Source organism: Stutzerimonas stutzeri, assembly GCF_000590475.1.
In the GTDB taxonomy this organism is placed as follows: domain Bacteria; phylum Pseudomonadota; class Gammaproteobacteria; order Pseudomonadales; family Pseudomonadaceae; genus Stutzerimonas; species Stutzerimonas stutzeri_D.
In genome coordinates this window covers 1,661,500-1,719,170 of record NZ_CP007441.1, presented here as the reverse complement: position 1 = coordinate 1,719,170, position 57,671 = coordinate 1,661,500, and the positions used below count along the sequence as shown (strand labels likewise).

The following is a 57,671-nucleotide window of genomic DNA, read 5'->3' as shown; positions in this document are numbered from 1 at the left end:
CGCCAGACCCTCTCGATCAATGCGCCCGCCTCGTCCGCGCTGCGCGCATCGGAAAACTGCACCAGCCGGCGGAACTTGTCCTCCAGTTCGGCGCGGCTGAGCGTGTTGCCCGGGTCGCCCTTGGGATCGTCGATGGCCGCGCTCAGGGTGCGGCCGTCGGTGGTCTGGACCGTCACGCGACCGAGCCAGCGTGCCGGATAAGCACCGTCGACCTCGGGATCAAGTACCATCTCGACCTTGTCGCGAAAGGCTGCCACCGCCTCGTCGGTCAGCGCCAGGGTGTGGAATTCTGGCAGCCCGGCCTTGCCGTGCACGGCGATCAGGCCGAGCACGGTGCCCATGGAGAACTTCGCCTGGTGCACGCTTTGCGGCACCGTCACCCGGCCAAGCACGTCGATGGCGCCCTGATGCACCCGAGTGGTCACGCTGGAAATGTCATCAGCACGCAGCCCTTCACGCTGCATCAGCAAGAGCAGCGCATCCGCTGCCGGATGAGTATGGCGGCACGAGGCGTGGTACTTGAACGAGGTTTCAGCCAGCGCCCAGCGCGAGCCGAGGCGGTCCGATAGCTTGCTCGGGTCGGCATCGCTGGACATACCCGCGGCCATGCCCTGCTCGCCTTCGAGGATGTTCTGCGCGCCGGTCAGCCCTTCTGCCGTCAGGTAAGCAGCCAACAGCCCATCCGCCGCGGCCTTGGCCGTATGCAGCTGTTTGGAATCGGCGGCATCGCGGAGAAACTCCCAGAGCCCCGCAGCCTGAGTGCCGGCACTGCCCAGCAAATGAGTGAACTGTTGCTGATCGAAATCCAACAACTTACCCACCGCTACCGCCGCAGCGAGGGTGCCGACCGTGGCTGTGGTATGAAAGACGCGGTAGTGCGAGCGACCCAGGAATTCGCCGATGCGAATGCCCGCTTCGTAGCCGGCAACCGAGGCCAGCAGCAGCTCGCGACCGGTTTTGCCGAGATCCTGAGCTGCAGCCAGTGCGGCGGGAAACACCACCGTCGCTGGGTGCAGCACCGAGCTGTTGTGCAGGTCATCCTGCTCGACCAGGTGCGAGCTCGCACCGTTCACCAAGGCCGCAAAATACGCCGAGCTGCCGGTGCGATTGACGAATACCCGTGCTGGGCCCTTAGCCGGGCCCATCCGGGCGGCATAGCGCTCGAACAACGGGATCGGATGGGAACCCGCGCTGGCCAGCGCCGAGCCGAGCCAGTCAAGGAAGAGGTCTTCAGTACGCGCCAGCACCACATCCGGAATCTGCTCGTAACGCAGCCCTGCGAGGAATTCGGTGAGCGCCTGGGTATGCTGGCTCATGACGCGGTCTCCACTGGATTAGACAGTTCGATGAGGTTGAGATCGGGGTCACGCACGTACACCGAGCGGATCGGCCCGGTCGCGCCGGTGCGCTGCACCGGACCCTCGATGATCGCCACGCCTTGGCGATGGAGGTGCGCGACGACCTCATCCAACGGCGTGGTCACGATGAAACAGAGGTCCGCCGAACCCGGTGCGGGCCGTTCAGCCTTGGGCTCGAACTCGCGACCGGCTTGGTGGAGGTTGATTTTCTGCTGGCCGAAGGCAAGCGCCTTGCGACCTTCGCCGAAGGTCACCGCCTGCATGCCTAGCACGCGAGTGTAGAAGCCCACCGAGGCCTCGATATCGGCGACGGTGAGGACCAGATGGTCGAGGTGGTCGATCTGCATACTAGTGCCTCCTGTTGACGCCAACATCTCAAAGCGCGCGCAGATGTGCTACGCGACATCCACCCTACAAACCTGCCGTCGTAGGGTGAAACGGCGAGCCTTTTCCACGCGTCTGCCCGAACCCACTCCGCTGCATCGCCACTGCCAGGGGGTGGAAAACGAACGCCAAGTCTTCCCTGCCATTGGGCCGTCTACTGGATACGCGTGGAAAAGACCTGCGGTCGATTTCCACCCTACGTCCGTCCCATTAAAACGATCGCGGCAGCTCCAACAGGTGTTCGGCCACGTACGACAGGATCAAATTGGTCGAGATGGGCGCCACCTGATACAGCCGCGTCTCGCGGAACTTGCGCTCCACGTCGTATTCGTTGGCGAAGCCGAAGCCACCATGGGTTTGCAGGCAGGCGTTGGCCGCTTCCCAACTGGCCTTGGCCGCGAGGTACTTGGCCATGTTCGCCGCCGCCCCGGCATTGCGTCCGCTGTCGTATTCTTCGCAGGCGCGCCAACGCATCAGGTCGGCGGCCTCGATCTCGATATGCGCCTCGGCAATGGGAAACTGCACCCCCTGGTTCTGCCCGATCGGTCGGCCGAAGACCACGCGGTCGCGGGCGTACTGCGCGGACTTTTCGACGAACCAGCGGCCGTCACCGATGCATTCAGCGGCGATCAGCGTACGCTCGGCGTTGAGCCCGTCGAGGATGTAGCGGAAGCCCTTGCCCTCTTCGCCGATCAGGCTGCTGGCCGGAATTTCCAGATTGTCGAAGAACAGCTCGTTGGTCTCGTGGTTGACCATGTTGGCAATCGGCTGGACGGTCAGGCCGTTGCCGATGGCTTCGCGCAGGTCGACGAGGAAGATCGACATGCCCTCGGACTTTTTCTTCACCTCGGCCAACGGCGTGGTGCGCGCCAGCAGGATCATCAGGTCCGAGTGCTGGATGCGCGAGATCCACACCTTCTGCCCGTTGATCACGTACTTGTCGCCCTGCTTCACCGCCGTGGTCTTGATTTTGGTGGTGTCGGTGCCGGTGGTGGGCTCGGTCACACCCATCGATTGCAGACGCAACTCGCCGCTGGCGAGCTTCGGCAGGTAAAAGCGCTTCTGTTCCTCACTGCCATTTCTGAGCAGAGTGAACATGTTGTACATCTGGCCGTGCACGGTGCCGGAGTTGCCACCGCAACGATTCACTTCTTCGAGGATTACCGAGGCCTCGGCCAGCCCGAGCCCCGAGCCACCGTATTCTTCCGGGATCATCGCCGACAGCCAGCCGGCTTCGGTCAGAGCGCTGACGAAGGCTTCCGGAAAGCCCTTCTGCTCGTCGATCTTGCGCCAGTACTCAGCCGTAAACTCGGCGCAGAGTGCGCGCACGCCTTCACGGATGAAATTCAGTTCTTCGGTCTTGTTCGGCGTCATCTCGTTTTTCACCACTTCTGGTTGTCGCGGCAGACGTAGGGTGGATCACGCTTTACCGATCCGCCGGGTGGCGATCCACCGGCCAGGGCCTTTGGTGGATGTAAAAAGCGACGATTGCGCGTCCCGATCCACCCTACGATTCGTTACTCACTCAAATTCCACGGCGGCCTTCTGCGCCAGGCCATGGTGATCACCAGCCCATAGCTCGGCCTCGCCTGGTGCGACGATGCGCCCGCCCACCTCGAAAGACTGTGGCGCGATCAGAGGCCGCAGGCCGCGATAGGCAAAGCGCTTGATACGTGCCTCGGGATGGGCACGACAGAACGCGCGCAAGTTCAGCGTGGCGATCAGCGGGCCATGCACCACCAACCCCGAGTAGCCTTCAGCTTCGGTGACATAAGGCCAGTCGTAATGGATACGGTGGCCATTGAAGGTGACCGCTGAATAGCGGAACAGCAGCGTCGGCGTCGGCGTCACCGCCTCGCGCCACTGGCCGGCGACCATCGGCTCGCCACTACGGGTCTTCGGCGGGCTGGGTTCGCGATAGACGATGTCCTGCTCCTCGCGGATCGCCACGCGGCCGCCCTGCATATAGTCGTGCTGCACAGTGACGAACAGCAGCGCGCCGGTGCGGCCGTGCTTTTCTTCGACCTGCTTGATGGTCGAAACGCGTGTGGCTTCGGCGCCTGCCGTGAGCGGCTCGAAGAATTCGACACGACCACCGGCCCACATGCGATTGCGGTTGTCAGCCGGCGGCAGGAAACCACCTCGCGCCGGATGCCCATCCTCACCAAGGCCGCTTTCGGCAACCGGCTCATGAAAGAAACACCACTGCCACAACGGCGGTAACCCCTCACCGTGGCCCGGGGTCGCTTCGCCCAGTGTCGCGGCAATCCGCATCAGCAAATTGCGGCTGAGCTGGTCATGGACCTCCTCGGTGCGGCCTATCCAGGCAGTTACGTCGGTCATCTCAAGCTCCGGCTGTCTTGGTTTGCCGTAGCATGCAACGCGAACCGCGTTCCGAGAATTTGCATTTACCTATACCGGCGTTCGGCTATGCTGAACGCCGATTCTCTTCTTCCGAGCGCCTGATATGCACTTCGATCTGGCCGATCTTCGCCTATTCATCCATATCGCTGAATCGCCCAGCCTGACCCAAGGGGCTCGCCGTGCGCATCTATCCCCTGCGGCGGCGAGCACGCGCATCAAAGCGCTGGAGGGGCAACTGGAGAGCCGTCTGCTCTACCGTGACAGCCGGGGTGTCGAGCTGACGCCGGCCGGACATAAGCTGCTTCAGCATGCACGGCTGATCATGCGCCAGGTCGATTACCTCAAAAGCGAATTCACCGAATACAGCACTGACTCGACCGGGCATATCCGCATTTTCGCCAACACTACGGCGGTGACCGAGTTTCTGCCCGAAATACTGGCAGGCTTTCTCGCGCAGCGTCCCGGGGTCACCGTGGACCTGCAAGAGCGCCTGAGCCGTGACATCGTGCGCGGCGTGCTCGATGGCAGCACGGACATGGGAATCATCGCCGGACCGGTCCAGGCCGAGGGTTTGCAGATCCTGCATTTCAGCACCGACCGTCTGCTCCTGGCGGTTCCGCTTGGACATCCGCTGGCAGCGGAAAAACGGGTTACGCTGCGCCAGACCCTGGACTACCAGCATATTGGGTTGCATGAGGGCAGCACGTTATTGACGTTTCTTCGCGATCAGGTGGAGAAACTCGGCGGCACCCTTTCGCTGCGGATCCAACTATCGAGTTTCGAGGCCGTGTGCCGGATGATCGAAGCGGGTGTCGGCATCGGGATCATCCCGGAGTCGGCCGCACGCCGGCACAGCCGCACCATGCAGCTGGCGCTGATCGAGCTCGACGAGCCGTGGGCGATCCGTGAACGCAGCATTCTGGTCCGCGAGCTCGACGCCCTGCCGGGCAGTGTCCGGGCGCTTATCGCAACGCTTCGGCCGGGACAAAACTGAAAGTTTGAGCCAAGCTTGAAGCATGAACGCTGGCCTGGACTTGCCTCCAGGCGCAATTGCACACAGCGGGCGCCTGGATCGCGAAGGTACACGCTGGACGTGATACAGGGGGCAAAGCAATGGCTGAGCGCTTCGCTGGAAATGCGCTTCGTTTTGAATCCTCGGGCAAAAGCGCTGCCCAAGCTGCATGCCTTGAGACCATCAACGATGGATTAACGAGGTATTTCAGGAACTTAACGGTTATAACGGCATGCCGCCCCTGGTCGGGCTGCCTACCACCACGGATTTACTAGCTTAGGGTTGTTTGCCATGACGTCCTTACTTGCCCCCATCGGCTCGCTGCTGGGCGGCGTTGCATTACTACTGCTCGGCCACGGACTGCTGAACACGCTGTTGACGCTGCGCGGCATTGCCGAGGGCTATTCCACTGGAATGATTGGTTTGCTGATGTCGGGGTATTTCGCCGGTTTCCTCGTCGGCACCTGGCTCGCACCGTCGCTGATCCGCCGGGTCGGCCACATTCGCACCTTCGCCTTCTACGCAGCCCTGGCCTCGGTTGCCGTGCTGCTGCACGTACTGATCGTCAACCCCTGGGTGTGGCTGGTGCTGCGCCTGCTCTACGGCGTCGCCCTGGTCACGCTGTACATGGTCATCGAGAGCTGGCTCAACGCCCAGGTCAGCGGTGAAAAGCGCGGCCAGGTGTTCGCCATTTACATGGCGGTCAACCTCGGCTCGCTAGCCGCCGCTCAGCAGCTATTGAGTTTCGACAGCCCGATGAACTTCACCCTGTTCGCGCTGGCAGCCATCCTCATCTGCGCTGCGTTGATGCCGATCACCCTGACCCGCCAGACGCAACCGGCACAACCCGACATGCCGGCCACCGACCTGCTGCAGCTGGCACGTATCGCCCCGCTGCCCTTGATGGCCGCCGGCGTTTCGGGCCTGACCCTGGGCGGGTTTTGGGGCCTAGCGCCGGTATATGCCTCGCAGAGTGGCTTCGACGCGGCCGGGGTGGGCCTGTTGATGAGCATCACCATCCTCGGCGGGGCCGTTCTGCAATGGCCGATCGGGTTGTTTTCCGACAAGCATGATCGCCGCCTGGTGATGCTCTGGGTCGTGGCGATCGCCGCGGTCATTGGCGGTCTGATTACCCCGCTCACATCCGGATCGTTACTGTTGGGGATGATGTTTCTATGGGGCGGTCTGGCCTTTTCGATTTATTCCATCGCCGTGGCGCAGATGGTCGACCAACTGCACCCGGATGAAATCCTCTCCGGCTCCAGCGGCCTGCTGCTAGCCAATGGCTTCGGGGCTGCCTTTGGTCCGGTGATCGCCGGTGGCCTGATGAGTTTTTTCGGGCCCAAGGCGTTGCCGGTGTTCTTCGCCGTGACCCTGGCCTTCCTGGCCATCTATTCCTACTTCCGGTCACGCCGGGTATTCGACCTGGTGACCGAGCCGCACGGTCACTTCACACCGATGCTGCGTACCAGCCACACGGTGCTGGAGTTGATGCCGGACACGCCGGAGGGCGATACCACCGAGACCGCAGCCACCGAGTCGGACATCGACTACGACCAGCCCGAGGAAACCATCATCGAGCCACGCACCGGCACCCATTGAATGGCGGCGAGGCCTGCGCCAACCGATACCCGGACGGTTAGCGCCAGGCCGCCATCCCAGCAAACCGCAGGTACCCATACACCGCGCCTGCCCGCAATGCCGGCCCCTTTTAGAAATCCACCTTGCCGCGGCCGGCCTTGATCGCGCCGCGCTTGCTTTTGCCTTCCAGGCGGCGCTTTTTCGAGCCCAGCGTCGGCCGCGTCGGGCGCCGCGCCTTTTCGACTTTCGCCACACTGCGGATCAATTCCGCCAGACGCTCCAGGGCGTCGGCGCGATTCTGCTCCTGGGTGCGGTACTGCTGCGCCTTGATGACGATGACGCCGTCGCCAGTGATCCGGCTGTCACGCAACGCCAGCAGGCGTTCCTTGTAGAAATCCGGCAACGAGGAGGCTTTGATATCGAAGCGAAGATGCAGCGCGCTGGAAACCTTGTTGACGTTCTGCCCACCAGCGCCCTGGGCGCGGATGGCAGTCAGCTCGATCTCGCTGTCGGCTAGCTGCACGCTATTGGATATCTCGAGCATCGGTCCGTCGCAGGTTGAGGTGGGCAGGTATTGTCCATCAGGCAAGCCGTGCGGACACGTTTTTATATGATTTGGAGCCGCCACAGGTGAGTCGGTTCGGCTACTGTAGCCTGCTCGCACCTGATGGAAACCCGCATGGACTCGATTACCCAGGCCCTGCTCGGCGCTACCGTTCAAGCGTCGTTGCTTGGCCGTTGGCAGGGCCGCAAGGCGCTGCTTTACGGCGCAGTACTGGGCACGCTGCCCGATTTGGACGTAGTGATTGACTACGGTGATGCCATCGCCGACATGACCTATCACCGGGGCTTCAGCCATTCGCTGTTCGTCCTCAGCATGCTCGCCGTCGCATTGACCTGGCTCGCCCGCCGAATACGACCCGATCCGGGCTACAGCGGCATACGCCTGTTCATGACGGTCTGGCTGGTGCTGGTGACCCATGTGCTGCTCGACGCCTTCACCAGTTACGGCACCCAATTGTTCTGGCCGTTGACCACGCCTCCGGTGGCCTGGTCCAGCGTGTTCATCATCGATCCGATATACAGCGTGCCCCTGCTGCTGGCGGTGCTGGCCGGAGCGATCGTCGGCTTGGAAGGCCGCAGCCCTCGCGTGCCCGTCGTGGCCTTGGTCGTGACGTCGCTGTATCTGGGCTTCACGCTGGCCGGCAAGCAGATGGCCGAGCAGCGCGTGGAAACGGCGATCGCCAGTCAAGGTCTCCAGGCGAACCAACTATTCAGCACGCCAACCCCGTTCAACAGCCTGCTGTGGCGCGTAATCATTCTCCAGGGTGACGACTACTACGAAGCGCTGGTGAGCTGGTTCGATGACCAGCCGCCCGAACTGGTGCGCATCGCGCGTGGCGAGCGGCTCGCCGACATCCTGCGCGAGTCGCCGCAACATACTCGGCTGCAGTGGTTCACCGGCGGCGTGCTGCGTTATGACGAGATCGACGGTCAGTTGCTGGTGACCGATCTACGACTCGGCATGACCGGTTTCCACCCCTTCCGCTTCGCCCTCGCCGAGCGCAGCGGCGAAGGCTGGCAGTTGATCCCCTTTGTTGAACGGTTGCCCGCCGAGCGCGGCGATATGGACCGACTCAAGCTGATCTGGCGGCGCGTATGGCAGCAGCAACCCGCCCTGCCACTGGCCGAGTGGGCCGCCGAACTGAACCGGCGCTGACTAGCGTCGGCGCCCCTTCTGCCAGCGGCCAACCCCGTAGAGCAAAGCACCAAGTGTCATCAACAGCCCGGCACGCAGCCAAGTGCCCGCACTCTGCTGGGATAACAGCAACAGACAGGAAAGGATCGCCAACAGGGGCAAGACGGTCGGGGTGCGGAAATGCGGCTCGGCGATCTTGTCTTTGCGCAGCACCAGCACCGCGACATTGGTGCTCATGAAGACGAACAGCAGCAACAGCACGACGGTTTCGGCAAGCGCTGTCAGCGTGCCGGTCACCGTGAGGATCATGGCCAACAGGGTTGTAATCACGATCGCCAGCCAAGGTGTACGCCGCTCTGGCAGCACGCGGGTCAGTATGGACGGCAGCAACCCTTCATCGGCCATGCCATAGGCCAGTCGGCTGGACATGATCATGGTCAACAGCGCGCCATTGGCAACGGCCACCAGCGCCACGGCCGCGAAGAGCCCGTCCGGCACGGCATAACCGGTGGCGCGTACGACGTCCAGCAAGGGCGCTGTTGAATTGGCCAGGGTCGCAGGGGAAAGCACCGCCGTCGCGGCCATGCCGACGCCCATGTAGACCAACCCGGCCGCCAGCAGCGCGCCGAACAAAGCGCGGGGGTAGTTGCGCCGAACATCCTTGACCTCTTCGGCGACATTGGCAGATACCTCGAAGCCGACAAACGAGTAGAACGCGATCAGCGCCGCACCCAACACGGCAATGGCAGGCGAGACGCCTGGCGTGAACTCCAGCACTCGCGACGGCTCGCCTTGCCCGCTCAAAAGAAAGCGCGCGGCCAACACCACCACGAACAGCAGCCCCGATACCTCGATGACGGTCATCACCGCGTTGGCGCCGAGCGACTCCTTGATGCCACGCGCGTTGAGCAACGCGACGATGGCCAGGAACACCAGTGCGGTGGGCACCGCCGGGGTATCGACGAAGGCGCCTAGATAATCGCCAGCAAACGCCAGGGACAACCCGGCCGCGCTGGTCACCCCAGCCGCGAGCATGCAGAAACCCACGAGAAAGGACAGCAGCGGCTTGCCGAATGCGCGCTCGGCGAACACCGCCGCGCCGCCCGCCTTTGGATACTTGGTGACCAACTCTGCGTAGGACGCCGCGGTCAGCATCGCAAAACCCAGGGCAACCAGCAGCGGCACCCACACCGCGCCTCCCGCTTCGCCGGCCATCTTGCCTACCAGCGCGTAGACACCAGCGCCCAAGACGTCGCCGAGGATGAACAGAAACAGCGCCGGCCCGGTGATAGCCTGCTTCAGACGAGACTCTCCGGCGACCCATGCATTTATTTTCATGGACTGATCGCTCCCGCGCCGGAACGGACAGCGACGAATAACGAGGCTTTCATCGAGCATCTCCACAGCGTGCGGCCACCGCCGCGTTCCTGTTCTAGATAGGTGGAGTCTCGACGGAGTTCAGCGCCATGAACGACGAAGCCCCGATCAGATCGGGGCTTCGCTGCGACAAGACGACCTGCTTCAGGTACGGAAACGCGCTACCAATCCCTGTAGCTCGGTGCCCAGACGCGCCAGCTCGGCGCTGGCACCAGCGGTCTGCTCGCTACCGCTGGCGCTTTGCTCACCAATGTCGCGCACCCGGGTTACGCTTTCGGAAATGTTTTCGGCTACCGCACTCTGCTCCTCGGAAGCCGCAGCGATCTGCTGGTTCATCTGCTCGATGGTGGACACCGAGTCGGTAATACGGCCGAGGGCGATGCCGGCTTCACTGGCCAGCTCAACGGTACGCTGGGTCAGCTCACGGCTGGTCTGCATCTGCTCTACGGCTTTCTGTGCGACCCGCTGCAGATTGCCGATCAGCCCTTCGATTTCCTCGGTGGAATCATGTGTGCGACGTGCCAGCGCACGAACTTCGTCAGCCACCACAGCAAAGCCACGGCCCTGCTCACCGGCGCGAGCGGCTTCGATCGCTGCGTTAAGCGCCAGCAGGTTGGTCTGCTCGGCAACCGCGCGAATCACCTCGAGCACACTGCCGATGTGCCCGCTCTCGGTGTTCAGCTCTTCGATGGCATGCGCGGAATTCTCCACTTCACCGGACAGGCTGTCGATCTGGGTGATGGCTTCCTTGACGACCAGATCCCCCTGACGGGCCTGTTGATCAGCCTGACGTGCGGCCAAGGATGCCTGCTCGGCATTCTGCGCGACCTCTTGCACGGTCGCGGCCATCTCATGCATCGCCGTTGCGACCTGATCCGTCTCCTCTCGCTGCTTTTGCACCCCGACGCTGGTTTGCGCGGTGACCGCCGACAGCTGCTCGGCGGCCGCGGCGATTTGCCCTACGCTGCCGCCGATGCGCCCGATCAGGGTACGCAGACTTTCGGTCATGGCGTACATGGTTTGCTGCAACTGCCCAAGCTCATCGCGGCGTGTGACCTTCTCCGATTGGGTGAGATCGCCGTCGGCAACCCGCTGCGCCAGCTGCACCGTGTAGCGTAGCGGCACGACAATCATGCGGGAGATGGCGATAGCCGCTCCCAGCCCGAGAATTACGGCCAGGGCGGTGATCACCGCAAGCAGCGAATAAGCACTGCTGCGCTGATTCTGCATCGCTTCGTTGGCATTCGTCAGAGCCTGGTCGGCGGTGTCCAGTACACGTTGCGCCTGAGCGACCATGGCGCCTTCCAGGGCGATCCGCTCCGAACGGTTGCGACGAAATTCGGCAAACGCCTGCTCATAGCTGGCGAGAGCAGCGAGCGCACCGTCCATCGTCGCTTTCTGTTCGTCGTTGAGCCAAGTCTTAAGGCTTTTGCCGATGGTGGTCACATCGCCATAGACCTCGTTCCAACTGTCTACGGCCTCTTGAGTGTTGCTGCCGATGAAAATATTTTCGAACGTGCGCAGATCGAGAATGCGCTTGGTCAGGCCGGACGCGGCTTCGGCGATCGTCAGCGGATCGCTGCCCTTGAGATGGTCACCTTCCAGCCGCAACACGCGGACCGCGTCGTACATGTCCAGCTCGATGTATTCGAACTCCTCACGACTCTTCTGCGCGGCATCGCCCATATGCCCACGCAACTCGACGCCCTTGCCGATCAGCGCGCGATAGTTGTCGAACTGCTGGGCGTATTTTGCGGCATCGCTGCGAATCTGCTGCAGCAACGCCTGCTCGTCGGTGCCGGAGATCGCGGAGAGTTCATCCAGCCGCTGATTGAGCTGGCCGAGCGTGGCACGCAGCGCCGAACCGGACGCGTCGCTGTGAGTCAGGGCGTAATCTCGCTCCTGACCGCGTGCAGCGAGAATCGCGGCGTTGATGGCGGCGAGCTGATTAGCCTGAGAGGACCGGGCCAGAATCGAATCCACGGCGAAAAAGCCGGTACCGGCGACGCCCAGGGTCAGCAACAACACCATGGCAAAGCCGAGCAGCAGCTTTTTGCCCACGGAAAGGTTGGCGAATATATCGACAGACTGCATCAGAGATTCCCTAGAAAAAATAAGCGCACGTCATGAAGTCGGCCATGACCGAGCAAAGTTGAGTGCGGAAACAACGCGATTTAATCAGGCCGCGATAGCCAATGGCCAGCGACCTGACCATAGAATTCGCGCAGAGCAATCAGCAGATTGGAGACAACGGCTCAATGCTGCTGCAGATGACCGTAAAGCTGGGCGTAGAGCCCGCCGTCCGCGATTAGCTGAAGGTGGTCACCCTGCTCGGCGATGCGCCCACCATCGAATACCAAGACCCGGTCGGCCTGTTTCACCGCAGACAGACGGTGGGCGATGATCAAAGTGGTGCGCCCTTGCAGAAACCGGTTCAGCTCCTGATGCAGCGCATATTCGGTGGCAGCATCCAAGGCGGAGGTCGCTTCGTCGAGAATCACCACCTTGGGTTCAGCCAACACCATCCGCGCCACCGCCAGCCGTTGCCGTTGGCCGCCTGACAGGCGCACCCCGGAACGACCGACGACGCTGTCGAGCCCCGCCGGTAATTGGTGGATGGTTTCGGCCAGTTGCGCGATTTCCAGCGCCTGCCAACAAGCCTGATCGTCCCGTTCGCGCCCCATCAGCAGGTTGGCGCGCACCGTGTCGTTGAACAACGCTGGGTGCTGCAGCACCACCGCGACATTGTCGCGAACCGTACCCAGGCCGATCTGCTCGACATCGATTCCGGCGAAGCGAATCTGCCCTGCCTGCGGCTGATACAGACCCAACAGCAACTGCACCAAGGTGCTCTTGCCGCCACCGCTGGCGCCAACGATCGCAACCTTTTCGCCCGCCGCTATCGAGAGGTCCAAGCCTTCCAATACGGGCTCGTCCTGATAGGAGAATCGCAGCCCGCGAACCTCGATATCCACCGTATCCCTTCCCGCGAATGGGTCGTTGCCGCCGACATACTGTGGCTCGTCGGCACGCGCCAGCAATTGATTGATACGGCTGAGCGCGCCGCCAGCGGCATAAAACGCGTATTGCAGATTGAGCAGCTGTTCCACCGGCCCGATCATGAACCAGAGGTAGCTGAACACCGCCAGCATCTGGCCGATCGACAGGTCGGAGAACAACACGGTGAGCATCGCCGCCGCGCGGAAGATGTCGATGCCAAACTGGAACAGCAGCCCGCTGGCGCGGTTGGAGGCGTCGGTCCTCCATTGAGAGGCCACGGCGTAATCGCGCACCTCACGCGCGCGCAGCCCAAGCCGGCCGAGAAAGAAACCCTGGCGATTACCGGCGCGCACTTCCTGGATGGCATCCAGGGTTTCGGTGAGCGCCTGGGTAAACAGCGAGGTGCTGTCGTTCTCCAGCTTCTTCAGGTGCTTGACGCGTTTACCCAATTGCACCGTGGCGTAGATCACCAGCGGGTTGAACAGCAGGATCAGCAGCGCCAGTTGCCAGTGCATCCAGACTAGGATCGCCGCCGTGCCGGCTATCGACAGCAGTGCCACCAGCAGCCGACTGAGGGTTTCGCCGATGAATTTGTCGATGGTCTCCAGATCAGTGACCAGGTGCGCCGCGACGGTTCCGCCGCCCAGACTTTCGTACTCGCTCAGCGCGATACGTTTGAGCCGCTCGATCAACCGCACGCGGATGCGGTAGACCAGGTCCTTCGACAGCCGCGCGAACAGCCGCGCCTGCAGCACGTTGAAAATCAGCGCAGACGCCCGCAGCAGCAGCGTCGCGCAGAGCATCAGGCCGATATAGCCAATCGCCGTCTGCCAGCCCGTCGGCAGAAACCTATCCATTATCTGCAGCGCCGTATCGCCCTGCCCCAGCAGCACCTCATCGACCAGCAGCGGCAACAGCAACGGAATCGGCACGCTGCAAAGGGTAGCGAGCACAGCCACCAGATTGGCGAGGATCAACGCCTTGCGATGATGCAACGCGAGACGGCGGATCTCCGCCCAGCTGAGTTGATCAGGCATGGACGTTATGGTCCAGCCAACGCACCAGCAGAGGTGACAATACGTCAAGTGGCTGGAAGCCGTTGGTCAACAGCGCCAACTGACCGTTGTGCTCGGCAAGCAAGGTGGGGAATCCGGCAATGCCAAGGTTGCGCGCCCAGTCGAAGTCAGCCTCCGTGGCATCGCGCACCGCCTGGGAATCGAACCGGTCGGCGAACTCGATACGGGGTATGCCTGCCGCCTCGGCCAGATCAACCAGTTCTGGCGGCATCGTGACGTTGCGCCCGTCGACATAAAACGCCCGCTGAATCAGCCCAACGAGTGGCCAGACCAGCTGCGGATCGAGACTGCGCGCCGCCACCACGGCGCGACAGGCTGGCTCCGTGTCATAGACCAGACCGTCCGGCAATCCCGCATCGAAGTTGAACGGTTGTCCGCTCGCTTCGTGCACCGCATGCCAATAAGACAGGGTGCGTTCACGGCCGGCCTGATCCATGGCGATGCGCTCCTGACGCAGGCCGCCGACTACCAGATCGGCACCGACACCCTGTGCCTGCGCCTGGGCAACCAAAGCCTGTACCACCGGCGCGAAGCCCCAGCACCAGGAGCACATCGGGTCCATCACATAAATCAGTCGGGTGCGCATCGGGGCTCCGGTTCTATCGGGTGGAGCGCAAAATTGCGCCCCGCCATCTGGCCAAGCGGCTTAGGTTACGCGCCCTGTTTGCGGTAGTTATGGCCGATCGGGTGCGGCTGATTGCGCTTGAGCGCCAGCTCGATCTGTTTCTGCCGCTCACGCGCGCTGTGGCGAGTTTTCTCGCTGAGCGTATTCCAGCAATGCGGGCAGCTGATACCTGGAGCGTAGTGCTCCGATTGCCGGTCCTCCAGCGAGATCGGCGTGCGGCAAGCGTGGCACTGGTCGAAATCGCCTTCACTGAGGTCATGGCGAACGGTCACGCGGTTATCGAAGACGAAGCAGTCGCCACGCCAACGGGTCTCTTCCTGCGGCACTTCTTCGAGGTATTTAAGGATGCCGCCCTTGAGGTGATAGACCTCCTCGAAGCCTTCACCCAGCATGTAGCTGGAGGCCTTTTCGCAGCGAATGCCGCCGGTGCAGAACATCGCGACCTTCTTGTGTTTGGTCGGATCGTAATGCGCCTTGATGTAGTCGGGGAATTCACGGAAGGATTTGGTCTGTGGATCGATCGCGCCTTCGAAGGTGCCGATGGCCACTTCGTAATCGTTGCGGGTGTCGATCAGCAGCACTTCGGGGTCGTCGATCAGTGCGTTCCAGTCCTGCGGCTCGACGTACGTGCCGACGCGTTGATTGGGGTCGACGCCCGCCACCCCCAGGGTGACGATTTCCTTCTTCAGCTTGACCTTGGTGCGATAGAACGGCTGCTCTTCGCAATAGGATTCCTTGTGGTCGATGTCAGCCAGGCGCACATCGGTGCGAAACCAGGCGAGTAGCGCATCGATACCTTCGCGGGTACCGGAAACCGTGCCGTTGATGCCTTCTTCGGCGAGTAGCAAAGTACCCTTGATGCCATTGGCATTGAGGGTTTCGAGCAGGGGCTCACGCAACGCGACGTAGTCCGGCAGGGAGACGAACTTGTACAACGCCGCGACGACGATGTTCTGGGCCATGCGGGGAATTTCCTCCAGTGGTCACCCACGTAAAGGGCGGACCGGGAATACGAAAACGACAACGCCGGCGTGAGCCGGCGCGGCGCGCATTCTATCAATAAACGTGCGCCAGGCACCAAGCGAAAGCCAGGTGGGTTACTCAGGGCTTATTTGTGTCCACCGGCGCAGACCGGAGAATCCGGCGCCGCGCCCTGCTTCGCCCACTCTTCGGGGGTATAGGTGTGCAGCGCGAGCGCATGTATCTGCTGCATCAGTTCACCCATGGCGGCGTATGCTTTCTGATGGCGCTTGACCGCGTTGAGGCCGGCGAACTGCTCACTGACGATCACCGCCTTGTAGTGGGTTTCCTGCCCACGGCTGTGCATGTGGCTCTCATCCAGCACCTGCAGATACATGGGCTGCAGGGCTGCCTGCAGGGTATTTTCGATGGCGAATAGTTTGGACATGCCTGACAGGCTCCCTCAAGGTTTCTTCTGGGTATCGAGTTCGGCTGTCATATCAGCCAGTAATTTGTTCACCTGGGGCACGGCATTCTGCAGCTTGGTCTGGGTCACCTGCGCCGAACGCGCGTTGAGCTGCGGCAGCTGCGTGAGCATCTTCTTACCCAGTTCGGATTCGTAGAATTCATTCAATCGAGTGAGCTCCGGCTCGCTGAACGTCTCGGTGTACAGCGCTACCAGATCCGGCTTGACCTCTTCCCAACCGATCGCTTTGTCCAACGCCGCGTCGGCCTTGGATTGGTAACTTTCCAGCAGGCCCCGTTTGCTTTCCGGCGCCTGGGTCTGGGCGAACCGCTCAGCGAACATCTGCTGAACCTGGGCGTATACCGGAACCGCGATGCGGTCGGCATTGACCAGTTCGAGAAAGCGCTCAGCCTGAGCCGCATGGCTGCGGGTGTCAGCGCTGGCATGACCCGCGAGCAGCGTGATCGACAATACGCCACAGAGGCCAAAGGCACGAAGCCCGAAAGTACGAAGAGCGCGCATTGGATGATCCTTGTCGAACGATGGATGAGCCTCAATGGACACATTCTGCGCGTGGAGTTCCAATCGCTCAAGGAGCCAGCCAGGCTACCGATTGAACCAGTGTCGACAGCTGACGACCTAACTGGAAGACCTCATAGATGGAGTACGGCATGACACGCACCGAAACCGACAGCCTGGGCCCAGTGGAAGTGCCGGAACAGGCGTACTGGGGAGCACAGACACAGCGCTCTCTGATCAATTTCGCCATCGGCGAGCAGCGCATGCCACTTGCCGTATGCCACGCGCTGGCGTTGATCAAGAAGGCCGCGGCGCGGGTCAACGACCGTATAGGCGATCTGCCGCCGGATATCGCACGCCTGATCGAGCAGGCGGCCGATGAGGTGCTCCATGGCCAGCACGACGACCAGTTTCCGCTGGTGGTCTGGCAGACCGGCAGCGGTACCCAAAGCAATATGAATGTCAACGAGGTGATCGCCGGACGCGCCAACGAGCTCGCGGGAGGGGCGCGTGGCGGCAAGAGCCCGGTGCATCCCAACGACCATGTCAATCGCGCGCAGAGTTCTAACGACTGCTTCCCGACGGCCATGCACATCGCTATTGCACGCGCCGTCCACCACGACCTGCTGCCGGCCATCGCCGAGCTGTCCGGTGGTATCGCCGAGCAGGCGGCGCGGCACGGCCAATTGGTCAAGACCGGCCGCACGCACATGATGGATGCGACGCCGGTGACCTTCGGCCAGGAACTGTCGGCCTTCGTTGCCCAGCTGGATATCGCCGAGCAGGCGATTCGCCATACGCTGCCTGCGGTATTCGAGCTGGCCCAGGGCGGCACGGCAGTCGGCACCGGGCTCAATGCGCCGCACGGCTTTGCCGAAGCGATCGCCGCCGAGCTGGCCGCACTGTCGGGTCTCCCCTTCGTCTCGGCGCCGAACAAGTTCGCCGCGTTGTCTGGGCATGAACCGCTAGTCGCCCTCTCCGGCGCGCTGAAAACCCTGGCCACGGCGCTGATGAAAATCGCCAACGACCTGCGATTGCTCGGTTCCGGCCCACGCGGCGGTTTCGCTGAAGTGCGCCTGCCGGCCAACGAGCCGGGCAGCTCGATCATGCCGGGCAAGGTGAATCCGACCCAGTGCGAAGCGCTTTCGATGCTCGCCTGTCAGGTGATGGGCAATGACGTGACGGTCGGCTTCGCCGCCAGCCAGGGACACCTGCAGCTCAACGTGTTCAAACCGGTGATCGTGCACAACTTGCTCGAGTCGATCCGCCTGCTGAGCGACGGCTGCCGCAACTTCAACGCGCACTGCATCGTCGGCCTGGAACCAGATGCCGCACGCATGGCCGAACACCTGGAGCGCGGCCTGATGCTGGTGACCGCGCTGAATCCGCACATCGGCTATGACAAGGCCGCCGAGATCGCCAAGAAGGCTTACGGTGAAGGCACCACCTTGCGCGAAGCCGCACTGGCGCTGGGCTATCTCACCGACGAGGAATTCGATCAGTGGGTCAGGCCGGAAACCATGCTGGAATCCAGCCGAAGCTGAGCGGACGGTGGGCTGAAGCCCACCGATACGTAGCTACAGGCCAGCGGGCGCGGATGGCCAACTACGCGTTCGACTGGCGCCTTGAAACTTGCAGGTCCCGTCAGCGCACCGCCTCGAACAGGCCAGAAGCGCCCATGCCGCCACCAACGCACATGGTCACCACGCCGTAACGCAGGTTGCGGCGCTGCAGTTCGCGGATGAGGTGGCCGGCGGTACGCGAACCGGTCATGCCGAACGGGTGACCGATGGAGATCGAGCCGCCGTTGACGTTGAACTTCTCGTTGTCGATTTCCAACGTGTCGCGGCAATACAGGCACTGCGAGGCGAAGGCTTCATTGAGTTCCCACAGGTCGATATCGCTGACCTGAAGGCCGCGCGCCTTGAGCAGGCGCGGCACCGAGAAAACCGGGCCGATGCCCATTTCGTCCGGCTCGCAGCCGGCCACGGTGAAACCGCGGAAGAACGCACGCGGCGTGAGGCCCAGCTCGATGGCCTTGTCCAGGCTCATCACCAGGGTCATCGAAGCGCCATCAGATAGTTGCGAGGCGTTGCCGGCGGTCACCGAACCGTCGTCGGCAAACACCGGTTTTAGACCCGACAAGCTTTCCAGCGTGGTGTCGGGCCGGTTGCAGTCGTCGCGATCCACCACACCGTCGTGCTCGGTGCGCTCGCCAGTGGCTTTGTCCTCGGTGAAATAGCGGACGTTCATCGGCACGATTTCGTCTTGGAACAACCCTTCAGCCTGGGCGCGTGCGGTGCGCTGCTGACTCTGCATCGAGTAAATGTCCTGCTGCTCACGAGTCACGTTGTAGCGACGCGCAACCATCTCGGCGGTCTGGCCCATGCTGTGATAAAGACCGGGCACCCTTTCCTGCAGGATCGGGTTGTACAAATTTTCGGTGTTCTTGCTCTTGGCCGTCATGGTGATCGATTCGACCCCGCCGGCGACGATGATGTCGCTGCAACCGGAGGCGATCTGGTTGGCAGCGATGGCAATCGATTGCAGGCCGGACGAGCAGAACCGGTTGAGCGTCATGCCCGCGCACTGGATGCCCAGATTCGACAGCACCGCGACGTTGCGACCGATGTTGTAGCCCTGTGCACCTTCGTTGGAGCCGGCACCGACGATGCAGTCCTCGACCAGCTTGGGGTCCAGACCGTTGCGTGACAGCAGCGCATTGACGCAATGGGCCGCCATGTCATCAGGGCGGGTCATGTTGAACTTGCCGCGGAAGGACTTGGCCAGGCCGGTCCGTACGCTGTCGACGATCACTACTTCACGCATGGCATACCTCGAGTTGTTCGGCAGGACGCGACGACGGCGACCTGACTGTTGACGATTATCCGAGCATAGTTCCGGCCATTCACCAAAGGCGACGACCATTCAGCAGGGATATGGTCGACCATCGTGCGCCCCGCTCGCCGCCCGCTCAGCGGATCGCGGCTTCCAGCGCGTCGTTAAGGGTGCGCAGTACCTTGACCCGGGCGAAGCGCTTGTCGTTGGCCTCCACCAGCGTCCAAGGCGCGATTTCGGTACTGGTGCGGTCGACCATGTCCGCCACCGCGTGGCCGTAATCGTCCCACTTGTCGCGATTGCGCCAGTCCTCCTCGGTGATCTTGAAGCGCTTGTGCGGGGTGTCCTCCCGCTCCTTGAAACGGTCCAGTTGTGTCTCTTTGTCTATCGACAGCCAGAACTTGACCACCACTACACCGGCCTCCACCAATTGCTCCTCGAAATCGTTGATTTCGCTGTAGGCACGCAGCCATTCATCCGGCGAGCAGAAGCCTTCAACCCGCTCGACCAGCACCCTGCCGTACCATGACCGGTCGAAAATCGTGAACTGCCCGCGTGCCGGCACGTTGCGCCAGAACCGCCACAACCATGGTTGAGCCAGCTCGTCCTCGCTGGGCGCTGCGATCTGCACCGTACGATACAGGCGCGGATCCAGCGCGCCGGTGACACGGCGGATGGCGCTGCCCTTGCCCGCGGCATCGTGGCCTTCGAACAGCGCCAGCACGCCGCGCTTGCGCAGGCGCTGATCGCGCAGCAGCCGGGAAAGGCGGGCCTGCTCCTCTACCAGTTGATCCTTGTACGCCTCCTTGTCGAGCTTCTGATCGAGGTCGAGACTGCCGAGCAGACCCAGCCGGTCGATGTTCAGTTCAACCGGTGCGGTGTGGGGCTGCACGGGCTGCTGATCAGCAGCGTCCAGCGCGGCATTGAGGCCTTCAAGCAGCAACCGTCCGGCGGTCAGGCTGCGATAACGCTCGTCGCTGCCCTCGATGATGTACCAGGGCGCAAAATCCCGGCTGCTACGGCGCAGGATCAGCTCTCCGTATTTGACGAACCGGTCGTAGGTCTTCGATTGTTGCCAATCCAGCGGACTGATCCGCCAGCTATGCAGAGGATCGTCCTTGAGCGAATCGAGGCGCTGAAGCATGCGGTCCTTGGACAGGTGAAACCAGAATTTGAAGATCAGCATGCCCTCTTTGCAAAGCATGCGTTCGAAGCGCTGAGCCCGGTCGATGGCCAGCTCGAGATCGGTTTTCTTGATTCGACCGTGAACCCGATCCTCAAGCATCTTGCTATACCAGTTACCGAAGAAGATTCCGGTTTGCCCCTTCGCTGGCAAACGGCGCCAGTAACGCCAAGCTGGCGGATGAGAGAGTTCTTCGTCGGTAGGCACGTCGAAGCTGTCGACGCGGATCAAGCGCGGGTCCATCCATTCATTGAGCAGCTTGATCGTCTCACCCTTGCCCGCCCCTTCGATGCCGTTGATCAGGATCAGCACCGGAAAGCGCGCCTGCTCCCGCAGCCGATATTGGGCTTCGAGCAATGCTTCGCGCAGGGCGGGTACTTCCGCGTTATAGGTCGCCTTGTCGATGGTGTGGCCGATTTCCGCGGACTCGAACATCGTGTTCTCCAGAATGACTGCAGCAACCCGGAAGGGCTGAATATCGATGGCACGACGCACCGCAGCCAAGCGACTTACGGCCCGTCCTCCATAGAAGCGTCGTATATCGATGCGACAAAGCGTACCCGCAATGGGTTTCCCGCCACTGCTAGAATCGCGTTCTTCGCATTGCCCTAGGAACCGCCTGATGACCGTCCCTGACACCTCCGGCTTCCAGCCCGCCGAGCTCGACTGGGACGAGAACGGCCAGCCGCAATCGCGCCTGTATGGCGATGTGTACTTTTCGCGCACCTCCGGCATGGCGGAAACCACCCATGTGTTCCTGCAGCCAAACCGGCTCGCCGAACGTTTCGCCGCGCTGCAGGCCGGAGAAGGATTCGTGATCGGCGAAACGGGTTTTGGCACCGGCCTGAACTTTCTCTGTGCCTGGGCACTGTTCGAGCGTACCGCGGCCGCAGGCGCCAAGCTGCATTTCGTCAGCGCCGAAAAGCACCCTCTCGCACCCGACGACCTTCAACGCGCCCTGGGCCTGTGGCCCGAGCTGCAGACGCAGGCGCGGCAACTGCTGGATCAGTACGTGGCGATCAACCCAGGCTTTCAGCAGTTCCGATTCGGTCGGGTGGCGCTGACCTTGCTGGTAGGCGATGCACTCGAGTGCCTGAGCGATTTGGATGCGCAGGCCGATGCCTGGTTTCTCGATGGGTTCGCCCCGGCCAAGAACCCGGACATGTGGCAGCCCCCGCTGTTTGCCCAGCTGGCGCGACTGTCAGCCCCGGGCGCGACCCTGGCGACCTTCACCAGCGCCGGTAGCGTGCGTCGAGCGTTGAAGGAGGCCGGTTTCGAGATCAAGCGAATCCCCGGTTTTGGCCATAAATGGGAAAGCCTGCAGGGCCATGTCCTCGAATCGCCGAAAACGGCGGACGAGCCCTGGTTCGCGCGGCCCTCATTCAAACCGGCACAACGCAGGGCTTTGGTCATCGGCGCCGGACTGGCTGGCTGCGCGAGCGCGGCGAGCCTGGCGGCCCGGGGCTGGCAGGTCACGGTGTTGGAGCGGCACGGCGATATCGCCCAGGAAGGTTCCGGCAATCCTCAGGGTGTGCTCTATCTGAAGCTGTCCGCGCACGGCACGGCGCTTTCGCGATTGGTGGTCAGCGGCTTTGGCTATACACGCCGGCTATTGCACCACTTGCAGCGAGGACGGGATTGGGACGCCTGTGGCGTATTGCAGATCGCTTTCGACGACAAGGAAGCCGCGCGACAAACCGCACTCTCCGACGCCTTTGCACCCAGCCTGCTGCGCCCCGTCGAGCGTTTGGAAGCCGAACAGCTGGCCGGTGTGGCGCTGGATCATGGCGGACTGTTCTACCCCGACGCCGGTTGGGCGCACCCGCCGGCACTGTGCCGGTGGATGCTCGATCATCCCGCTATCGAACTGCTCCGGCATCGAAACCCCGTCGAACTACGCCGCGCAGAGGGTTGCTGGCAGGCACTGAACGGCGACGAAGTATTGGCCGAAGCGCCGGTGGTTGTGCTGGCCGGCGCCGCCGATGTCGCGCGATTCAGCCAGAGCGCCTGGCTACCACTCAAGCGCATCCGCGGGCAGATCACCGGACTGCGTGCCACCGAAAGAAGCGCTGAATTACGCACCGTCCTCTGCGCCAAGGGCTACGTCGCCCCGCCGCGCGACGGCATGCACACCCTGGGCGCGAGCTTCAATTTCGCCGACAGCGATCCCGCGCCAAGCGAAGCGGAGCACCGCGCCAATCTGGACATGCTCGAAGAGATTTCAGCCGATCTGTTTCAGCGACTACAGGCCCGTACAAGGCCAATCGATCAGCTGGATGGCCGCGTCGCCTTCCGCTGCACCAGCCCGGACTACCTGCCGATCGTCGGCCCTTTGGCCGATCCCGGGTCATTCGCCGAGGCCTACGCAATACTGAGCAAGGATGCCCGCCAGGTGCCCGATTCACCCTGCCCTTGGCTGGACGGGCTGTACGTCAACACCGCCCATGGTTCACGTGGTGTGATCACCACACCGCTGTCCGGCGAACTGCTGGCTGCCTGGCTCGATGGCGAACCGTTGCCCGTGCCTCGCGCCATCGCCGAGTCCTGTCATCCGAATCGGTTTCTGCTGCGCAAGCTCATTCGTCGAACGACCGAATCGAACTGAACGGGCTTACGCTTGAGCATGCAATCAACAATGGGGTGAACAGGCGCATCAGCTCCGCCGATAGGGCTCGTCCCAGAACGGACGGTTCGCTTCCGTTTCGATATCGGCGCGACTCAAGCCGATGTCCTTGAGCATATCGTCGCTGAGCGCGGCGAGTTGCTGACGTTGGCGGTACAGCGCATGCCAGCGGCTTACTCGCTGCCAGGCCTCGCGCAACAGCGCTGTAAGCGATGTGCCGCGGTTGGTAGATAGATGATCAATCTTGAGAAACTCAACATGGCTTTTCATGATGCACCTCCTGGTGGATGGCATCAGTGTCTAGCCAGCGTTATGATCAATCCAACGAATGTTGATGATGACATCCATCTCGGAGATTGATGAATGGCCAACTATCCCAGTATCGACGCCGAGCTGTTGCGCAGCTTCGTTGCCATCGCTGATCACGGGGGGTTCACTCGCGCGGCCGACGCTGTCAATCGCACCCAGTCGGCCATCAGCATGCAGATGAAACGGCTCGAAGAGGACGTCCTGCAACGCGCGCTGTTCGAGCGAGACGGTCGACAGGTTCGGTTGACTGCAGAGGGCCAGGTTCTGCTCGGTTACGCCCGGCAGATCCTCAAGCTGCACGGCGAAGTACTGACTACTTTTCGCGAGCCGCATATGGTCGGGTCGGTGCGTATCGGTACCCCGGACGACTACGTGATGCGCTTTTTGCCCGGCATCCTTTCGCGCTTCGCGCAGGCCTATCCGCTGGTCCAAGTGGAGGTGCACTGCGAACCGTCCTTCCAGTTGCTGCAACGCAGCGATCTGGATCTGACCATCGTTACCCGCGAGCCAGGGTCCGAGATCGGCCAGCTGCTGAGGCGCGAACGGGTGGTCTGGGCCGAAGCGGCCGGCTTCAATGCCCACGAACAACGGCCGATTCCGCTGGCGGTGTTCAATAGCGAGTGTTTCTGCCGAGCCTGGGCCTGCAATGCGCTGGACAGCCTGCGCATCCCGTTCCGAATCGCCTACACCAGCCCGAGCCTCTCGGCGCTAATGGCCGTGGTCGGCGCCGGTCTGGCTGTCACCGCCCAGATGCAGAGCCTGCTGACTCCAGAAATGCGCCTGCTGGGGCCGGCCGAAGGATTTCCGGAACTGCCGATCAGCAGCACGGTGCTGCTGCGCAACGATCGCAGCCAGTCGCAGGTCAGTGAGACATTGGCCGAGCATATTGTTGAAGGTTTCCGTCTCTAGCCGCCCGCCGCGGTAGCGCGGACGAGAGCCCGGATAGCGAACCGGGCATTGCTATCTCGGGCCTGATTGATTGTCATCCGAGTGTGTTTTTCTTTCTTAAGCCGCGGTTGCTCAGGTTTCGCGGTTTGACCTCGACGCATTTGTTTGTTTTGGTGTAAAGCCAGACTGACCTAGCAGGACTTGATTCAGGCGGCTCGACGGCACCCCTGCCGTTCCGCAGATAGCGGTCCAGAGCGGTACGCGCTGGTCTGATAACCTGAACTTCACGTTCCGTGCGTCAGTCACACTCCCCAACGGCAGAAACCGGTAAGGACCTTATGTGCGGCATAGCTGGCGAACTTCGCTTCGATAATCAACCGGCCGATCTGGCCGCTGTTGAACGCATCACCCAACACCTGACTTCTCGTGGACCCGACGCGTGCGGTTTCAACAGCCAGGGCCCTGTGGCGCTCGGCCATCGCCGTCTGAAAATCATGGATCTGTGTGAGGCGTCTGGTCAGCCGATGATCGACTCGGCACTGGGCCTTTCGATGGTCTTCAACGGCGCCATCTACAACTACCCAGAATTGCGCGCCGAGCTGGAGGCGCTGGGCTACAGCTTCTTTTCCGAAGGCGATACCGAGGTGCTGCTCAAGGGGTTCCATGCTTGGGGGGACGCCTTGTTGCCGCGGCTCAATGGCATGTTCGCCTTCGCCATCTGGCAACGCGACCGGCAGGAGCTGTTTATCGCCCGTGATCGCCTGGGAATAAAACCGCTCTATCTGTCGAAAACCGGCGATCGCCTGCGCTTCGCCTCCGCCCTGCCGGCATTGCTCAAAGGCGGCGATATCGCCGGTGTGCTGAATCCGGTGGCGCTCAATCACTATATGAGTTTCCACGCGGTGGTACCGGCGCCGGACACCCTCATCGCCGGCATCGAGAAACTGCCGCCGGGCACCTTCATGCGCGTCGATGCCAGCGGCAAAACCAGCCAGCATCGCTGGTGGACGCTCGAATTCGGCGCAAGAGACGACGAGCAGAACTACAGCTTCGAGGATTGGCAAGAGCGCACCTTGGCCACCCTTCGTCAGTCGGTCGCCTTGCGCCAACGCGCGGCCGTCGATGTCGGCGTGCTGCTTTCGGGGGGCGTCGATTCCAGCCTGCTGGTCGGCCTGCTGCGTGAAGCCGGCGCGGCGGACAACCTGCTGACCTTCTCCATTGGCTTCGAGGACGCCGGCGGCGAGCGCGGCGACGAATTCAAGTATTCCGATCTGATCGCCGAGCACTACCAGACGCGCCACCACCAACTGCGCATCCAGGAGAAGGAAATTCTCGAACGCCTCCCTGCCGCTTTCCAGGCGATGAGCGAGCCCATGGTCAGCCATGACTGCATCGCCTTTTACCTGCTGTCGCGCGAAGTCTCCAAGCATTGCAAGGTGGTGCAGAGCGGCCAGGGCGCGGATGAGCTGTTTGCTGGCTACCACTGGTATCCGCAGGTCGACGGCGCGCAGGACCCGGCCGCAGCCTATCTGACGGCATTCCGTGATCGCAGTTACGAGGAATACGCCGAAACCATGCAGGATAAGTGGCTTAAGGGCGACTTCTCCGGCGATTTCGTGCGGCAGCACTTCGCACAGCCGGGAGCCGACGCCGCGGTCGACAAAGCCCTACGGATCGATAGCACCGTGATGCTGGTGGACGACCCGGTCAAACGCGTCGACAACATGACCATGGCTTGGGGCCTGGAGGCGCGGGTGCCGTTCCTCGATCACAACGTGGCCGAGCTGTCGGCGCGCATTCCCGCCAAGTACAAACTGCCCGATGGCGGCAAATACGTGCTCAAAGAGGCGGCGCGCAAGGTGATCCCAGCCGCTGTGATCGATCGTCCGAAGGGTTATTTCCCGGTGCCCGGACTCAAGCATCTGCAGGGTGAAACCCTGAACTGGGTGCGCGAACTGTTGACCGATCCGAGTCAGGATCGTGGCCTGTACAACCCGGCGATGCTCGAGAAGCTGTTCAGTGACCCCGAGGGCCAGTTGACCCCGCTGCGCGGGTCGAAACTGTGGCAACTGGCGGCAGTCAACCTATGGTTGACCGAGCAAGGCCTATAAAACCCCGATCGTGACGGCGCGCGTCGTGTGCAGGCATTTACTGTTTCGCCTGCGATTTGCGGCGTCATGGCAGCTCCAAGGAAAGCACCATGCAGAAGTCTCAAGCTTATGGACAGCGGTTGTTGCGCGGCCAGACCCCGACCTACGAACGGCTGCAAGCGCGCCTTGCCGAGGACGGCCAGGAAGAGTCTCAGGGCCCGGTGACACTCCATTGTGGCTGGGGCCGGATACTGGTCGGGCATACCTATTCCGACCCCGCCGACCTGGCTGCGGACCTGTTGGGAGAGCAGGCCGGCGAACGCGACATCGCGCTCTATGTCGCCGCCCCTCACCAGGTGCTCGCCAACGCCCCGCAACAACTGTTTCTCGACCCCTCAGATACCATGCGGATCTGGTTTACCGACTACCGTCCCGCACGCCGCAGCTTCCGTGGCTTCGGCATCCGCCGGGCGCAAAGCGACGCTGATTGGAAGGCGATCAACTGCCTGTATCAATCGCGCGGCATGCTGCCGGTCAATCCTCAGCTATGTACTCCACGCGAGAAAGGCGGGCCAGTCTACTGGCTGGCCGAGGATGACGACTCCGGGCAGATCATCGGCAGCGTCATGGGCATCAATCACCACAAGGCGTTCAACGACCCCGAGAACGGTTCCAGTCTCTGGTGCCTGGCCGTAGCCCCGAGCTGCAGCCGGCCTGGGGTCGGCGAAGCGCTGGTTCGTCATCTGATAGAGCAGTACATGGGACGTGGCCTGGCTTACCTCGACCTGTCGGTGCTGCACGACAACAAGCAGGCCAAGGCGCTCTACGCCAAGCTCGGCTTCCGCGACCTGCAGACCTTCACGGTCAAGCGCAAGAACACCATTAACCAATCGCTGTTTCTAGGCCCGGGCCCTGAAGCCGAACTGAACCCCTACGCCAAAATCATCGTCGACGAGGCGCGCCGGCGCGGCATCGAGATCAGTATCGATGACGCCGAGGCCGGCCTGTTTACCCTCACCCAAGGCGGCCGAAAGGTGCGCTGCCGCGAGTCGCTGTCGGATCTGACCTCTGCCGTGAGCATGACGCTGTGCCAGGACAAATGCCTCACCCACCGCACCCTGGCCAGGGCTGGACTCAAGCTGCCAGCCCAGCTACTGGCGGGATCGGCAGACAGCAATGCGGCGTTTCTAAAAGAGCACGGCAGTGTGGTGGTCAAGCCGGTCGACGGCGAACAGGGCCACGGGGTATCGGTGGATCTGCGCACCGTGGAGGATCTGGAAGAGGCTATTACCCAGGCACGACGGTTCGATCAACGCGTGCTGATCGAGAGCTACCATGCCGGGCTTGATCTGCGCATCGTGGTTATCGGCTACGAGGTGGTGGCAGCCGCCATCCGCCGCCCCGCTGAAGTGGTGGGCGACGGTAGCCACAGCATTCGCAAGCTGATCGAAGCCCAGAGCCGCCGGCGCCAGGCCGCCACCAGTGGCGAAAGCCGCATCCCGCTGGACAAGGAAACCCAGCGTTGCATCGAAGATGCCGGTTTCGACTACGAAAGTGTCCTGCCGCGCGGGCACCATCTCGTGGTCCGGCGCACCGCGAACCTGCATACCGGCGGCACCCTCGAGGATGTCACCGAACAGCTGCATCCCGAATTGATCGACGCAGCCGTTCGCGCAGCACGGGCGCTGGATATCCCGGTAGTCGGGCTGGATCTGCTGGTGCCCGCTGCGGATCAGCCGGACTATGTATTCATCGAGGCCAATGAGCGTGTCGGTCTGGCCAACCATCATCCGCAGCCGACCGCGGAGCGTTTCATCGATTTGCTGTTTCCGCTAAGCCACAACACGCTCTAGAAGAAGGCAACCACGAACCTGGCGGCCTCGCCGCCTCCGTCGCGGCATGCTTGCCCGCAGCATCACCCTCGCACTCATTCAACCGTATGGCGGCATCCATTCACTGCCCCACAAGGATCGATCATGACTGCACAGCTTCCCGAACCCGATCTCAATTATTTGCAACGCGTCTTGCTGGAAACACTGGCGATTCCCAGCCCTACCGGCTTCACCGACACCATCGTGCGTTACGTTGCCGAGCGTTTGAAGGAACTGGGTATCCCCTTCGAGCTAACCCGCCGCGGCACGATCCGCGCAACATTGAAAGGCCGCCGGGACAGTCCCGATAGAGCGATCGCCGCGCACCTGGATACCATCGGCGCCAGCGTTCGCGAAATCCACGACACCGGCCGACTGGGCCTATCTCCGGTCGGCTGCTGGTCGAGCCGCTTCGCCGAAGGCAGTCGCGTCAGTGTGTTCACTGACCATGGCGTTATCCGGGGCAGCGTGCTGCCACTCCTTGCCTCCGGACATGCCTTCAATAAGGCGGTCGATGAGATGCCGATTAGTTGGGATCACGTTGAGCTACGCCTGGATGCCTTGACCGCTTGCCGTTCCGACACCGTTGCGCTGGGCGTCAACATCGGCGACTTCGTCGCGTTCGATCCGATGCCGGAGTTCACCGACAGCGGCTACATCAGTGCCCGCCATCTGGACGACAAAGCTGGCGTGGCCGCCCTGCTGGCTGCATTGAAGGCGGTGGTCGAGAGCGGCCAGGAGCTGCCGATCGACTGCCACCCGTTGTTCACCATTACCGAAGAAACCGGCTCGGGTGCAGCGGGTGCGCTGCCGTGGGACGTGAGCGAATTCGTCGGCATCGATATCGCACCGACTGCCAAAGGCCAGGAATCCAGCGAACATGCCGTTACGGTTGCGATGCAGGATTCTGGTGGCCCCTACGATTTTCACCTGTCACGACACCTGATCAAGCTGGCCGAAGGTCACGACATACCGGTGCGCCGCGACCTGTTCCGCTACTACCACAGCGACGCCCAGTCGGCGATTGCTGCTGGGCACGACATCCGCACCGCCTTGCTCGCATTCGGCTGCGATGCGACCCATGGTTATGAGCGGACCCATATCGACAGCCTGGCAGCGATGAGCCGTCTGGTCTGCAGCTATCTGCTGAGCCCGCCAGTTTTCGCAAGCGACGCTCATACAGGCCAGGGCTCACTGGAAAACTTCAGTCATCAGCTTGAACACGACGCTCAGATGGAGAACGACACCCGCGTACCGCCGGTCGATTCGATCTTCGACAAGCGCGCTGACGATTCGTCCGATTGAGCTTCGTGTTTCATGATGTGCCGCCAAGTTGAGGCAATTGCCGATTGCGAGGCGGCTTCGATCCGGGCAAAGTCGCAAGTGTCTGAAATATATGGATTGCCTCAGGCGAACCTGGCTTGCCATTCGCGTACTGAAACTGCGCGCAGTCTCGTGATCTGGCTATTGCGCCCGATCCGCCTGCGACATTTGCACGACTCCGGGTCCCAACATGTTGCCGCGTCTTTGCCTGGCCATCTTTCTCTATTGTTTATCTGCTCAGAGTTGGGCATTCACACCCGTACCGGTGGACTCGAAGGATTTCCGCCAATCGCTGGGCAGCTGGACCTATTTTCTGCGCGACCCTGCTGCCGAGCTGGGCGTAGCCGAGGTGTTCGATCTGCCGGCCAAGACCTTCGAACCGGTCAGCGACACGCATGCCAACAAGGGCAAGAATAACGACGCATGGTGGTTTCGCGTCGATCTGGACAACCAGCTGAGCACTGCCATCGGCGGTTTCGTCGAGATCAACTACCCGCTGCTCGATCACATCGAACTGTATCTGCGACATCCGGACGGTCGCATAAGCCGTCAGCAGACCGGCGACAGCTACCCGTTTAGCGAACGCTCAGTCAAAGTCAGCAACTTCTGGTTTCCGGTCGAGCTGGAACCCGGCACCTCGACGCTGCTCCTGCGCGTGAAAAGTACCAGCACCTTGTATGTGCCCCTGTATTTCAGTAGCTATAGCGCTAGCGCGGCGGTGGCCGAAGAGTCGATGGGCTTCGTTGGCGCCTTCTACGGCGTGCTTTTCGCAATGTTCTGCTACAACCTGTTCCTGTTTGTGTCGCTTCGTGAACCGGCCTATTTCTGGTACCTGATTTACAACGTCAATGTCGGGCTGTTTGCGCTCAGCTTCGATGGTCTGCTGGTCAAATGGCTGAACGACGATGGGGGCTTTGTCGCGTTGGGCATCTATGCCCTGATGCTCAGCCACTGCCTGGTCTCGATTCAGTTCAGCCGCCACTTCCTGCACACCCGCGAGTACTTTCCGCGGCTCGATTTTGCATTGCTCGTGGCGTTCCTGGTGTCATTTGGCGCCCTGCTGTCCGGGCTCGTCCTCGATCTGCAGACTTGGAGCATTCTGGCCAGCGTCATGGTGATCAGCACGTCCATCGGCCTGTTGCTGACCGGTGCATTCGTCTGGCGCCGAGGTGTTCGCTACGGGCTTTATTACACGCTGGCGTGGGGTGTGCTGCTGTTAACCTTCGTCGTCGTTACGGCAGGCTCTCTGGGCTTCAATCTGTTCGGTCTTTACGGCTCTTCGATCGTCAAGGTCGGTATCGCCTTCGAGTTGATCACCCTCTCCATCGGGCTTGCCGATCGGATCAATCTGCTCAAGGAGGAAGGCTTTCGGTCGCGCCAGGCCGCCGCTCGAGCGGAAAGCGAAAACCAGGCTAAAAGCCGCTTCCTGGCGAAGATGAGCCATGAGATCCGCACACCGCTCAATGGTGTGCTCGGCATGTTGCAGCTGCTGCGCGAAACCTCGCTGGACCGCAACCAGCGCTTCTATCTGGACACCATTTCCAGCTCCAGCGCCTCGTTGATGTCGGTGATCAATGACATCCTCGACTATGCACGCATCGGTGCCGGCAAGCTGGTCCTGGAAGATATCGAATACGACCTCGAAGCGCTGGTTTCCGAGACCATCAGTCTGTTCACCGCCCAGGCCTTGGAAAAGGAGCTCCGCCTGCATGTGAGCATCGCGACAGGCGTGCCACGACGGCAACGGGGTGATCCGACCCGACTCAAACAGGTGTTGTTGAACCTGCTCAGCAATGCACTGAAGTTCACCGAGAGCGGCTGCGTCATGCTCGAGGTCGCAACTCAGGGGCCAGCCGAGGCTCGAAGGCTGACCTTCTCGGTGATCGATAGCGGTATCGGCATGCGCGCCGAGGTGCTCGCACAGCTGTTCGTCTCCTTCGCCCAGGGCGATTCCAGTACCAACCGCCGTTATGGTGGCAGTGGCCTGGGGCTGGTTATCAGCAAAGAATTGGTAGAGATGATGGGCGGCCAGATCGACGTACAGAGCGCACCGGGCAAGGGCAGCCGCTTCAGTTTCTCCATCCCGCTGCACGATGCGGGCGGCAACCATGATCCACTCACTGCACTGCTCGAAGGCCGAACTGCGGTGATTGCCTCTCAGGATCTTCACGCACTCGACGCCATGGGTAATCTGCTGACGCGCTGGGGCATGCGCGTGGTGCGCTGCGAAGAGCCGCAACGACTGCCTCGTTACCTGGACGATCACGTCGCGACACCGCTGCTGGTCCTGACGGCCCCGTGGCCCGGAAGACCCCAGGACTGGCTGGCGGCGCTGAGCAACCAGCTCGAGCCGAATCAGCGCGTGATGCTGCTGTGCCCTCCGCAAACTGAATGCATGGTCCTGGCCCCGACGCTGCGGCTGGTCAATCTGCCGCTACCACTCTTGCTTGGCCCGCTGCGCGACGCGTTGCATCGGCTCTACCAGCCGTCGGGCAGCTCTCCAGCCGATACGACTATGCTCGACCGCAACGCGACGACTTCGCGCTCGTGCATTCTCGTCGCCGAAGACAACCCGGTCAGTCAGATGGTGGTCATCAGCCTGCTGCGCAAGCGTGGCTACGAGGTGATAATCGCCGAAAATGGCCGCCGGGCCGTGTCGGCCTATCGCGATGATCCGTCCGCAGCGCAGTTGATTCTGATGGACTGCGAGATGCCGGAGCTCGACGGTTTCGAGGCGAGCCGGCAGATTCGCCGCCTCGAAGCTGAACAGGGTCTCGCACCAGTGCCAATCATTGCGCTCACGGCGCATGTCCTCGACGATCACCGCGAGCAGGGCCGCGAGGCCGGCATGGACGATTTCATTGGCAAGCCATTGGACACCGAGCAGCTGTATGCTTGCCTGGATCGCTTCCTAAGCACCCCGGTTACCGAACCCGACCACCCCACCTGAGCCGACTCCATGCTCATCCCCCACGACCAGCTCGAACCCGACACCCTCACCCGCCTTATCGAGGACTTTGTAACCCGCGAGGGCACCGACAACGGTGATGAGACGCCGCTGCAGACCCGTGTCGAACGGGTACGCCAGGCGTTGAGCAAGGGTACGGCGGTTATCGTCTTCGATGCGGATCACCAGCAATGCCAACTGGCGCTCAAGCGCGACGTGCCGAAGGAATGGCTGGACAACTAAGCCTCAGCCCAACACGCCACCGTCACGCTCCCAGGCGCAGCGCATACGCAGATCACGCTGATGCGGGCTGTGCGAGCCGCTTTCCGTTTCCCAGCGAAAGGTGTGCGTGCCGTTGAGTTCGGTTTCCAGATGCACCACCGCACTCGTCCAGTAGAGCTCGTTGAGCAGGGCCTCGAAGTTACGCACCCATAGCGCCCACTCGTATTCGACCGCGCGATAACTGGCACCAAAGTGAATCACCTGCGTCTGATACAGGCCATCGCCGGCACAAAACGAGAACATTTCCCGCCCGATGAAGGGCCAACCCTCGCCTTGCGGCAGATTGTCCAATGCGCGGCGATTGACCGTACGGCGCAGCCGGCACTGATCGACATCGGCCGAGGGCCAGTCGCGGATGCTGCCGTAGACGATGGATTCCGGCTCCACAAGGACACTCCAGACGAAAGCCCGACATGTTCAACCAAATCAGCTTGGCGTTCCAGCGTCCGCTGCGGGTATGGCGACTTCGCGCTACGCAGGGGTGACTCAGGCCACATCTCGCCTTGAGTTGGGTAACTTCAGGCTGCAGCTGCCGCCGCGAGATCGCGTCGCGGAGCCAGGCGCAAGGCCAGCACCGACATCACTGCCGCCATGCTCGCGAGTACCAGGAACGGCCCGCGATAGTCGCCGGCAATATCACGCCCCAGCCCTGTCAGCACCGGCGTGAAGCATGCCAGGCAGTAACCGGTGCAGAGCATCATTGCGGTCAGGCGACTCACTGCCAGCGGTGTGCTTGCTTCGTACATCGGCAACACCAGTGACATGGAAAAGGTGCCGTTCAAGGCCACGCCCAGCAGCATGCAGACCACTAGCGGCTGAGCCTGCGGAACCAGGGCGATGACCAGCAGACAGACAGTAGCCAGCACACCACAGCAAGCCATCAGCACGTGCCGTTTGCCGAAGCGCTGCGCCAACCAGGGCATGGCGAAGGCGCTGGGCAGACCGATCAGCATGAAGCCACTAAAGAAAGCGTTGCTCTGCAACAGACTGAAGCCGGCCTCGTGGTAACGCGCAACCAGCCAAGTCGCCAAGGCGTAGAACAACCCGGCCTGCAGGGCGAAGTAGATGCTCACCAGCCAAGCGCGCGGCTCGCCCCAGGGTAGTCCTGCGCGCCGCTCGAGCGTCGCCTCCGGCTGGTTCGGTAACCGCCACCAGATCGCCAGCGCCAATACCGCCGGAATTGCCCAGAGCGCAAGTCCCCAGGTCCAGCGCTCATCCAGCCATTGCGTCGCGGGTGCCGTCAGCACCACACCGATGGTGCCGCCAACGGCCATGCTCAGCGAATAGAAGGCGGCGGTCTTGCCCATGCGATCGAGGAAATAGCGTTTGATGAAGCCCGACAGCAGCGGCCCAGCCACCGCTATCCCGGCACCGACCATGGCGGCCGTGCCGATCAGCACTGCGGCACTTTCGCCCCACAGGCGCAGCACCAGCGCCGCACCGATAAGGCCCAAGCACAGGCTAATGGTCCGCTCCAGACCGAAACGCACGGCCAGCCGCGGTGCCAGCGGTGCGAGCAAACCCATCAGCATCACCGGCAATGCCGTGGTCAGGCTGATAAGACTTCGGCTGAGGTCAAGTTCCGCAGCGATGCGTTCGATCAGGGGCGCAAAAGACGTGATACCGGGGCGAAGATTGATGGCGGCGAGCACCAGAGCCAGCATGAGCAGCCAGCGGGATGGGTTTTTCACAGTGAATCCATAGGGTCGGACTGGGATCGGACAGGCAACCCTACTCCCGACCCCAAATCACGGCAAGCATAACGGACCGAACAGTCAGGTTTTACTTTTGTTGCGCTTCTTCTCCGCCAGTGCGGCCATCTCGTCGTAGATGGCCTGCGGGTTCTGCTGTTTGATTTTCCAGGCCATGCGGCCCTCCTCATGCGGCAGGATCATGAATGTGCCTTCGGCTACCTGACGATAAATATAATCGGCAATATCGGCCGCAGTAATGGGCGATGCTTCGAGTAGCTTGCTGATCTGCGCCTTCATGTTGGGCGTCGGCCCACGGTAGGAGTCCATCAGATTGGTCTGGAAGAACGAGGGGCAAACCACGTGGACGCCCACTTCCTGTTGTTTCAGTTCGACCAGGAGACTCTCCGATAGAGCCACCACGCCAGCCTTTGCCACGTTGTAGTTGCTCATGCCCGGCGCCTGCATCAACGCGGCCATGGAGGCAATGTTAATGATCTTGCCACGGCTCTTTTGCACCAGTGGCAGGAACGCCTTGCAACCTTTGACCACACCCATGAGGTTGATGGCGATCTGCCAGTCCCAATCCTCCAGCGATAACTCGTCGAAGAAACCACCGGACGCCACACCGGCGTTATTGACCACCACGTCGATACCACCGAGTTTGGTCTCACAGGCCTGCGCCAGCGCCGTCAGCTGGCTGTAGTCGCGCACGTCGCAGCGCTGGGTGAAGCCGTCGCCACCGGCTTCGCGGACCATTTTCAGGGTGTCGGCCAGGCCGGCTTCGTTGACATCCGAGAGGGCCAATTGCCAACCCTCACGCGCCCAGCGTAGTGCGATCTCGCGACCCAGACCGGAACCGGCGCCAGTGACCATCATGCGGTTTTGCATCGTTTGTAACCTTTTGTTCGTTGGGTTGCCACGAGTCTAGCGAAAGCAGGCATGCGCTCCGGCCTCTATCGAAATGCTGAATGACGGGCATGTTCCGTGCCCGATTGGAAGCCTGTGTGACCATCGACGTGTCGTTGCAAGTCGCTGTCTAGTCCTGAAATAGGTTTACACCTGTTTCACCTAAACGTCCGGTGCATCGCATCGGGCGTTTGATATCTCAAAGACAGGTGCGGACGCTCGCGGTTATAGATCGCCACCGACTCGCCGACCATCTTCTTCGCCTGGGTTAAATCCTGTGGTCTCTGGAGCAAAAGCTCGGTCTTCAATATCCCGTTGACCCGCTCTGCCAGGGCGTTTTGATAACAGTCATAGCCGTCCGTCATCGAGCACCTGATGCCATGTTTGGCATGCAGTGCCTGGTACGTTCCCGAACAGTACTGGCTGCCTCTGTCCGAGTGGTGGATCAGCGGCTGCACGGTTTGGCGCTGACTCACTGCTCGACGCAGCGCCTGAGCTACCGACTCGGCGTGCAGGTTTTCATGGACGTGATAGCCCATGATTCTGCGCGAAAAAGCATCCGTCACAAGGCTCAGATAGGCCACACCTTCTTGGGTGGGCAGATAGGTAATGTCAGCCACCCAGACTTGCTCCGGGCCGCTTGGAACCACCTGATCAGGACCCGCTTTGAGCAGGTTCGGATGCCGCCGAAAGCGATGATGGCTATCGGTCGTCTTGTGATACGCCCGCTTGCGGGCCACTAATAAACGTCTCTCGCGCAAAATTGAAAACAAACGGTCTCGACCCACTCGCAGCTCATACTGTGGCTGGCAATGCAGTAAATAATGCAGCTTCCGCGTCCCCATGCGGGGTTGCCGCAGGCGTTTTTGCGTAACGAAATCAGCTACTTTCTGATCCAGAACCAGACGCGTAATGTCGGCGCGATTGCGCTTGTAGTAAGCCTGTCGGCTTATCCCCATGAACTGGCAAGCCCTGCTGATGCTCAGGTTTTGGATGCGCTTTTGCGAGAGGACTTGCCGGGACGCTTTTTTACGACAGACAGACCGTAGTCAGTTTGCAAGACATCCACCACAGCTTCGAAAAACTGCGCTTTCTGATTCGACAGCTTGAGCTGCTCTTCAAGCTCTTTGATGCGTTGCTCTGGCGTTAAAGGGCGGTCTTGATCGGGCATGTTCCCCATCCTCGGCGAGCCAATGTATGCGCCTGGATCCCAGTTTTGCCGACCGTGCTTGCGTAACCATGTCAGAACGGTCGTCTTGCCTTGAATTCCGTAACGCTCCTGAGCCTCTCTGTAACTCAGCTCGCCTTTTTCGACCTGATCGACGACCGATAATTTAAAAGTCATCGTGTAGTCTCGCTGACTGCGCCTCATCGCCGCTTCCATCGCATCCTCCTGCAAAACAGATCAGAAGGTGTAAACCCTATTCAGGACGGGACACGCAAAAAAAAGAAGGGCAGCCCTAGGGCTGCCCTTCTTTAACCGCAGGTTTCGCGATCAGTGTGCGACCGCCCCACTGGAACCCAGGCCGGTCTGGGACCGCACGAACTGCGAGAAGAAACGCTCGCGTTCAAGCCCCGCCGCCTTGGACTTGTCCGTCACCGAGAAGAACCAGATCCCCACGAACGCTACGATCATCGAGAACAACGCCGGATATTTGTAGGGGAAAATGGCTTCGGCATAGCCGAACACATCGACCCATACGGTCGGGCTGATAATGGTCAGGATCAGCGCAGTTGCCAGCCCCAGCGAGCCTCCGACCAGCGCGCCGCGGGTACTCAAACCCTTCCAGTACATGGACAGGAACAGTACCGGGAAATTGCAGCTGGCCGCGATCGAGAAAGCCAGCCCCACCATGAAGGCGATGTTCTGCTTCTCGAAGATGATGCCCAGCAGAATCGCCACGACGCCGAGTGCCAGAGTGGTGATCTTGGTGACCCGCATCTCGTCTTCTTCCTTGGCCTTACCCTTCTTGATCACGCAGGCATACAGGTCATGGGAAACTGCCGAGGCGCCCGCCAGGGTCAGGCCGGCTACCACCGCAAGGATGGTCGCGAAGGCCACGGCGGATATGAATCCAAGGAACAGGTTGCCCCCTACGGCATTCGCCAGGTGGATGGCAACCATGTTGGTACCACCGACAATGGCGCCCGCTGCGTCCTTGAATTGCGGGTTGGTGCTGACCAGCAGGATGGCGCCGAAGCCAATGATGAAAGTCAGGATGTAAAAGTAACCGATGAAGCCGGTGGCGTAGAACACGCTCTTTCGCGCTTCCTTGGCATCGGCAACGGTGAAGAAGCGCATCAGGATATGCGGCAGACCGGCAGTACCGAACATCAGTGCCAGGCCGAGCGAGATTGCGGAGATCGGATCGGACACCAGGCCACCCGGGCTCATGATCGCAGCGCCCTTCTCGTGAATGTTCACCGCTTCGGCGAACAGCCTGCCGAAGTCGAAGTTGACCGCCTGCATCACCATGATCGCCATGAAACTGGCGCCCGACAGCAGCAGCACCGCCTTGATGATCTGCACCCAAGTAGTCGCCAACATGCCGCCGAACAGCACGTACATGACCATCAATACGCCAACCAGCACCACTGCAACGTAGTAGTCGAGGCCGAACAGCAGCTGGATCAGCTTGCCGGCACCAACCATCTGCGCGATCAGGTAAAAGGCCACCACGATCAACGAGCCAAATGCCGAAAGGATGCGAATCTGCATCTGACCGAGGCGGTAAGACGCCACGTCGGAGAAGGTGAACTTGCCCAGGTTGCGCAAGCGCTCTGCCATCAGAAACAGGATGACCGGCCAGCCGACCAGGAAGCCGATGGAATAGATCAGCCCGTCGTAGCCGCTCGTGTACACCAGTGCGGAAATACCCAGGAAGGATGCCGCGGACATGAAGTCGCCAGCGATCGCCAGGCCGTTCTGGAAGCCGGTGATGCTGCCGCCAGCTGTGTAGTAGTCAGACGTGGAGGTGTTGCGCTTGGCCGCCCACTTGGTGATGCCCATGGTGAAACCGATGAAGGCGACGAACATGGCGATGGCTGTGTAGTTGACCGCCTGTTTCTGCACTTCGCCGGTGAGCGCATCGGCCAGGAGCAGCGGTGAGCCGATCAGCAGAACCGCTGCCATTAATAAACGCACAATCATTATTGTTGAGCCTCGCTGAGGATTTCCTGATTGATTCGATCAAACTCGCCGTTGGCACGCTGGACATAAATGCCAGTCAGAATGAATGCCATGAAAATCACCCCGACACCCACCGGAATACCCCAGGTAGTCACGGTATCGGCGGCGAGCGGGATACCTAGGACTGCTGGTTCGAAAGCGATCAACAGGATGAAAGCGAGATAAGCGCCGAGCATGACGGCCGATAGTAGCCACGCGAAGCGGCCGCGCTTGGCAACCAGTTCCTGGAAGCGCGGATTGGCATAGATCTGCCGGTAAACATCTTCATTTTGCATTGGTCAGTCTCCACCCGCTCTCAGCCCACTGCTGAGGGCAGGCGGCTACTTTAGAGTCCGCCAGGTCGAACACCACTCGACCATGGTCTGGTTTTTATTTGCTGGAACCGCCGTCCTAGACGCCCTAAGCAGGCCGAGTCAGGGCAATAGGCCAAGCCTATTTCATGGATCAAGCAGAGCGATTGTCTTTCCCGCTATGACAACGCGAGACTGGCGCCAACAGAGAATAATTCTCGACTGCATACGGAGATCGCCATGCTCAAGACCGTGACCTTTACCCTGATGCACTTTTGCATTGCCTTTACGGTGACTTACGCTTTGACGGGTAGTGCCGCCGCCGGCGGGCTCGTGGCAGCTATCGAGCCGCTGTGCAATTCGGTGGGTTTCTACCTGCACGAGCGGGTCTGGCAACGCCTGGAAAAGCGCCAGCGTAGCGGTGACGAGATCCCGTCTCACGCCTGGTTGCACCACCACGCCTGAGCCTGACCACGAACGATTCGCAACGGCGGCCGTTCAAGGACACCCGCATCCTGACTTGCAACGGGACGGCCGAAGCCCCTTCGAGCTCGAACGGATGCCTGCCCGCCAGAAACCCGGACGCAACCAGACGGCTTAAGCGTGGTCTATGAAGATGCGCTGAGCTTGGCAGGTTCGATTTACAGCTGGACCAGCGTTCGCAGGAAGGCAGAAACGCTCACCATGGAGGAGCAATGCGTAATACCCGCAACAGCCGAACGCCAGTCGCCAGGTGGCCGCACCGGCGAGCACACGAAGCGTATTGTGATGCGTCCGCCTCACCCCGTTTCGCAGCGGCGCCAGGCACCGCTCGGATCTGTCGACAGCCGTGGCCGCTTAGCCTGAAGGCAGACCCTTCTTTTCTGCCATCATCGAGCAGAAAAAAGCCATGCATATCCGCTTCGCCGAACTCCCACGCTTGCCCCAGGAGCACCCTCTAGATGCGAATGCTGCTGTGCCTGACTGCACTGCTAACGCTGGTCGTAACGTCCGCCCAGGCTGCCGACATAAGTGTCGAGCAGTATGGCTATCCGCTGAGCAACCCGTTCGAGGCAACGATCGCCACGACTCCAGCCGCGTTGCGCGCCGTCGTGCCCAGCGACGACGATATCGATCAGGCCGACTATCATCTGCGGCTGCGCCCCGAACGCGAGTTCACCTTGCCCGATAATTTCTGGGCCGTGAAACGTCTGACTTACCGCCTGGCGCGGCAACCCGGCCCTGCCCCGCTGATGTTCATCATTTCCGGCACCGGCGCGAGCTACTCTTCGGAAAAGACCGAATCGCTCAAACGCCTGTTCTACGGTGCCGGTTATCACGTGGTACAGCTATCCTCTCCGACCAGTTTCGACTTCATCGCCGCTGCCTCGCGCTACGCCACGCCCGGCTACAGCCCTGACGATGCCAAAGACCTGTATCGGGTGATGCAAGCGGTCCGAGCCCAGCAGCACAACCTGCCCGTCACCGAATTCAACCTCGTCGGCTACAGCCTCGGCGCGCTCAACGCTGCCTTCGTCAGCAAGCTGGACGAGACGCGCCAGAGCTTCAATTTCAAACGCGTGCTGATGGTCAATCCGCCGGTGAATCTCTACACCTCAATTAACAACCTGGACAAACTGGTACAGACCCAGGTCGAGGCGATCGACAGCAGCACGACCTTTTATCAGGTCATTCTGGAAAAGCTCACCCGCTATTACCGTCAAAAAGGCGCGATCAATCTCGACGAGGCCATGCTGTTCGATTTCCAACAGTCGGCCTTGCGGCTGACTGACGAACAGATGGCAATGCTGGTCGGCTCGGTATTCCGCTTCTCGGCCGCCGATATTGTGTTCACTTCCGATCTGATCAACCGCCGCGGCCTGATCGTGCCGCCCGAGTATCCGATCGACGAAGGTACTAGCCTGGAGCCATTCTTCCGGCGCGCCCTGTTGTGCGACTTCGATTGCTACATCACCGAGCAGCTGATCCCCATGTGGCGCGCTCAGCAGGACGGTGGCAGCCTGACGCAGCTGGTGCAGCAGGTCAGTCTCTACGCACTGGAGGATTACCTGCATAACAGCCCGAAAATCGCGGTCATGCACAACGCGGACGACATCATTCTCGGCGCTGGCGATCTGGGCTTCCTGCGCAGAACTTTCGGTGAGCGAATGAAGCTTTACCCGCGTGGAGGCCATTGCGGCAATCTCAATTACCGGGTCAATGCTCAAGACATGCTGGAGTTCTTCCGTGGCTAGACGTCATCTGCTTGCACTGTTGTTGCTGGCCAGCGGTATCGCCTGCGCCCAGACGCCGATTCCCGACGAAGACGGTTTCACCGATCCGCTGCGTAATCTGAAGTTCAACCCGGGATTGGATCAGCGCGAGTTCGAGCGCGCCACTTTCGACGCCCTAAACATCTACGACCCCTGGGAGTCGCTGAACCGGCGCATGTACTACTTCAATTACCGTCTGGATCAGTGGGTGATGCTGCCGGCGGTACGCGGCTACCGGTATATCACCCCGCGGATCGTACGCACCGGAGTCAGCAACTTTTTCAGGAATCTCGGCGAGATACCAACGCTGTTCAACAGCATGGCGCAGTTCAAGGGCAAGCGCGCGATGAACACCACGGCGCGCTTACTGTTCAACACAATTATTGGCGTTGGGGGGATCTGGGACCCGGCTACCCGCATGGGACTGCCCCGCTACAACGAGGATTTCGGCCAGACCCTGGGCTTCTATGGCGTGCCTCATGGGCCCTATCTCATCCTGCCGGCACTGGGGCCGTCCAATCTGCGCGATACCGCCGGGCAGGCAATGGACTTCGGCGTCGAACGGCAGGTCGATTATTTCAGCTACGCCGAGGCTAGCGGAGGCGAGTTCGGCCTCACCGCACTGCGGCTGATAGACCTCCGCGACAGCACCAGCCTTCGCTACGGCCAGCTCAACTCGCCGTTCGAGTATGAAAAAGTCCGTTATGTCTATACCCGTGCGCGGGAGCTGCAGATCGATGAATGATCCAATTATTCGATAGCAAATACTGGAAATCCTCACCCTTTGATCGAGCAGCCAGCAGTACGCTTCGTTCAGTACGCAACGAGGGCGACCTGCCATGTCCACACGGGAAATTCTTGCCATCAGCACCGGCCGCGCAACGTCAGACGGGGCCGGCGTCCGCCTGACCCGCCTGTTCGGCGGTGCCGCACCCGAGCGATTCGATCCATTCCTGATGCTTGACGAATTCGGCTCGGACAATCCTGACGAGTACATCGCCGGCTTCCCGCCCCACCCGCATCGAGGTTTCGAAACGATCACCTACATGATCGAAGGCTGCATGCGCCACGAGGATCACCTTGGCAATGTCGGCGTGCTCGAAAGCGGTGGCGTGCAATGGATGACGGCGGCACGCGGGGTAATCCACAGTGAAATGCCACAACAGGAACGTGGGGCGATGCGCGGCTTTCAGCTGTGGCTGAATCTCCCGGCGAAAAGCAAACTTGACGATCCGGCTTATCGTGATTTCGCACCTGCGGAAATACCACGCCTAACACTGCCCAGCGGCATCGAAGCGGTGATCATCGCCGGGCAGTTCAGGGCCGAAGGCATCGGTCAGCCAGGCGCCGTGCAGCGGCCGGATACCGAGCCGCAGCTGTTCGACCTACGACTGCCCGCCGGCAGCGGCATCGAGCCTCAGCTGACCGACGGACACCGGTTGATGCTGTACGTATTCGACGGCGAGATTTCGGTGGCTGGGAAGCCTCTCGGCAAAAATCAACTGGCCAGGCTCTCCGACCAAGGCGAGCTGCGGTTGACGTCCAGCACTGGAGCCCGAGTTCTACTACTGGCTGGACGTCCTCTGGGCGAGCCGATCGTTCAGTACGGCCCGTTCGTGATGAACAGCCGCGAGGAGATCGAGCAAGCCTTGCGCGACTTTCGTGACGGTGTTTTTACGGACTAACCGGCTTTTTTCTTCGGCAGTTTCCGGTAGAGACTCGGCTCTCCAGGGGGGCGGGTCTTGAAGCGACGGTGCGCCCAGAGATATTGCTCAGGGTGCTGACGTACCGCGTCCTCCACCCACTCGTTGATGCGAAGGCAATCGGCTTCCTCGCTTTCACCGGGAAAATCCGCCAGCGGCGGATGGATTACCAGCCGGTAACCGGAACCATCGGCAAGACGTTCCTGTGTGTAGGGAATGACCCTCGCTTTACCCAAGCGGGCAAACTTGGTCGTGGCGGTCACGGTTGCCGCGCTGATGCCGAACCAGGGCACGAAAAGGCTCTGTTTGCGCCCGTAATCCTGATCCGGCGCGTACCAGATGGCCCGACCGGCGCGTAACACTTTGAGCATCGCCCGTACGTCTTCACGCTCAATTGCACTGGCGTCCAGGTTATGCCGCTCTCGCCCCCTTCGCTGGACGAAATCGAACACTGGATTCTTGTGCTCGCGGTACATGCCATCGATTGTGTGCAGTTGGCTCAACAAGGCCGCACCAATCTCCAGCGTGGTGAAATGAAGAGCCATGAGAATAACCCCCTGACCCTCAGCCTGTGCCTGTTGCAGATGTTCGAGACCTTTCACCTGCGCCAGCTTCTGCAGGCGATCCCTGGACCACCACCAGCTCATGGCCATTTCGAAGAAGGCGATGCCCGTCGAGGCGAAATTCTCGCGCAGCAGCCGCTCCCGGTCCATGTCGCTCAATTCGGGGAAACACAGCTGCAGGTTACGCCGCGCAATGTGCCGTCTCGAGCGCGCAGTCCGATACATCACAACACCGAGGCCACGTCCCAAGAGCAGCAACACCCGATACGGCAGCTGCACCACCAGCCACAGCAGCCCCAGGCCCAGCCATAGCAGCCAGAACCGTGGATGAAGAAAGGATGCGCGGAAAAGAGAACGATCCATTGGCAAGCTCAAACCGGTAAAAGCGCGCATTCTAGCGATAAATCACCTCTGTATGCGGGGACGCCTCGATGCATGGCATCCGTCCGCTCGGCCCGGCGAGACTTGCAGGCTACGGTTTGCCCCGCTATAAGTCCTCGCCATTTACCGTAGCAGGCAGACCATGAGCCAAGCCGATTCTCCTGACCAGTCCCCCGTATTCCAGCTCAAGGGCAGCATGCTGGCCATTACCGTGCTGGAGCTGACGCAGAACGACCTGGAGCGTCTCGATCAGCAATTGGCCGTGAAGGTCGCGCAGGCGCCGGACTTTTTCAACAACACGCCGCTGGTGCTCGCTCTGGACAAGCTGCCCGTCGAGTGTGGTCTTGACCTTCCGGCGCTTATCGCGCTCTGCCGCAAGCACGGCCTGCGCACCCTGGCGCTGCGAGCCGGCGATCCGCAGGTGATCGAGGCAGCTACGGAGCTTGACCTGCCTGTATTGCCGCCCTCTGGTGCCAAGGAACGCAAGCTGGACCTCTCCGGCAAGACCCCGGCCGAACCATCCAAGCCGGCCGAACCGACCTATCGACCCACTCGCGTGGTAACCACACCGATCCGCGGCGGCCAACAAGTCTATGCCCAGGGCGGCGATCTCATTGTATTGGCCGCCGTCAGCCCGGGTGCGGAACTTCTCGCCGATGGAAACATCCATGTGTACGGTCCGCTGCGCGGGCGTGCCCTGGCCGGCATCAAAGGCGACACCAATGCACGAATATTCTGTCAGCAGCTCGCCGCTGAAATGGTCTCCATTGCTGGCCATTACAAGGTTGCCGAAGACCTGCGCCGTGACCCGCTGTGGACTGAAGCCGTACAGATGAAGCTATCCGGCGACGTGTTGAACATCACCCGTCTTTAACGGATACTGCCGCGAATTTTCAAGCACCAAACGGGCCTCCTGACGCCGACTCGGCTGAGGGTCCCGACCTCCATATTTAGGGTGAATCACCTTGGCCAAGATCCTCGTAGTCACTTCCGGCAAGGGTGGCGTCGGTAAAACCACTACCAGCGCCGCCATCGGTACCGGCCTCGCCCTGCGCGGCCACAAGACCGTCATCGTCGACTTCGACGTTGGCCTGCGTAATCTGGACCTGATCATGGGCTGTGAGCGCCGTGTGGTGTATGACTTCGTGAACGTCATTCAGGGCGACGCCACCCTGACCCAGGCATTGATCAAGGACAAGCGCCTCGAAAATCTCTATGTGTTGGCCGCCAGCCAGACCCGTGACAAAGACGCCCTGACACTCGAAGGCGTCGGTAAGGTGATTGACGAGCTGGCCAAAACTTTCGAATTCGTCATCTGCGACTCTCCGGCCGGTATCGAGAAAGGCGCGCACCTGGCGATGTACTTCGCCGACGAAGCCATTGTTGTGACCAACCCAGAGGTTTCCTCCGTTCGCGACTCGGACCGCATGCTGGGCCTGCTGGCCAGCAAGTCCCGCCGTGCCGAAAACGGCGAAGAGTCGATCAAGGAACATCTGCTACTGACCCGCTACAACCCCGAGCGCGTAGTCAAGGGCGAGATGCTCGGTGTCGAAGACGTCGAGGAGATCCTGTCGATCCGTCTGCTCGGTGTCATCCCCGAATCCCAAGCGGTGCTGAAGGCATCCAACCAGGGCGTACCAGTCATCCTCGACGACCAGAGCGATGCCGGACAGGCCTACAGCGACGCCGTTGATCGCCTGTTGGGCAAGGATGTCAATCATCGTTTCCTCGACGTGAAGAAGCAGGGCTTCCTGCAACGATTGTTCGGAGGTCGCGAATGAACCTTCTCGACTTCTTTCGTGAGCGCAAGAAGAAGGAAACGCCCGCCAACATCGCCAAGGAACGCCTGCAGATCATCGTCGCCCATGAGCGCGGCCAGCGTACACAGCCGGACTACCTGCCAGCCTTGCAGAAGGAACTGGTCGAGGTGATCCGCAAGTACGTCAACATCGACAGCGACCAGGTCCAGGTTGCCCTGGAAGATCAGGGTAGTTGCTCGATCCTCGAACTGAACATCACCCTGCCGGATCGTTGATCGACCGCAGGGACCCGCTCGCTTCTGCAGCGACAGCATCATCGGCGACTTCGGTCGCCGATTGCGTTTCCGGAATCCCAAGATGCCCCTTAGCAACATCCAGATCGTCCACCAGGACGCCGCCCTGCTGGTGATCAACAAACCTACTCTATTGCTGTCCGTGCCCGGGCGCGCCGATGACAACAAGGATTGCTTGGTGACACGCTTGCAGGAAAACGGCTATCCCGAGGCACGTATCGTCCATCGCCTGGACTGGGAGACCTCCGGCCTGATCGTGCTCGCGCGCGATGCTGATAGCCATCGCGAGCTGTCTCGACAGTTCCATGACCGCGAGACAGAGAAGACCTACACCGCGCTGTGCTGGGGCGAGCCCGAGCAGCAGAGCGGCAGCGTCGATCTACCGCTACGCTACGATCCACCGACCAAACCGCGGCACGTCGTCGACCATGAACTGGGCAAGCATGCGCTTACCTACTGGCGCGTGCTCGAGCGTTGCGGCGACTACAGCCGAGTCGAACTGACTCCGATCACCGGTCGCTCGCATCAGCTGCGTGTGCACATGCTTTCGATTGGCCATCCGCTGCTTGGCGATCGGCTCTACGCCCACGAACAGGCGCTGGTGGCCCATGACCGGCTCTGCCTGCACGCCAGCATGCTCGCCCTGACCCACCCTCAAACGGGCGTGCGCATGCGCTTCGACTGTCCGGCGCCCTTTTGAACACCGCACTCGCGTGCCCGGTAGTAAGTGACCATCGAGTCAGAGCCCGCCAATACGGTAAACTCCTTGGCCTTGCAGTCAGGAGCTCGTCATGCGCGAAGAACTCAACCAAGGTCTGATCGATTACCTCAAGGCTTCCCCAACGCCGTTCCATGCCACCCGCAGCCTAGCGCGTAGCCTTCAGGCCGCCGGTTACAAGGCGCTGGACGAGAGCGAGACTTGGCATACCGAGCCCGGCGGCCGCTACTACGTCACCCGTAACGACTCCGCGATCATTGCCTTTCAACTCGGCAGCAAATCGGTCATCGAACATGGCATGCGCATGGTCGGTGCTCACACTGATAGTCCCTGCCTGCGGGTCAAACCCCAACCGGAGCTGCAGCGTCAGGGCTTCTGGCAGTTGGGGGTGGAAGTCTATGGCGGCGCACTGCTGGCGCCCTGGTTCGATCGTGACCTGTCTCTGGCCGGACGCGTGACCTATAGCCGTGACGGCCGAATCGAAAGCCAACTGATCGATTTCAAGTTGCCGATCGCGGTAATCCCCAGCCTCGCCATCCACCTCAACCGAGAGGCCAATCAGGGCTGGGCAATCAACCCGCAGAACGAGCTACCGCCGATTCTGGCGCAGATCGCCAGCGAAGACAGCCCGGATTTTCGGGCCTTGCTGGCCGACCAGCTCAGCCGCGAGCATGGGCTTGTGGCTGACGTGGTGCTGGATTTCGAGCTGAGTTTTTACGACACCCAGAGCGCGGCCATCATCGGCTTGAACGGCGACTTCATCGCTGGCGCCCGTTTGGACAACCTGCTGTCGTGCTTTGCCGGACTGCAAGCCCTGCTACGGGCCGGCCCGGAGGAAAGCTGCGTACTGGTGTGTACCGATCACGAAGAAGTCGGCTCCGCCTCGATGTGCGGTGCGGATGGGCCGTTCCTCGAGCAGGTCCTGCGCCGGGTGCTGTCCGACAGCGAAGCCTTCCAGCGTAGCATCAACCGTTCGCTGCTGATTTCGGCCGACAATGCACACGCCGTGCATCCCAACTATGCCGACAAGCACGACGGCAATCATGGTCCGAAGCTCAACGCTGGGCCCGTCATCAAGGTCAACAGCAATCAGCGTTATGCCACCAGCAGCGAAACCGCCGGTTTCTTTCGCCATCTTTGCCTGGAAAACGAGGTGTCGGTACAGAGCTTCGTCACCCGTAGCGACATGGGCTGCGGCTCGACCATCGGCCCCATCACCGCCAGTCAGCTCGGTGTACGTACAGTGGACATCGGCCTGCCGACCTTTGGCATGCACTCGATTCGCGAGCTGGCCGGCAGCCAGGACCTGGCGCATCTGGTCAAGGTCCTCAGCGCGTTCTACTCATGCGCAGAGCTGCCCTGACCGGTTCCGTCTTCGCTGACGAGTTTGGCACCTCCAATCGGTTACGCGCGGTGGCGGCGGGTTAGTACGCTGCGCGCTGTAGCAAATCGGCTCAATAGAGCGAGCAGCCGCCACCCTTTTCCTTAGCTGTCCATCGCAGCGGTGCGCTCCTTCCGCTCAAGCTGGGCCCTCGATGCCTTGCAATGCCTTCATGCTGCCTCCATAGTGGATCAGACCTGCGCCCGCTCGACCGTTACTCGCTGGCAGTGCAGGCCGCTGATAATTCTCTGTTTCAGGTCACATAGCGATACACCCGCCCAAATCATCGATTACCAATTCGGTATGGTGTGATGCGGGACTCGCCCTGCCATCCTGATGTGATTTTTGTCGCGGCGTGCTAGCCCGCCAGATACCACCGGGCTGTTGTTATTTTTTCCGCCGGGCAGATCCCGCCCCGGCGCCTGAATTGATGGCCTACTATGCGTTATTACCCAGCCTCGCGTCGCCCCTTCGAAATGAAACGATCACTGACTACGGGCTTTCTAGCCCTGTTGCTAGGCTTTCAGGCCACCATAACCCAGGCCAAACCCGCCGGACACGACTGGGACTACCTGCAGCCCGACCGCGATCAGGTCATTGCCAGCCTCAACGTCGTCGAGCTGCTCAAGCGCCACCATTACAACAAGCCACCGCTCAATGACGCCCGTTCGGCGAAGATTTTCGACAGCTATATCAAGATGCTCGACCCGTCGCGCAGCTATTTCACCGCAGGCGACCTGGCCGAGTTCGAGCCCTGGCGCAACGAGTTCGACAACTTCCTGAAGAACGGCAACCTGGAGCCCGGCTTCGCGATCTACAAAGTGCACCTGGAGCGCCTGCAAAGCCGACTTCAGTACGCGCTGAGCCTGTTGGATAAAGGGGTGGACGGCTTCGACTTCGCGCTCGACGAAGAATTGCTGGTCGATCGCGAGAACGCCGCCTGGCCCAAGGACGAGAAAGAGCTGGATGATCTCTGGCGTAAACGCGTCAAAGATGAGGTTTTACGGCTGAAGATTGCCGGCAAGGAGCCAAAAGCGATCACGGAGCTGCTGACCAAGCGCTACAAGAACCAGCTGTCGCGTCTTGAACAGACCCGTGGCGAGGACGTCTTCCAGACCTACATCAACGCCTTCGCGCAATCCTACGATCCGCATACCCAATACCTGTCGCCCGACAATGCGGAAAACTTCGACATCAACATGAGCCTCTCGCTGGAAGGCATCGGCGCCGTGCTGCAAAGCGACAACGAGTACGTCAAAGTGGTGCGACTGGTCCCTGCCGGCCCTGCCGAGAAGAGCAAGCAGATCGCCCCTGCGGATAAGATCGTCGGTGTTGGGCAGGACGACGAGGAAGTGGTCGATGTGATCGGCTGGCGCCTCGACGAGGTCGTCAAACTGATCCGTGGCCCGAAAGGTTCAATGGTTCGCCTCGAAGTCATTCCAGCAAGCAACGCGCCTAATGACCAGAGCAGCAAGATCGTCGCCATTACTCGAGAAGCGGTCAAGCTCGAGGAGCAGGCAGCTAAAAAGTCCGTGCTCCACCTCAATCAAAATGGCCGCGACTATAAGCTCGGGGTCATCGAGGTGCCTGCGTTCTACCTGGACTTCAAGGCCCTTCGCGCCGGTGACAAGGACTACAAGAGCACCACGCGGGACGTGAAAAAGCTGCTGACGGAGCTGCAGCAGGAAAAGGTCGACGGCGTCGTCATCGACCTGCGCAACAATGGAGGTGGTTCGCTTCAGGAAGCCACAGAGCTGACTGGCCTGTTCATCGACCAAGGCCCGACGGTACTGGTCCGCAACAGCGATGGCCGCGTCGACGTGCTTGCCGATGAACAAGTGGGCGCATTCTACAAAGGCCCGCTGGCCGTGCTGGTCAATCGCCTGTCAGCATCGGCCTCGGAGATCTTCGCTGGTGCGATGCAGGATTATCACCGAGCGCTCATCGTCGGTGGTCAAACGTTCGGCAAAGGCACCGTGCAAACTGTCCAGCCGCTCAATCATGGCGAACTCAAACTCACACTGGCCAAGTTCTATCGGGTGTCCGGGCAGAGCACACAACACCAAGGTGTGATTCCGGACATCTCCTATCCTGCCGAAGTCGATACCAAGGAAATCGGCGAAAGCGCATTGCCTGAAGCCATGCCCTGGGACAGCATTCGCGCTGCGATCAACCCGAACATGAATCCGTTCACGCCATTCCTCTCCGAACTCAAGGCGCGTCACGAAGGGCGTACCAGCGAGAACCCTGATTTTGTCTTCACGCGTGATCGCCTCGCCTTGGCGCAGGAGCTTACTCACGAGACGACCATCAGCCTCAACGAGGAGAAGCGTAGGGCACAGCAGGAACGAATCGAGAACCGTCAGCTGGTGCTGGAGAATACGCTTCGGAAGGCCAAGGGTGAGGAACCGCTGGCCAAACTCGAACGGGAGGATGAAACGACGCCGACTATCGAAGAGAAGAACATCAAGCCGGAGGATGATGCATACTTGTCTGAAAGCGGGAGGATTCTGCTGGACTATCTAGGTCTACAGGACGCAATGGCCAAGAACAACTCCGTCGAACGTTAGTCGCTAATGTCATCAAAATGACATCATAGAGTCGTGAAATATGAAGGGCCGCCATTTGTGCGGCCCTTCGCATTTTGGCCATCACGGGATCACCATGACCGTCACCGAGCAGTTGAGCACGCTGGATAACATCCTCGCTCACGGCGACATTACCAGCCTTTTCCAGCCCATCATTTCTCTTTCCGAACGACGTATTCTTGGCTACGAAGCGCTGACACGAGGCCCCTCGAATACCTCGCTGCACTCCCCTATCAACTTGCTCGCTGCCGCCCGACACGCAGGTCGGCTCAACGAACTTGAGATGACCTGCCGCGAAAGTGCTTGCCGCCGTTACAGTCAGCAGCAGCTACAAGGCAAACTCTTCCTCAATGTCTCGCCGGAAACCTTGCTGGACGCGACCCACAAGCCGGGTCGTACGCTGGAGCTGCTGCATAAATATCGAATTCCGGCAGACAGGGTCGTAATCGAACTGACGGAACAGACCCCGACGGACGATTTCGAGCTGCTCGATGCCGCCTTGCACCACTACCGGGACATGGGGTTTTCAATCGCCCTGGATGACCTCGGTGCCGGCTACTCCGGCCTGCGTATGTGGTCTGAGCTGCGCCCCGACTATGTAAAAATCGACCGTTACTTCATCGACGGCATCCACCGCGATGCGATCAAGCGCGAGTTTGTCGAATCGATCATGAAGATCGCAAGGGCTTCGCGAGCGCAGGTTATCGCCGAGGGCATTGAGCTGAGCGAAGAGCTCAGAATCCTTTCGGACATGGGTATCGACCTGGTTCAGGGCTACTTGCTGGGACGCCCGGAAGAAGAACCGAACATCGATGCGGCCGTGCTTCTGCCAAGCATCGGTAATCGAGACGATACACCCAACGAGGAGCATCCCGACCTGACCCCGCTGGTATTGAAACAATCCGCGGTCTTCGTCTCGCATCCGGTAGGGCACGTGCTGGAACTGTTCCGCCTGCAGGCAAACCTTAACTCGGTCGCGGTGCTTGACGAGATGAAGGTCCCCGTCGGCATCGTTCATCGAAGCCTGCTGTCCGACGCCCTGCTCAAGCCGTTTGCGACCGACCTGTTGGCGCGCAAACCCATCAGTAGATTGATGAGCGATGATTTTCTCGCGGTAGAGCTTGGCCAATCGTTGCAGCAGGTCAGCCGATTGTTGACCAGTCGAGCCCGACAGCGCATCGACGAAGATTTCATAATTACCGTCAACGGCCTTTATCACGGTCTAGGCCGGGTAATCGACGTGCTCAAACTGATTACTGAGATGAAGATTCAACAGGCGCGCCATGCAAATCCACTGACCCTACTACCGGGAAATGTGCCAATTCAGCAATGCCTGACACGCCTGTTACGACAGGGCCGGGAAGCTGTGATCTGCTACGTGGATATCGATCATTTCAAACCCTTCAACGATCTTTACGGCTACGCCAAGGGCGATGAGGTTCTGCTGTGTTTGGCTCACTGCCTCGATGAGCAGATTGATTCGAGCTGTGATTTCGTCGGCCATATAGGCGGGGATGACTTCATGCTGGTAATGAGGTCAAAAGAATGGGCGTCGAGGATCGATCAGCTTTTCGAAGCATTCGAACAGCGTTGCCGACCGTTCTACCGCAACGAACATCTTGCTGAAGGATGCTTCATGGCTGAAGGAAGGCAAGGTGGCCAGCAACGCTACCCCCTGCTTTCACTTTCGGTTGGCGCCGTCCAGCTGGGACCCGATTGCGGCGCCGAACTCGATGCGGCATGCCTTGCCGCTTTGGCCTCGGAAGCCAAACGACAGGCTAAGCAAGAAGCGGGATTCAGTCTGTACACCATTGACACGCAACGACAGCGGTTGGGGAATCAGAGCCCGAGCTTGGCGGCGCGAGCCTTGTAACGTTCAGCCTGCTGCTTATCAGGTGCCAGCCCATGGCCGCCAGCGGCATACAGCTGGGCCAGACGGGTCGCAGCGAGCGGATGCCCTCTTTCGACCGCAAGCGCCCACCAGTGCGCCGCCTGAGCACCGTCAGGACCATGGGTGGCATCCTCGCCAAGGCAGATGATGCCCATTTGGTATGCAGCCTTGGCGTCGCCGCCCTCGGCAGCCAGACGGAGCAAACGTATGCCCTCCTGCCTTGCGCCAAATCCTTGGCCTCGAAACAACAGGATGTGGCCGTAAAAGCTTTGCGCCTTCGGGTCTCCAATCGCGGCCATGCGAGAAAATTGGCCTTCCATCCAGCGCCACAATTTCGGCTGTTTTACAGCCCAGCGTGCGCCCAGCAATTTACGTGCGGTCCAATAACCGACTCGCGCCCGAGCCTTATGCAGCATTACGGCGTCTCCGGGTAATCGAACTCGAATACACGCGCGACCTCGCCTGCGTGCCAGGAGGCAGCCGCGGCTCCATCAGCCGGACCGGAAAATCGCCCGAGACGCGTAACGCATTCAAAAAAGCCTGTTCTGGGCAAGCGACTGGCGCCCTGGCTGATCACCAATGCACTGCGCAACGGTCGATCAGCGCGTGCATCCAGCGCTGCCAAATGTTCCAGCGCCGCCGTCAATGTCTGCATGGCCGGCGCTGGAAGCTGAAGCCGCTCGACCAACGCGCGGTAAGTCACCAGATGCCGCTGGCGTCGGGCTTCGGTCAACTCGCCCAGCAGTGCTTGCCAATGCTGGCGGCTGATGCGAATTGACGCCGCGGTGTCTCTCAAGCTTCCGGCTGCCATCCTTCGATCTCCATTGCGCGGGCCAGCGCACGGCGTATAGCCTCACCCGGGTCGCGGTCGCCGCTTTCGATGAGCGCCAGATAAGCCGGACTGATGCCAACAGAACGCGCCAGCGTTTCCTGGTTCATGCCCTTGGCTTCCCGCAAAGCAGACAGCTCACTGAACCCGGGTAACGCAACCGTCGCGCCAGGTCCCGCAGGGGCTGCCATGGTCTGATTACACGCCCTTAGCAACGCCTGATATTCGTCCCACGGCAGCACGGCATACTCTGGCACACCATCACGCATGATGACCTGAACACTCATCCGCTACCCCGCTCTTTTCCGTGAGTAAAGCCGGATCTTAACAGTACGGCAGCGAATTTTTCGACGTACAAGCCGCACTAAAGAGTGAAAACCGCAGCACACTTACACACCAAAGGATTAATCCCAGCCCCTAATCTGTCATGCCCGACCGCTGCGGGATCGGCTGACGCCATCAGTCATGGGCTCGTCCGCCGAGGGTAAGCGATCAAATCCGGCTTGCACATCCGCCGACTGGCTGTCTTTCCAGGCTCGAAAGGCCTCTAGTTCGCCGGACCACTTACGCATGACCCAGGCCAACACAGCCAGGTCGTCCACGAAACCAAGGCCGGGAATCCAGTCGGGGATGGCATCCATTGGCGACAGGAAATACAGCAATCCAGCCACGGCAGCGACCAGGGCGGGCCTGCTGATAGTTCTATACTCTCCTCGCCACCAGGCTGCACACAAGGCCTGCAGCAGACTGAGATCCTCTCGAAGCCCCTTGACGAGCCCACCTCGTGCGGAGCGCTTGCGAGCGACGGCAAGAAGCACCATCGGTAACCTTCCCCGAGCGAGCACTCGTTGAGCTATTGGGAAATATTTGAAGAATTTCCAAGGTGCTTTCACAGAATGTCTCCTCTCAAAGCCGCGCCGTAGAAGAGCTGCACGATTATCCACAGATCCTGTGGATAACCTTGTGAACAGATTCTGGATGATCGGCTCAAACGCCCGTCTGGCGCGGCCTTCAAACAGATCGATGGGTTTTTGCTCAGCGAGCATAAACCCTTTTAAATCAGCAACTTAAGATTGTCCAAAAAAATTGCTCAACGCTAACGGAGAAATGGTCAGGTTACGATCTTAAGAATGTGCATAACCGTAACATGTCAACGCTTTTTTAAGGCAATTTAGACTTCAAAAGGAGTAGACAAAGCTTACTGATCGTTCTAACAGAGACAACGGTCAGCCGCCCGACGTTCAGGTCAAGCCAGGTCCAGTTTCGGCGTTACGAGACTGCAAGATTGACGCTCGCGGGGATGTGCACTGTCGAGACGATGAACATTGTCAGGAACAGAAACCAAAAAGCCGGTCCTGAGACCGGCTTTTTCTGAACGACTAGCTGTCGATCAATTCAAGCTCAATTTGGCTCGGTTCTTTTCCAAGGTTGCGGCACCGATGCCTTTGACTTCCAGCAGTTCATCAACCGAGGCGAACGGGCCGTGGGCTTCCCGATACGCAACGATGGCCTTGGCCTTCGTGGCACCGATTCCTTTGAGTTCTCGGGTCAGGGTTTCGGCATCGGCGGAATTGAGATTGATCGCCCCAGCCTGAGCTACTGCAACTTGTGCTGAGTCAACAGGCTCGGCTTTAGCGGCATAGCTGCAGACGGATACGCTGGCGAGCAACGCGAAGATTGTTGCGGAGACAAAAGACTTAATCATTGTTCACTTCCCTATGAGTGTTGGATTTACAGCAGCGCGGTACTCCATGCGCCGCCAGGACACTCTAAGCTGCAACAAAGGCAAGTCAAATCGGGACCGCTGTTCTGTGATCCATTCCCCGCCGGAGGACTCAGCGCATGGCGTTGAACAGACTCAGACCGGCAATTTTCACATAGCTCTGCTGGGCCGCTTCGAGCACCACCGTCTGCATGGACAATCTGGACAGCGCCTCGGCGTAGTCCAGCTCACGCAGTTCGGCCTGGACGCCCTTGTTAACCAATGCAACATCTTCATTGTCGGTTAGGGTGGTTTCGATGACGTTCAGGCGGGCGCCAATATTGCCGCGCGCAGCGTCAACGCTGACCATACCGTGATCGAGGTTAGTCAGGGTGACGGCAACGGCATCACGCACTGCGCCATCGGTTGTCCCAGGCTCTTCCAGCGCTTTTCTGAAACTGGCAATCGTGTTGAGCAAGCCCTGCTTATTCGAGTCGGGCTGTAGGGTCACCTCGATACTTTCACCGCCAGCGGCCGCGCCATCTAGTTGCAAGGCGACGCCACGAAACACCAAGCTGTCGGTCCGATCCGCATCACTGTCCAGCTTGCCTGACGCCAGAATCAAGGGATCGGACAAATCAGTCGGATCTGCCGGCGGAGCAGCGAGGTCATAGACAACGTATTCCGTATCGGACGTAAATCGAACGCCAACCCCCGCAGCCGGAAACGACGGATTACCTGCAAACGCGACTTCGTCCTGAACTAGTGGGGCCGATACAGCCAGTGTCGAGCCAGGTGTCAGAGTCGGATCGAATGCAGTCTGCAAACGCCCGGCATTGGTTACGTTCTCGAATATCGACTTGCCGTTATCGCTGATCGGAAGGTTCAACGAACTGGCGACCTGTAGCTTTCGCTGCCCTTCATCACCCGCGTAGCTATAGGTTCCGTCAGCAGCACGCACGAAAGGTTGGGTTTTGCCCTGGAAGCCAGAGAATAAATACTCACCGCGCGCGTTGCGCGTATTCATCAAGGACATCAACTCATCCTCCCGTTCACCCAGTTCGGCAGCGATGGCCTTACGATCCTGGGGATCGAGCGAACCGTTGCCCGCCTGCACCGCCAGCTCTCGGACGCGCTGCAGTACGGTATTGACCGAGTTCAAGGTCACTTCTTCCTGAGTCAGGCTGTTCTGCGCCGCCGTCAAGTTCGTGTTGTACTGACCCAGCACGCTCTGCTGCTGTTCGAGCTGAAGCAGGCGCACCGATGCAACCGGATCGTCGGCAGGCGTAAGAATGCGGTTGCCAGTACTGATCTGCTCTTGGGTACGGGCCGCATTGGAATAGTTTCGCTGGATGCCGGTTACGCCATTATTGAAGGCTTGCAAGGTCGAGATACGCATGGGCGGGCCTATTACCTGAAGGTGCTGATCAATGTATCGAACATGGTGCGCGCAACTTGAATGATCTGAGCAGAAGCGTTGTAGTACTGCTCGAACTTGATCAGGTTGGCCGCCTCTTCGTCCAGGTTGACCGCGGATAGCGAGTCTCGATTATCGGTGGCTTGTTTGAGAATCGCGGTGGTCGCATCGCTGTCCATTCGCGCCTGAGCCGTCAGCGTTCCGACACGCTCGACGAGTTCGCCATAACCGTCGGTGAAACTCTTCCCTGAACCTGACACGCTCGGATCAACTCCGATTGTCTGCTTTGTCTGAAGATCCACCATTTTCAAGGCGTTTCGGTTGTCCGACACACCGTTCTGGTTGAAGCCAATCGTAAAGGTGTCACCTGCCTGAGGGCGGCCGCTAACCGTGAATGTAAAGCTGTGGCCATCGATGGTGACAGCCAGCTCGTTGGTCTGTCCCGGGGTGAAGACGGCCGGGCTCACCTGAGTCACGCCTGAACCAGAGATGGTTGGAGGACTACCGGCGTTGTAAGTCAGGGTAATGTCGGCCGGAAGCGCAGCTTTCAGCGCGTCCATGTCCACCGTATCGGACGTCTCAGGCTGACTGATTAAACCTGTACCGGCATTCTGTAAATTGCTTTGCGCCCTTACAGGCGCCGCGAAAGCTAGCTGATCCGCCTGATCCAGTACTGTCTTGATGTCCGTGGCACCGCGTCGAGTCGGTTGCAACGAGAATTTGTCGCCTGCGCTAGGGGTGCCGCTGATAGAGACCTGGAAGCCCTGATCCTTCCCTGCGCTGTCAGCAAAACTCAAGTACGCGGGCGGCCCGGCATTTTGGGTAACGCTGATGCTGGCGTTGTCACTCAGCCGCCTTGCCGAGTAATTCGTTCCGTCGAATTCCAAACGATAGTCGCTGATCGTCAGATTACCGGTGTCTGTAATCTCCAATGCCGCGTCGGCCGCTGACGTATTGCCATTGAAAGGGGTGGCACGCAGGCCCATCAGCGAGGGTGCGTTGTAGTCACCAAACAGGGCTTCGCCCACTTGCCCCTTCAGGTCGAGCCCCTGCGTCTGTTGCGAGTTGATCTGATCACTTACCGCAAGCGCCAGTCTGCCGAGCGAGTTCATGGTCGGGTCCAGCACTTCCTCGCGATAACGGATCAATCCGCCCAGCTCGCCGCCGGTGATCTGCGACGTAATGCCCTGCCGCGAGTTGCCGCTGACAAACTGGATTTCGTAGCGATTGGGATCGCTCTGCCCCGGCACGACTTCCAAACGGCTCACCGTGCTTCCCACGACCAGCGGCTGACCTGTACCAACGGAGATATTGAAGCTGTTGTCGTCCTGCGGCGTT

At 60.6% G+C, this 57,671-nt stretch carries 51 protein-coding genes (2 of these 51 only partly in view); 22 read left to right on the top strand and 29 right to left on the bottom strand.

Features of this window, described 5'->3' with window-relative positions; genetic code table 11:
• The 4 genes from CH92_RS08065 to CH92_RS08050 form a co-directional block, all read right to left on the bottom strand.
• Positions 1-1,316 carry the 5' portion of an MmgE/PrpD family protein gene (locus tag CH92_RS08065; protein WP_025241263.1) on the bottom strand. It extends 37 nt beyond the left edge of the window, so the window shows 1,316 of its 1,353 coding nt (coding positions 1-1,316); it begins with the start codon at positions 1,314-1,316; its stop codon lies off the left edge, out of view.
• Positions 1,313-1,705: a VOC family protein gene (locus CH92_RS08060; RefSeq protein WP_025241262.1), complete on the bottom strand. Its 393-nt coding sequence runs from the start codon at positions 1,703-1,705 to the stop codon at positions 1,313-1,315. Before CH92_RS08060 ends, CH92_RS08065 begins: the two co-directional genes overlap by 4 nt.
• Positions 1,706-1,952: 247 nt before the next feature.
• On the bottom strand, positions 1,953-3,116 hold the full coding sequence (locus tag CH92_RS08055) for an acyl-CoA dehydrogenase family protein (protein ID WP_025241261.1): 1,164 nt from the start codon (positions 3,114-3,116) through the stop codon (positions 1,953-1,955).
• A 147-nt stretch (positions 3,117-3,263) separates the two neighbouring features.
• Complete coding sequence (locus tag CH92_RS08050) at positions 3,264-4,085, bottom strand: FAS1-like dehydratase domain-containing protein (RefSeq protein ID WP_025241260.1); 822 nt, start codon at positions 4,083-4,085, stop codon at positions 3,264-3,266.
• Positions 4,086-4,209: 124 nt separating this feature from the next.
• On the opposite strand from CH92_RS08050, the gene CH92_RS08045 reads away from it, so the two are divergent.
• Positions 4,210-5,100, top strand: coding sequence for a LysR family transcriptional regulator (locus tag CH92_RS08045; protein WP_025241259.1), 891 nt, complete (start codon positions 4,210-4,212; stop codon positions 5,098-5,100).
• Positions 5,101-5,409: 309 nt separating this feature from the next.
• Entirely contained in the window at positions 5,410-6,720 is a 1,311-nt protein-coding gene (locus CH92_RS08040) for an MFS transporter (protein WP_025241258.1), read from the top strand.
• 109 nt (positions 6,721-6,829) lie between these two features.
• Here the strand turns inward: CH92_RS08040 and arfB are convergent, their stop codons facing one another.
• Positions 6,830-7,243, bottom strand: a complete 414-nt coding sequence (arfB, locus tag CH92_RS08035; protein ID WP_025241257.1) for an alternative ribosome rescue aminoacyl-tRNA hydrolase ArfB — start codon at positions 7,241-7,243, stop codon at positions 6,830-6,832.
• A 135-nt stretch (positions 7,244-7,378) separates the two neighbouring features.
• Between arfB and CH92_RS08030 the strand changes: the two genes are divergently transcribed.
• The gene (locus CH92_RS08030; RefSeq protein ID WP_025241256.1) at positions 7,379-8,419 is read left to right on the top strand and encodes a metal-dependent hydrolase; all 1,041 of its coding nucleotides are present in this window, start codon (positions 7,379-7,381) and stop codon (positions 8,417-8,419) included.
• Here CH92_RS08030 and CH92_RS08025 read toward each other — a convergent pair whose 3' ends face one another.
• From CH92_RS08025 to CH92_RS07995, 7 genes are all read right to left on the bottom strand, one after another.
• Complete coding sequence (locus tag CH92_RS08025) at positions 8,420-9,736, bottom strand: APC family permease (RefSeq protein WP_025241255.1); 1,317 nt, start codon at positions 9,734-9,736, stop codon at positions 8,420-8,422.
• A gap of 183 nt (positions 9,737-9,919) precedes the next feature.
• Entirely contained in the window at positions 9,920-11,869 is a 1,950-nt protein-coding gene (locus tag CH92_RS08020) for a methyl-accepting chemotaxis protein (RefSeq protein WP_025241254.1), read from the bottom strand.
• Positions 11,870-12,030: 161 nt separating this feature from the next.
• The gene (locus CH92_RS08015) at positions 12,031-13,812 is read right to left on the bottom strand and encodes an ABC transporter ATP-binding protein (RefSeq protein ID WP_025241253.1); all 1,782 of its coding nucleotides are present in this window, start codon (positions 13,810-13,812) and stop codon (positions 12,031-12,033) included.
• Positions 13,805-14,437, bottom strand: coding sequence for a DsbA family protein (locus CH92_RS08010; RefSeq protein WP_025241252.1), 633 nt, complete (start codon positions 14,435-14,437; stop codon positions 13,805-13,807). Before CH92_RS08010 ends, CH92_RS08015 begins: the two co-directional genes overlap by 8 nt.
• Before the next feature lie 65 nt (positions 14,438-14,502).
• On the bottom strand, positions 14,503-15,438 hold the full coding sequence (locus CH92_RS08005; RefSeq protein ID WP_025241251.1) for a rhodanese-related sulfurtransferase: 936 nt from the start codon (positions 15,436-15,438) through the stop codon (positions 14,503-14,505).
• Between the two features lie 146 nt (positions 15,439-15,584).
• Positions 15,585-15,884, bottom strand: a complete 300-nt coding sequence (locus CH92_RS08000; RefSeq protein WP_025241250.1) for a BolA family protein — start codon at positions 15,882-15,884, stop codon at positions 15,585-15,587.
• A gap of 15 nt (positions 15,885-15,899) precedes the next feature.
• Positions 15,900-16,424, bottom strand: a complete 525-nt coding sequence (locus CH92_RS07995; RefSeq protein ID WP_038622911.1) for a DUF2059 domain-containing protein — start codon at positions 16,422-16,424, stop codon at positions 15,900-15,902.
• 149 nt (positions 16,425-16,573) lie between these two features.
• On the opposite strand from CH92_RS07995, the gene CH92_RS07990 reads away from it, so the two are divergent.
• Positions 16,574-17,965 (top strand): class II fumarate hydratase, encoded by a 1,392-nt coding sequence (locus tag CH92_RS07990; protein WP_025241248.1) that lies wholly within the window; start codon positions 16,574-16,576, stop codon positions 17,963-17,965.
• Positions 17,966-18,065: 100 nt separating this feature from the next.
• On the opposite strand, the gene CH92_RS07985 is transcribed toward CH92_RS07990, so the two are convergent.
• Both CH92_RS07985 and pap read right to left on the bottom strand, forming a co-directional pair.
• Positions 18,066-19,250: a thiolase family protein gene (locus CH92_RS07985; RefSeq protein WP_025241247.1), complete on the bottom strand. Its 1,185-nt coding sequence runs from the start codon at positions 19,248-19,250 to the stop codon at positions 18,066-18,068.
• Between the two features lie 145 nt (positions 19,251-19,395).
• Positions 19,396-20,877 carry a polyphosphate:AMP phosphotransferase gene (gene pap / locus CH92_RS07980; RefSeq protein WP_025241246.1) on the bottom strand — a complete coding sequence of 494 codons (1,482 nt, stop codon included), beginning with the start codon at positions 20,875-20,877 and terminating at the stop codon, positions 19,396-19,398.
• A gap of 187 nt (positions 20,878-21,064) precedes the next feature.
• On the opposite strand from pap, the gene mnmC reads away from it, so the two are divergent.
• Positions 21,065-23,047, top strand: a complete 1,983-nt coding sequence (gene mnmC / locus CH92_RS07975) for a bifunctional tRNA (5-methylaminomethyl-2-thiouridine)(34)-methyltransferase MnmD/FAD-dependent 5-carboxymethylaminomethyl-2-thiouridine(34) oxidoreductase MnmC (protein WP_025241245.1) — start codon at positions 21,065-21,067, stop codon at positions 23,045-23,047.
• A 48-nt stretch (positions 23,048-23,095) separates the two neighbouring features.
• Here the strand turns inward: mnmC and CH92_RS07970 are convergent, their stop codons facing one another.
• A complete protein-coding gene (locus tag CH92_RS07970; protein WP_025241244.1) occupies positions 23,096-23,335 on the bottom strand; it encodes a DUF1127 domain-containing protein in 240 nt (79 codons plus the stop codon).
• A 93-nt stretch (positions 23,336-23,428) separates the two neighbouring features.
• Between CH92_RS07970 and CH92_RS07965 the strand changes: the two genes are divergently transcribed.
• From CH92_RS07965 to CH92_RS07940, 6 genes are all read left to right on the top strand, one after another.
• Positions 23,429-24,283, top strand: coding sequence for a LysR substrate-binding domain-containing protein (locus tag CH92_RS07965; RefSeq protein ID WP_025241243.1), 855 nt, complete (start codon positions 23,429-23,431; stop codon positions 24,281-24,283).
• A 317-nt stretch (positions 24,284-24,600) separates the two neighbouring features.
• Positions 24,601-26,373 (top strand): N-acetylglutaminylglutamine amidotransferase, encoded by a 1,773-nt coding sequence (locus tag CH92_RS07960; RefSeq protein ID WP_025241242.1) that lies wholly within the window; start codon positions 24,601-24,603, stop codon positions 26,371-26,373.
• Between the two features lie 89 nt (positions 26,374-26,462).
• On the top strand, positions 26,463-28,205 hold the full coding sequence (gene ngg / locus CH92_RS07955) for an N-acetylglutaminylglutamine synthetase (RefSeq protein WP_025241241.1): 1,743 nt from the start codon (positions 26,463-26,465) through the stop codon (positions 28,203-28,205).
• A 123-nt stretch (positions 28,206-28,328) separates the two neighbouring features.
• The gene (locus tag CH92_RS07950) at positions 28,329-29,528 is read left to right on the top strand and encodes an osmoprotectant NAGGN system M42 family peptidase (protein WP_025241240.1); all 1,200 of its coding nucleotides are present in this window, start codon (positions 28,329-28,331) and stop codon (positions 29,526-29,528) included.
• Positions 29,529-29,736: 208 nt separating this feature from the next.
• Positions 29,737-32,496 carry a hybrid sensor histidine kinase/response regulator gene (locus CH92_RS07945; RefSeq protein ID WP_025241239.1) on the top strand — a complete coding sequence of 920 codons (2,760 nt, stop codon included), beginning with the start codon at positions 29,737-29,739 and terminating at the stop codon, positions 32,494-32,496.
• Between the two features lie 9 nt (positions 32,497-32,505).
• Positions 32,506-32,736, top strand: coding sequence for a YheU family protein (locus CH92_RS07940; protein ID WP_025241238.1), 231 nt, complete (start codon positions 32,506-32,508; stop codon positions 32,734-32,736).
• Between the two features lie 3 nt (positions 32,737-32,739).
• Here the strand turns inward: CH92_RS07940 and CH92_RS07935 are convergent, their stop codons facing one another.
• From CH92_RS07935 to CH92_RS07905, 6 genes are all read right to left on the bottom strand, one after another.
• The gene (locus CH92_RS07935; protein WP_025241237.1) at positions 32,740-33,162 is read right to left on the bottom strand and encodes a hypothetical protein; all 423 of its coding nucleotides are present in this window, start codon (positions 33,160-33,162) and stop codon (positions 32,740-32,742) included.
• 131 nt (positions 33,163-33,293) lie between these two features.
• On the bottom strand, positions 33,294-34,439 hold the full coding sequence (locus CH92_RS07930) for an MFS transporter (protein ID WP_025241236.1): 1,146 nt from the start codon (positions 34,437-34,439) through the stop codon (positions 33,294-33,296).
• A gap of 111 nt (positions 34,440-34,550) precedes the next feature.
• Complete coding sequence (locus CH92_RS07925) at positions 34,551-35,357, bottom strand: SDR family oxidoreductase (RefSeq protein ID WP_025241235.1); 807 nt, start codon at positions 35,355-35,357, stop codon at positions 34,551-34,553.
• Between the two features lie 176 nt (positions 35,358-35,533).
• Positions 35,534-36,759 (bottom strand): IS3 family transposase gene (locus CH92_RS07920; protein WP_144380967.1). Its coding sequence is split into 2 segments (ribosomal slippage): positions 35,534-36,396 and positions 36,396-36,759, totalling 1,227 coding nucleotides; the frame shifts between segments, so codons are not numbered across the junction.
• Between the two features lie 111 nt (positions 36,760-36,870).
• Positions 36,871-38,526: a cation acetate symporter gene (locus CH92_RS07910; protein WP_025241232.1), complete on the bottom strand. Its 1,656-nt coding sequence runs from the start codon at positions 38,524-38,526 to the stop codon at positions 36,871-36,873.
• Entirely contained in the window at positions 38,526-38,840 is a 315-nt protein-coding gene (locus CH92_RS07905) for a DUF485 domain-containing protein (protein WP_025241231.1), read from the bottom strand. The genes CH92_RS07910 and CH92_RS07905 overlap by 1 nt, the downstream gene beginning before the upstream one ends.
• Before the next feature lie 255 nt (positions 38,841-39,095).
• Here CH92_RS07905 and CH92_RS07900 point away from each other — a divergent pair, with 255 nt between their 5' ends.
• The 4 genes from CH92_RS07900 (at position 39,096) to CH92_RS07885 (ending at position 42,792) form a co-directional block, all read left to right on the top strand.
• Entirely contained in the window at positions 39,096-39,320 is a 225-nt protein-coding gene (locus CH92_RS07900; protein WP_025241230.1) for a DUF2061 domain-containing protein, read from the top strand.
• A 476-nt stretch (positions 39,321-39,796) separates the two neighbouring features.
• A complete protein-coding gene (locus CH92_RS07895; RefSeq protein ID WP_025241229.1) occupies positions 39,797-41,089 on the top strand; it encodes a serine/threonine protein kinase in 1,293 nt (430 codons plus the stop codon).
• A gap of 7 nt (positions 41,090-41,096) precedes the next feature.
• Positions 41,097-41,852: an MlaA family lipoprotein gene (locus CH92_RS07890; RefSeq protein ID WP_025241228.1), complete on the top strand. Its 756-nt coding sequence runs from the start codon at positions 41,097-41,099 to the stop codon at positions 41,850-41,852.
• 94 nt (positions 41,853-41,946) lie between these two features.
• Positions 41,947-42,792: a pirin family protein gene (locus CH92_RS07885; RefSeq protein WP_025241227.1), complete on the top strand. Its 846-nt coding sequence runs from the start codon at positions 41,947-41,949 to the stop codon at positions 42,790-42,792.
• On the opposite strand, the gene CH92_RS07880 is transcribed toward CH92_RS07885, so the two are convergent.
• Positions 42,789-43,736 carry a lipid A biosynthesis lauroyl acyltransferase gene (locus tag CH92_RS07880; RefSeq protein ID WP_025241226.1) on the bottom strand — a complete coding sequence of 316 codons (948 nt, stop codon included), beginning with the start codon at positions 43,734-43,736 and terminating at the stop codon, positions 42,789-42,791. The genes CH92_RS07885 and CH92_RS07880 overlap by 4 nt on opposite strands.
• Before the next feature lie 160 nt (positions 43,737-43,896).
• Here CH92_RS07880 and minC point away from each other — a divergent pair, with 160 nt between their 5' ends.
• From minC to CH92_RS07845, 7 genes are all read left to right on the top strand, one after another.
• Positions 43,897-44,628: a septum site-determining protein MinC gene (gene minC / locus CH92_RS07875; protein ID WP_025241225.1), complete on the top strand. Its 732-nt coding sequence runs from the start codon at positions 43,897-43,899 to the stop codon at positions 44,626-44,628.
• 91 nt (positions 44,629-44,719) lie between these two features.
• Positions 44,720-45,535 (top strand): septum site-determining protein MinD, encoded by an 816-nt coding sequence (minD, locus tag CH92_RS07870; protein ID WP_025241224.1) that lies wholly within the window; start codon positions 44,720-44,722, stop codon positions 45,533-45,535.
• Entirely contained in the window at positions 45,532-45,789 is a 258-nt protein-coding gene (gene minE / locus CH92_RS07865; RefSeq protein ID WP_019341568.1) for a cell division topological specificity factor MinE, read from the top strand. Before minD ends, minE begins: the two co-directional genes overlap by 4 nt.
• Positions 45,790-45,871: 82 nt before the next feature.
• Positions 45,872-46,507, top strand: coding sequence for an RluA family pseudouridine synthase (locus CH92_RS07860; RefSeq protein ID WP_025241223.1), 636 nt, complete (start codon positions 45,872-45,874; stop codon positions 46,505-46,507).
• 91 nt (positions 46,508-46,598) lie between these two features.
• Positions 46,599-47,888, top strand: coding sequence for a M18 family aminopeptidase (locus tag CH92_RS07855; protein WP_025241222.1), 1,290 nt, complete (start codon positions 46,599-46,601; stop codon positions 47,886-47,888).
• 494 nt (positions 47,889-48,382) lie between these two features.
• Positions 48,383-50,476: a carboxy terminal-processing peptidase gene (locus CH92_RS07850; RefSeq protein ID WP_025241221.1), complete on the top strand. Its 2,094-nt coding sequence runs from the start codon at positions 48,383-48,385 to the stop codon at positions 50,474-50,476.
• Between the two features lie 94 nt (positions 50,477-50,570).
• Positions 50,571-52,367: a bifunctional diguanylate cyclase/phosphodiesterase gene (locus CH92_RS07845; RefSeq protein ID WP_025241220.1), complete on the top strand. Its 1,797-nt coding sequence runs from the start codon at positions 50,571-50,573 to the stop codon at positions 52,365-52,367.
• Here CH92_RS07845 and CH92_RS07840 read toward each other — a convergent pair.
• The 7 genes from CH92_RS07840 to flgK form a co-directional block, all read right to left on the bottom strand.
• Positions 52,334-52,801, bottom strand: coding sequence for a tetratricopeptide repeat protein (locus CH92_RS07840; protein ID WP_025241219.1), 468 nt, complete (start codon positions 52,799-52,801; stop codon positions 52,334-52,336). The two genes, CH92_RS07845 and CH92_RS07840, sit on opposite strands and share 34 nt — an antisense overlap.
• On the bottom strand, positions 52,801-53,196 hold the full coding sequence (locus tag CH92_RS07835; protein ID WP_038622904.1) for a hypothetical protein: 396 nt from the start codon (positions 53,194-53,196) through the stop codon (positions 52,801-52,803). The genes CH92_RS07840 and CH92_RS07835 overlap by 1 nt, the downstream gene beginning before the upstream one ends.
• Positions 53,178-53,501 (bottom strand): helix-turn-helix domain-containing protein, encoded by a 324-nt coding sequence (locus tag CH92_RS07830; protein WP_025241217.1) that lies wholly within the window; start codon positions 53,499-53,501, stop codon positions 53,178-53,180. The genes CH92_RS07835 and CH92_RS07830 overlap by 19 nt, the downstream gene beginning before the upstream one ends.
• A 138-nt stretch (positions 53,502-53,639) precedes the next feature.
• Positions 53,640-54,107, bottom strand: a complete 468-nt coding sequence (locus CH92_RS07825; RefSeq protein ID WP_025241216.1) for a YkvA family protein — start codon at positions 54,105-54,107, stop codon at positions 53,640-53,642.
• 497 nt (positions 54,108-54,604) lie between these two features.
• Complete coding sequence (locus CH92_RS07820) at positions 54,605-54,919, bottom strand: ComEA family DNA-binding protein (protein ID WP_025241215.1); 315 nt, start codon at positions 54,917-54,919, stop codon at positions 54,605-54,607.
• 130 nt (positions 54,920-55,049) lie between these two features.
• Positions 55,050-56,315, bottom strand: a complete 1,266-nt coding sequence (flgL, locus tag CH92_RS07815; RefSeq protein WP_025241214.1) for a flagellar hook-associated protein FlgL — start codon at positions 56,313-56,315, stop codon at positions 55,050-55,052.
• 11 nt (positions 56,316-56,326) lie between these two features.
• Positions 56,327-57,671: the 3' portion of a flagellar hook-associated protein FlgK gene (gene flgK, locus CH92_RS07810; protein ID WP_025241213.1), read on the bottom strand. Its footprint extends 644 nt past the window's final position; only the last 1,345 of its 1,989 coding nucleotides appear in the window; its start codon lies beyond the right edge, outside the window; it ends in the stop codon at positions 56,327-56,329.

Coding starts and splice junctions, on each gene's coding strand:
- CH92_RS08060 (WP_025241262.1), bottom strand. CDS start 1,705: ATGCAGATCGACCACCTCGACCATCTGGTCCTCACCGTCGCCGATATC.
- CH92_RS08055 (WP_025241261.1), bottom strand. CDS start 3,116: ATGACGCCGAACAAGACCGAAGAACTGAATTTCATCCGTGAAGGCGTG.
- CH92_RS08050 (WP_025241260.1), bottom strand. CDS start 4,085: ATGACCGACGTAACTGCCTGGATAGGCCGCACCGAGGAGGTCCATGAC.
- CH92_RS08045 (WP_025241259.1), top strand. CDS start 4,210: ATGCACTTCGATCTGGCCGATCTTCGCCTATTCATCCATATCGCTGAA.
- CH92_RS08040 (WP_025241258.1), top strand. CDS start 5,410: ATGACGTCCTTACTTGCCCCCATCGGCTCGCTGCTGGGCGGCGTTGCA.
- arfB (WP_025241257.1), bottom strand. CDS start 7,243: ATGCTCGAGATATCCAATAGCGTGCAGCTAGCCGACAGCGAGATCGAG.
- CH92_RS08030 (WP_025241256.1), top strand. CDS start 7,379: ATGGACTCGATTACCCAGGCCCTGCTCGGCGCTACCGTTCAAGCGTCG.
- CH92_RS08025 (WP_025241255.1), bottom strand. CDS start 9,736: ATGAAAATAAATGCATGGGTCGCCGGAGAGTCTCGTCTGAAGCAGGCT.
- CH92_RS08020 (WP_025241254.1), bottom strand. CDS start 11,869: ATGCAGTCTGTCGATATATTCGCCAACCTTTCCGTGGGCAAAAAGCTG.
- CH92_RS08015 (WP_025241253.1), bottom strand. CDS start 13,812: ATGCCTGATCAACTCAGCTGGGCGGAGATCCGCCGTCTCGCGTTGCAT.
- CH92_RS08010 (WP_025241252.1), bottom strand. CDS start 14,437: ATGCGCACCCGACTGATTTATGTGATGGACCCGATGTGCTCCTGGTGC.
- CH92_RS08005 (WP_025241251.1), bottom strand. CDS start 15,438: ATGGCCCAGAACATCGTCGTCGCGGCGTTGTACAAGTTCGTCTCCCTG.
- CH92_RS08000 (WP_025241250.1), bottom strand. CDS start 15,884: ATGTCCAAACTATTCGCCATCGAAAATACCCTGCAGGCAGCCCTGCAG.
- CH92_RS07995 (WP_038622911.1), bottom strand. CDS start 16,424: ATGCGCGCTCTTCGTACTTTCGGGCTTCGTGCCTTTGGCCTCTGTGGC.
- CH92_RS07990 (WP_025241248.1), top strand. CDS start 16,574: ATGACACGCACCGAAACCGACAGCCTGGGCCCAGTGGAAGTGCCGGAA.
- CH92_RS07985 (WP_025241247.1), bottom strand. CDS start 19,250: ATGCGTGAAGTAGTGATCGTCGACAGCGTACGGACCGGCCTGGCCAAG.
- pap (WP_025241246.1), bottom strand. CDS start 20,877: ATGTTCGAGTCCGCGGAAATCGGCCACACCATCGACAAGGCGACCTAT.
- mnmC (WP_025241245.1), top strand. CDS start 21,065: ATGACCGTCCCTGACACCTCCGGCTTCCAGCCCGCCGAGCTCGACTGG.
- CH92_RS07970 (WP_025241244.1), bottom strand. CDS start 23,335: ATGAAAAGCCATGTTGAGTTTCTCAAGATTGATCATCTATCTACCAAC.
- CH92_RS07965 (WP_025241243.1), top strand. CDS start 23,429: ATGGCCAACTATCCCAGTATCGACGCCGAGCTGTTGCGCAGCTTCGTT.
- CH92_RS07960 (WP_025241242.1), top strand. CDS start 24,601: ATGTGCGGCATAGCTGGCGAACTTCGCTTCGATAATCAACCGGCCGAT.
- ngg (WP_025241241.1), top strand. CDS start 26,463: ATGCAGAAGTCTCAAGCTTATGGACAGCGGTTGTTGCGCGGCCAGACC.
- CH92_RS07950 (WP_025241240.1), top strand. CDS start 28,329: ATGACTGCACAGCTTCCCGAACCCGATCTCAATTATTTGCAACGCGTC.
- CH92_RS07945 (WP_025241239.1), top strand. CDS start 29,737: ATGTTGCCGCGTCTTTGCCTGGCCATCTTTCTCTATTGTTTATCTGCT.
- CH92_RS07940 (WP_025241238.1), top strand. CDS start 32,506: ATGCTCATCCCCCACGACCAGCTCGAACCCGACACCCTCACCCGCCTT.
- CH92_RS07930 (WP_025241236.1), bottom strand. CDS start 34,439: ATGCTGGCTCTGGTGCTCGCCGCCATCAATCTTCGCCCCGGTATCACG.
- CH92_RS07925 (WP_025241235.1), bottom strand. CDS start 35,357: ATGCAAAACCGCATGATGGTCACTGGCGCCGGTTCCGGTCTGGGTCGC.
- CH92_RS07910 (WP_025241232.1), bottom strand. CDS start 38,526: ATGATTGTGCGTTTATTAATGGCAGCGGTTCTGCTGATCGGCTCACCG.
- CH92_RS07905 (WP_025241231.1), bottom strand. CDS start 38,840: ATGCAAAATGAAGATGTTTACCGGCAGATCTATGCCAATCCGCGCTTC.
- CH92_RS07900 (WP_025241230.1), top strand. CDS start 39,096: ATGCTCAAGACCGTGACCTTTACCCTGATGCACTTTTGCATTGCCTTT.
- CH92_RS07895 (WP_025241229.1), top strand. CDS start 39,797: ATGCGAATGCTGCTGTGCCTGACTGCACTGCTAACGCTGGTCGTAACG.
- CH92_RS07885 (WP_025241227.1), top strand. CDS start 41,947: ATGTCCACACGGGAAATTCTTGCCATCAGCACCGGCCGCGCAACGTCA.
- CH92_RS07880 (WP_025241226.1), bottom strand. CDS start 43,736: ATGGATCGTTCTCTTTTCCGCGCATCCTTTCTTCATCCACGGTTCTGG.
- minC (WP_025241225.1), top strand. CDS start 43,897: ATGAGCCAAGCCGATTCTCCTGACCAGTCCCCCGTATTCCAGCTCAAG.
- minE (WP_019341568.1), top strand. CDS start 45,532: ATGAACCTTCTCGACTTCTTTCGTGAGCGCAAGAAGAAGGAAACGCCC.
- CH92_RS07860 (WP_025241223.1), top strand. CDS start 45,872: ATGCCCCTTAGCAACATCCAGATCGTCCACCAGGACGCCGCCCTGCTG.
- CH92_RS07855 (WP_025241222.1), top strand. CDS start 46,599: ATGCGCGAAGAACTCAACCAAGGTCTGATCGATTACCTCAAGGCTTCC.
- CH92_RS07850 (WP_025241221.1), top strand. CDS start 48,383: ATGAAACGATCACTGACTACGGGCTTTCTAGCCCTGTTGCTAGGCTTT.
- CH92_RS07845 (WP_025241220.1), top strand. CDS start 50,571: ATGACCGTCACCGAGCAGTTGAGCACGCTGGATAACATCCTCGCTCAC.
- CH92_RS07840 (WP_025241219.1), bottom strand. CDS start 52,801: ATGCTGCATAAGGCTCGGGCGCGAGTCGGTTATTGGACCGCACGTAAA.
- CH92_RS07835 (WP_038622904.1), bottom strand. CDS start 53,196: ATGGCAGCCGGAAGCTTGAGAGACACCGCGGCGTCAATTCGCATCAGC.
- CH92_RS07830 (WP_025241217.1), bottom strand. CDS start 53,501: ATGAGTGTTCAGGTCATCATGCGTGATGGTGTGCCAGAGTATGCCGTG.
- CH92_RS07820 (WP_025241215.1), bottom strand. CDS start 54,919: ATGATTAAGTCTTTTGTCTCCGCAACAATCTTCGCGTTGCTCGCCAGC.
- flgL (WP_025241214.1), bottom strand. CDS start 56,315: ATGCGTATCTCGACCTTGCAAGCCTTCAATAATGGCGTAACCGGCATC.